This window comes from Mesorhizobium sp. B2-5-13 (genome assembly GCF_006440535.1).
GTDB lineage: Bacteria > Pseudomonadota > Alphaproteobacteria > Rhizobiales > Rhizobiaceae > Mesorhizobium > Mesorhizobium salmacidum.
On the sequence record NZ_VFUI01000013.1, the window covers coordinates 1 to 57671 of the forward strand.

At 63.6% G+C, this 57671-nt stretch carries 50 protein-coding genes; 29 read left to right on the forward strand and 21 right to left on the reverse strand.

All coding sequences use genetic code 11. From position 1 onward, the window contains the following. The 4 genes from FJ434_RS20450 to FJ434_RS20465 all read right to left on the reverse strand — a co-directional run. On the reverse strand, positions 1 to 1828 hold a 1828-nt coding region (locus FJ434_RS20450; RefSeq protein WP_210242301.1), incomplete at its 3' end, for a hypothetical protein. Next, on the reverse strand, positions 1825 to 3366 hold the full coding sequence (locus tag FJ434_RS20455) for a hypothetical protein (RefSeq protein ID WP_140750960.1): 1542 nt from the start codon (positions 3364 to 3366) through the stop codon (positions 1825 to 1827). The genes FJ434_RS20450 and FJ434_RS20455, both read right to left, overlap by 4 nt. Before the next feature lie 2 nt (positions 3367 to 3368). Further along, on the reverse strand, positions 3369 to 5183 hold the full coding sequence (locus FJ434_RS20460) for a hypothetical protein (protein WP_210242186.1): 1815 nt from the start codon (positions 5181 to 5183) through the stop codon (positions 3369 to 3371). Between the two features lie 289 nt (positions 5184 to 5472). Then, positions 5473 to 6021: a hypothetical protein gene (locus tag FJ434_RS20465; protein ID WP_140750962.1), complete on the reverse strand. Its 549-nt coding sequence runs from the start codon at positions 6019 to 6021 to the stop codon at positions 5473 to 5475. A 560-nt stretch (positions 6022 to 6581) separates the two neighbouring features. Between FJ434_RS20465 and FJ434_RS20470 the strand changes: the two genes are divergently transcribed. Continuing rightward, on the forward strand, positions 6582 to 7457 hold the full coding sequence (locus FJ434_RS20470; RefSeq protein ID WP_140750964.1) for a hypothetical protein: 876 nt from the start codon (positions 6582 to 6584) through the stop codon (positions 7455 to 7457). A gap of 283 nt (positions 7458 to 7740) precedes the next feature. Here FJ434_RS20470 and xth read toward each other — a convergent pair whose 3' ends face one another. Then, the gene (gene xth / locus FJ434_RS20475; RefSeq protein WP_140750966.1) at positions 7741 to 8520 is read right to left on the reverse strand and encodes an exodeoxyribonuclease III; all 780 of its coding nucleotides are present in this window, start codon (positions 8518 to 8520) and stop codon (positions 7741 to 7743) included. Between the two features lie 18 nt (positions 8521 to 8538). Continuing rightward, a complete protein-coding gene (locus FJ434_RS20480; protein ID WP_140750968.1) occupies positions 8539 to 8721 on the reverse strand; it encodes a DUF3606 domain-containing protein in 183 nt (60 codons plus the stop codon). Between FJ434_RS20480 and ligD the strand changes: the two genes are divergently transcribed. Continuing rightward, entirely contained in the window at positions 8714 to 10789 is a 2076-nt protein-coding gene (gene ligD / locus FJ434_RS20485) for a DNA ligase D (RefSeq protein WP_246678350.1), read from the forward strand. The genes FJ434_RS20480 and ligD overlap by 8 nt on opposite strands. Positions 10790 to 10856: 67 nt before the next feature. Here ligD and FJ434_RS20490 read toward each other — a convergent pair whose 3' ends face one another. Together FJ434_RS20490 and FJ434_RS29885 are read right to left on the reverse strand one after the other, a co-directional pair. Next, entirely contained in the window at positions 10857 to 12113 is a 1257-nt protein-coding gene (locus FJ434_RS20490; protein ID WP_181166041.1) for a phospholipase D-like domain-containing protein, read from the reverse strand. Continuing rightward, positions 12028 to 12609: a hypothetical protein gene (locus FJ434_RS29885; RefSeq protein WP_181166042.1), complete on the reverse strand. Its 582-nt coding sequence runs from the start codon at positions 12607 to 12609 to the stop codon at positions 12028 to 12030. Before FJ434_RS29885 ends, FJ434_RS20490 begins: the two co-directional genes overlap by 86 nt. A 202-nt stretch (positions 12610 to 12811) precedes the next feature. Here FJ434_RS29885 and FJ434_RS30310 point away from each other — a divergent pair, with 202 nt between their 5' ends. Both FJ434_RS30310 and FJ434_RS20500 read left to right on the forward strand, forming a co-directional pair. Continuing rightward, complete coding sequence (locus FJ434_RS30310; RefSeq protein WP_246678351.1) at positions 12812 to 13174, forward strand: hypothetical protein; 363 nt, start codon at positions 12812 to 12814, stop codon at positions 13172 to 13174. Position 13175: 1 nt separating this feature from the next. Beyond that, on the forward strand, positions 13176 to 13742 hold the full coding sequence (locus tag FJ434_RS20500; protein WP_140750973.1) for a DNA-binding protein: 567 nt from the start codon (positions 13176 to 13178) through the stop codon (positions 13740 to 13742). A 37-nt stretch (positions 13743 to 13779) separates the two neighbouring features. Here FJ434_RS20500 and dinB read toward each other — a convergent pair whose 3' ends face one another. Next, positions 13780 to 14901 carry a DNA polymerase IV gene (gene dinB / locus FJ434_RS20505; protein ID WP_140751040.1) on the reverse strand — a complete coding sequence of 374 codons (1122 nt, stop codon included), beginning with the start codon at positions 14899 to 14901 and terminating at the stop codon, positions 13780 to 13782. Positions 14902 to 15064: 163 nt separating this feature from the next. On the opposite strand from dinB, the gene FJ434_RS20510 reads away from it, so the two are divergent. Genes FJ434_RS20510 through FJ434_RS20520 form a run of 3 tightly spaced genes read left to right on the forward strand, consistent with a single transcriptional unit; the run spans position 15065 to position 20524 of the window. Next, positions 15065 to 15826, forward strand: coding sequence for an ImuA family protein (locus FJ434_RS20510; RefSeq protein WP_140750975.1), 762 nt, complete (start codon positions 15065 to 15067; stop codon positions 15824 to 15826). Beyond that, positions 15741 to 17261 carry a DNA polymerase Y family protein gene (locus FJ434_RS20515; RefSeq protein ID WP_140750977.1) on the forward strand — a complete coding sequence of 507 codons (1521 nt, stop codon included), beginning with the start codon at positions 15741 to 15743 and terminating at the stop codon, positions 17259 to 17261. Before FJ434_RS20510 ends, FJ434_RS20515 begins: the two co-directional genes overlap by 86 nt. Continuing rightward, positions 17258 to 20524 (forward strand): error-prone DNA polymerase, encoded by a 3267-nt coding sequence (locus tag FJ434_RS20520; RefSeq protein WP_140750979.1) that lies wholly within the window; start codon positions 17258 to 17260, stop codon positions 20522 to 20524. Before FJ434_RS20515 ends, FJ434_RS20520 begins: the two co-directional genes overlap by 4 nt. A 36-nt stretch (positions 20525 to 20560) precedes the next feature. Here FJ434_RS20520 and FJ434_RS20525 read toward each other — a convergent pair whose 3' ends face one another. After that, positions 20561 to 21454 (reverse strand): RES domain-containing protein, encoded by an 894-nt coding sequence (locus tag FJ434_RS20525; RefSeq protein WP_140750981.1) that lies wholly within the window; start codon positions 21452 to 21454, stop codon positions 20561 to 20563. A 24-nt stretch (positions 21455 to 21478) separates the two neighbouring features. Next, positions 21479 to 21727 (reverse strand): hypothetical protein, encoded by a 249-nt coding sequence (locus tag FJ434_RS20530; protein ID WP_140750983.1) that lies wholly within the window; start codon positions 21725 to 21727, stop codon positions 21479 to 21481. Positions 21728 to 21878: 151 nt separating this feature from the next. On the opposite strand from FJ434_RS20530, the gene FJ434_RS20535 reads away from it, so the two are divergent. Further along, a complete protein-coding gene (locus FJ434_RS20535; protein WP_246678355.1) occupies positions 21879 to 22724 on the forward strand; it encodes a patatin-like phospholipase family protein in 846 nt (281 codons plus the stop codon). A 63-nt stretch (positions 22725 to 22787) separates the two neighbouring features. On the opposite strand, the gene FJ434_RS20540 is transcribed toward FJ434_RS20535, so the two are convergent. Both FJ434_RS20540 and FJ434_RS20545 read right to left on the reverse strand, forming a co-directional pair. After that, a complete protein-coding gene (locus tag FJ434_RS20540; protein WP_140751042.1) occupies positions 22788 to 23381 on the reverse strand; it encodes an SOS response-associated peptidase in 594 nt (197 codons plus the stop codon). A gap of 78 nt (positions 23382 to 23459) precedes the next feature. After that, positions 23460 to 24008, reverse strand: a complete 549-nt coding sequence (locus tag FJ434_RS20545) for a hypothetical protein (RefSeq protein WP_140750987.1) — start codon at positions 24006 to 24008, stop codon at positions 23460 to 23462. Between the two features lie 212 nt (positions 24009 to 24220). On the opposite strand from FJ434_RS20545, the gene FJ434_RS20550 reads away from it, so the two are divergent. The 10 genes from FJ434_RS20550 (at position 24221) to FJ434_RS20595 (ending at position 36812) form a co-directional block, all read left to right on the forward strand. Further along, complete coding sequence (locus tag FJ434_RS20550) at positions 24221 to 24493, forward strand: hypothetical protein (RefSeq protein ID WP_140750989.1); 273 nt, start codon at positions 24221 to 24223, stop codon at positions 24491 to 24493. A 195-nt stretch (positions 24494 to 24688) separates the two neighbouring features. Next, complete coding sequence (locus FJ434_RS20555) at positions 24689 to 25639, forward strand: DUF3991 and toprim domain-containing protein (protein ID WP_140750991.1); 951 nt, start codon at positions 24689 to 24691, stop codon at positions 25637 to 25639. Positions 25640 to 25783: 144 nt separating this feature from the next. Next, positions 25784 to 26380, forward strand: a complete 597-nt coding sequence (locus tag FJ434_RS20560) for a DUF1419 domain-containing protein (protein WP_140750993.1) — start codon at positions 25784 to 25786, stop codon at positions 26378 to 26380. A gap of 10 nt (positions 26381 to 26390) precedes the next feature. Next, positions 26391 to 26789, forward strand: a complete 399-nt coding sequence (locus FJ434_RS20565) for a DUF3085 domain-containing protein (protein WP_140750995.1) — start codon at positions 26391 to 26393, stop codon at positions 26787 to 26789. A gap of 84 nt (positions 26790 to 26873) precedes the next feature. Further along, positions 26874 to 31988, forward strand: a complete 5115-nt coding sequence (locus FJ434_RS20570) for an N-6 DNA methylase (protein ID WP_140750997.1) — start codon at positions 26874 to 26876, stop codon at positions 31986 to 31988. Positions 31989 to 32303: 315 nt separating this feature from the next. After that, positions 32304 to 33989: a ParB N-terminal domain-containing protein gene (locus FJ434_RS20575; protein ID WP_140750999.1), complete on the forward strand. Its 1686-nt coding sequence runs from the start codon at positions 32304 to 32306 to the stop codon at positions 33987 to 33989. 88 nt (positions 33990 to 34077) lie between these two features. After that, positions 34078 to 34554 (forward strand): hypothetical protein, encoded by a 477-nt coding sequence (locus tag FJ434_RS20580; RefSeq protein WP_140751001.1) that lies wholly within the window; start codon positions 34078 to 34080, stop codon positions 34552 to 34554. Next, positions 34551 to 35435: a hypothetical protein gene (locus tag FJ434_RS20585; protein ID WP_140751003.1), complete on the forward strand. Its 885-nt coding sequence runs from the start codon at positions 34551 to 34553 to the stop codon at positions 35433 to 35435. The genes FJ434_RS20580 and FJ434_RS20585 overlap by 4 nt, the downstream gene beginning before the upstream one ends. Beyond that, positions 35432 to 35845: a hypothetical protein gene (locus FJ434_RS20590; RefSeq protein WP_246678352.1), complete on the forward strand. Its 414-nt coding sequence runs from the start codon at positions 35432 to 35434 to the stop codon at positions 35843 to 35845. The genes FJ434_RS20585 and FJ434_RS20590 overlap by 4 nt, the downstream gene beginning before the upstream one ends. Before the next feature lie 379 nt (positions 35846 to 36224). Beyond that, positions 36225 to 36812 carry a hypothetical protein gene (locus FJ434_RS20595; RefSeq protein WP_140751004.1) on the forward strand — a complete coding sequence of 196 codons (588 nt, stop codon included), beginning with the start codon at positions 36225 to 36227 and terminating at the stop codon, positions 36810 to 36812. A gap of 73 nt (positions 36813 to 36885) precedes the next feature. Here the strand turns inward: FJ434_RS20595 and FJ434_RS20600 are convergent, their stop codons facing one another. Next, the gene (locus FJ434_RS20600; RefSeq protein WP_140751006.1) at positions 36886 to 37485 is read right to left on the reverse strand and encodes a class I SAM-dependent methyltransferase; all 600 of its coding nucleotides are present in this window, start codon (positions 37483 to 37485) and stop codon (positions 36886 to 36888) included. 410 nt (positions 37486 to 37895) lie between these two features. Here FJ434_RS20600 and FJ434_RS20605 point away from each other — a divergent pair, with 410 nt between their 5' ends. The 3 genes from FJ434_RS20605 (at position 37896) to FJ434_RS20615 (ending at position 40275) form a co-directional block, all read left to right on the forward strand. After that, positions 37896 to 38081, forward strand: a complete 186-nt coding sequence (locus tag FJ434_RS20605; RefSeq protein WP_140751008.1) for a hypothetical protein — start codon at positions 37896 to 37898, stop codon at positions 38079 to 38081. Positions 38082 to 38322: 241 nt separating this feature from the next. Next, entirely contained in the window at positions 38323 to 39264 is a 942-nt protein-coding gene (locus FJ434_RS20610) for a zincin-like metallopeptidase domain-containing protein (RefSeq protein ID WP_140750822.1), read from the forward strand. A 693-nt stretch (positions 39265 to 39957) separates the two neighbouring features. Then, positions 39958 to 40275 carry a DUF736 domain-containing protein gene (locus tag FJ434_RS20615; RefSeq protein ID WP_140750824.1) on the forward strand — a complete coding sequence of 106 codons (318 nt, stop codon included), beginning with the start codon at positions 39958 to 39960 and terminating at the stop codon, positions 40273 to 40275. Between the two features lie 546 nt (positions 40276 to 40821). Here FJ434_RS20615 and FJ434_RS20625 read toward each other — a convergent pair. The 5 genes from FJ434_RS20625 to traC all read right to left on the reverse strand — a co-directional run bounded on the left by FJ434_RS20625 (position 40822) and on the right by traC (position 43945). After that, the gene (locus FJ434_RS20625) at positions 40822 to 41109 is read right to left on the reverse strand and encodes a WGR domain-containing protein (protein WP_140751010.1); all 288 of its coding nucleotides are present in this window, start codon (positions 41107 to 41109) and stop codon (positions 40822 to 40824) included. 98 nt (positions 41110 to 41207) lie between these two features. Continuing rightward, positions 41208 to 41486: an HU family DNA-binding protein gene (locus FJ434_RS20630; RefSeq protein ID WP_140750826.1), complete on the reverse strand. Its 279-nt coding sequence runs from the start codon at positions 41484 to 41486 to the stop codon at positions 41208 to 41210. Between the two features lie 72 nt (positions 41487 to 41558). Continuing rightward, the gene (gene traG, locus FJ434_RS20635; protein ID WP_140750829.1) at positions 41559 to 43475 is read right to left on the reverse strand and encodes a Ti-type conjugative transfer system protein TraG; all 1917 of its coding nucleotides are present in this window, start codon (positions 43473 to 43475) and stop codon (positions 41559 to 41561) included. After that, the gene (traD, locus tag FJ434_RS20640) at positions 43462 to 43677 is read right to left on the reverse strand and encodes a conjugal transfer protein TraD (RefSeq protein WP_140750831.1); all 216 of its coding nucleotides are present in this window, start codon (positions 43675 to 43677) and stop codon (positions 43462 to 43464) included. The genes traG and traD overlap by 14 nt, the downstream gene beginning before the upstream one ends. A 4-nt stretch (positions 43678 to 43681) precedes the next feature. Beyond that, positions 43682 to 43945, reverse strand: a complete 264-nt coding sequence (gene traC, locus FJ434_RS20645; RefSeq protein ID WP_140750833.1) for a conjugal transfer protein TraC — start codon at positions 43943 to 43945, stop codon at positions 43682 to 43684. A gap of 248 nt (positions 43946 to 44193) precedes the next feature. Here traC and traA point away from each other — a divergent pair, with 248 nt between their 5' ends. From traA to FJ434_RS20660, 3 genes are read left to right on the forward strand one after another with little or no spacing between them, the layout of a single operon-like run. Next, positions 44194 to 47502, forward strand: a complete 3309-nt coding sequence (traA, locus tag FJ434_RS20650; protein ID WP_140750835.1) for a Ti-type conjugative transfer relaxase TraA — start codon at positions 44194 to 44196, stop codon at positions 47500 to 47502. Beyond that, complete coding sequence (gene traF / locus FJ434_RS20655; protein WP_140750837.1) at positions 47499 to 48032, forward strand: conjugative transfer signal peptidase TraF; 534 nt, start codon at positions 47499 to 47501, stop codon at positions 48030 to 48032. The genes traA and traF overlap by 4 nt, the downstream gene beginning before the upstream one ends. Beyond that, positions 47995 to 49188 carry a conjugal transfer protein TraB gene (locus FJ434_RS20660; protein WP_246678340.1) on the forward strand — a complete coding sequence of 398 codons (1194 nt, stop codon included), beginning with the start codon at positions 47995 to 47997 and terminating at the stop codon, positions 49186 to 49188. The genes traF and FJ434_RS20660 overlap by 38 nt, the downstream gene beginning before the upstream one ends. Here FJ434_RS20660 and FJ434_RS20665 read toward each other — a convergent pair. After that, on the reverse strand, positions 49178 to 49981 hold the full coding sequence (locus FJ434_RS20665; protein WP_246678341.1) for an inositol monophosphatase family protein: 804 nt from the start codon (positions 49979 to 49981) through the stop codon (positions 49178 to 49180). The two genes, FJ434_RS20660 and FJ434_RS20665, sit on opposite strands and share 11 nt — an antisense overlap. Positions 49982 to 50038: 57 nt before the next feature. On the opposite strand from FJ434_RS20665, the gene FJ434_RS20675 reads away from it, so the two are divergent. The 5 genes from FJ434_RS20675 to FJ434_RS20695 all read left to right on the forward strand — a co-directional run bounded on the left by FJ434_RS20675 (position 50039) and on the right by FJ434_RS20695 (position 54867). Continuing rightward, positions 50039 to 50374, forward strand: coding sequence for a Na/Pi cotransporter family protein (locus FJ434_RS20675; protein WP_140750842.1), 336 nt, complete (start codon positions 50039 to 50041; stop codon positions 50372 to 50374). Between the two features lie 451 nt (positions 50375 to 50825). Beyond that, positions 50826 to 51887, forward strand: coding sequence for an ABC transporter substrate-binding protein (locus FJ434_RS20680; protein WP_181166035.1), 1062 nt, complete (start codon positions 50826 to 50828; stop codon positions 51885 to 51887). 154 nt (positions 51888 to 52041) lie between these two features. Continuing rightward, positions 52042 to 53145: a polyamine ABC transporter ATP-binding protein gene (gene potA, locus FJ434_RS20685; protein ID WP_140750846.1), complete on the forward strand. Its 1104-nt coding sequence runs from the start codon at positions 52042 to 52044 to the stop codon at positions 53143 to 53145. Continuing rightward, on the forward strand, positions 53138 to 54043 hold the full coding sequence (locus FJ434_RS20690; RefSeq protein ID WP_181166036.1) for an ABC transporter permease: 906 nt from the start codon (positions 53138 to 53140) through the stop codon (positions 54041 to 54043). Before potA ends, FJ434_RS20690 begins: the two co-directional genes overlap by 8 nt. Next, on the forward strand, positions 54043 to 54867 hold the full coding sequence (locus FJ434_RS20695; RefSeq protein ID WP_140750848.1) for an ABC transporter permease: 825 nt from the start codon (positions 54043 to 54045) through the stop codon (positions 54865 to 54867). Before FJ434_RS20690 ends, FJ434_RS20695 begins: the two co-directional genes overlap by 1 nt. Before the next feature lie 788 nt (positions 54868 to 55655). Here FJ434_RS20695 and FJ434_RS20705 read toward each other — a convergent pair. Continuing rightward, positions 55656 to 57197 (reverse strand): methyl-accepting chemotaxis protein, encoded by a 1542-nt coding sequence (locus FJ434_RS20705; protein ID WP_181166037.1) that lies wholly within the window; start codon positions 57195 to 57197, stop codon positions 55656 to 55658. Between the last annotated feature and the right edge of the window lie 474 nt (positions 57198 to 57671).

Genomic DNA, 57671 nt, shown 5'->3' on the forward strand with positions numbered 1-57671 from the left:
CGGCGGCCGCATAGGCGGCAGCGAAAGAAGTCCATGCCTCGCCCAGATCGGCGCCCTCGGGCGGTGCGATGCGGCCGCCGGCGACGGCCGCCTTGATGGCCCTGGGCAACAACTTCCCCAAGTCGTCAACGTTGGTGGCTCGCGGAACCAACGAACCCGCGTCCTGCCTGAACGATGGTTGGAGCGTGCCCACATCAGCGAGCGACACTGATTGCATCGCGCCCTTTTTGCTGACCAGCATGCGGGACACTTCAGCGATACCGAAGGGGTTTTTCTCCAGACGCGCAAGATCGTCGGGCAAGGCAAGGCCAATAGAGTCCGGCTCTCCTCTCCAGATCAGCTGGACGACGTTCTTCTCTGCTGCCGCCCCGCTCCCCACCGTCAGCGTGAGATCGAACTTGATCTGAATGTTGACCCGCGAGGTAGAAACGTTCTCTCGGAATTTTCGGCGTTTCCGCGCGGCTTCGAGTAGCGGTTCAAATTCGAAGATATGCGGCGTATCCCAGATCACCGCCTCTGGCAGCAGGTCCCGCAAGGCTTTGTATTTGAGGCTGAAAACGCGAGCGACGTCGGCATTCATGTCGAGCCATTGCGTCTTCGTCCGCCGCGAGGATCGAATATCGATGCGGCGCGGCAGCTTCAAGGTGCCGAGTTGGCCGAACAAGCGCTCGATGCTTCGGACCAATCCATCGAGCAGATCGGTGCATTCGATCGGGCGCCCGTAGATGAACTTCTCCCATTTCGCCCGTAGCTGGCGATTGTCGGCGAAATCTTCCCGATGCGCCTCGAAGAAGTCGCGGTCGTCCTCCCTCGCCTCCTTGAGCGATCGACCTTTGAGATCGTTCAGATATGCCTTATCGGCATCGCTCAGTCGGTCGGGGCGATCATAGTCAAAAAACTGGATCGTCTCCTCGGGGAGCTTCAGCTTTTTTAGCCTGAGCCCTGAGAAGACGAGCAAGACATTGTCCTGCTCCCATTCCAGCTCGGCAAGCTTCTCGGTTTCGTCGCGCCAACCCGGGGGTGCTGCGATGAACGCCTCGATGACCGAGTGCAAATGGGTGGCGATCTCGTCTCGAACGGTTTCGAACTGGTCCTGCAGTTCTTCGGATTCGATCGGCTGTCGATTTGGCCGCTGTTTCGAGAGCAGCGGCCGACGGTCGCTGATCAGCTTGTCGTAAAGCCTGCGCCAGCGATTCTGCTGTTGAAGATCCTTGGGGCGCTGCGAGCGAAAGTATCCACTGTCCCGAGGCAGGTGCAGCGCCGGCAGCGCCCAGCCGAGCGCGTCGGCGATGGGCAGCGACATCGTCTGGATAGCCTCTCGCGTCATCGCGACGTAGGTGCTGAGCTGTGCGAGAGGCCAGTCGTCGACGCTGGCCAGGGCTTTCAAAGCCACTTGCCAGGCATCCACATGGTCCGGAGGAAGTCCCAAACCTTCGGCAGCCGGAGCGACCCAGTAGGCTGCTCCTTCCTTCAGCTCCTTGGCGCCAATCAGCGCCACATCGTGAAGTGAAGCACCTTGATCGTCGTCGGTGTTGGCAATCAGGAGCGCGGGCCGGTCACACTCAGCATGCCGCAAAGCCACGGTTCTATCGTCCGTGATCACGGCTTCCGGCAGGCCTTGGCCTTCCACCAACGTGCGCGGCACTGCTATTTTCACGCGCGTTTGGATCGAGGGATCTGCCACCAAACGATTGACGATTGCCGCAACTTGCGGGCCGGTCAGCCTGTCAAGCATGAAGCGGGCAGTGCCGCTGTCTGGCCCGAGGCCCTGCAAGCGTTCGTCGAGAGCCGCGGCGCCCGCGGCGCCGACAAGATCGAGCGCGTTCATGCCCTCACCTCGCGGCGAAACGGGTTTTCGACATAAGCAGCAGAGTCCGACAGGCGATTGAGCAATCCAAGGCTGATGAGGCGCTCCTCCAGTCGGCGGGCATTGTCGGAAAAATCCTCTTGGTCGGCTTTGCCAGCCCCGATGATGCTTGCCGCCTGATGATCTCCGATGACCAAGCCGTACCGGTCGTTGAGTTCTCGCAGGAAATCCTTGAACTCCAAGCGCTCGGGTACGCAGCACACCACAAGCGTCTTGAGCAGGCGGTCAGTCGGTGCGTACCGGACACGCCGGCTCGACCGCCGGGAACTGAGGCCGATCTGGCGGGCCCAAGTGGAATGGACCTTTCCAACATGCTGTGCGTGCCGAATCTTTGCTCGGCTCACCAACTCGTCGAGCAACACGCCAGGGTTCGTCAGATCGCTGGAAAGCTCATCGGGGTCCGGCCAATCAAACTGTCGGGCTAGAACTTCCGCCGCGCTGAGCAGCGCGTCGTCGGAAGCGAGGGCTGCCTGCCAGTCGTGCGAGTTTTCTGCACTGCGGATATAGTGCTCGATGGCCAGCCCTGGCAGCGCGTTATTGGCTTGGAACGAATCGGCCGCGAGGTCGCGCACGACCGTCTTCCGCGGCGATACAATCTCGCACACCATCGTAATGGGAACAGCGTCGAGCAGTTCACGCGCCCGCTCCAGCTGGTACCGGATGAGGTTCAGTCCAGTGATCGTGACCAGGTGCGGCAGAGCGTCGAACACCGAGATCGGGCTGTCTAGAATCGCGATCCAGTCTTCGGCCATTTGATCGAAAATCGGGTGCGCCGAGCACGGAAGGTAGGACCCGGGCCGGTCGTTCTCGGCCAGTTGCGCCTCACCCTGCAGCGCCCCGACCAGGCGATCATACACCGTCGGCTGCTCGAACAGCTTTCCGACCAGACGGTCCCTGAGATCGGCGGCCCGCTTCGCGCGGGAGAGCATCAGGTAGAGGACTTCCCCGGTGCGGGCAAAGAACCGCCTGTCCGTGGAAACGCCCGAGGCTGTTACCGCCGCATCCTCGTAAAGCGCGTTCGGCCCGAACGGGAAAACAAACTTAGAACTCCAGCGTTTATTGCTCGTCCCTTCAATCGCGGAGGATTGCAGGAAACCGACGACCGCGGAAAAGTCCTCAAACGAGTCGAAGCGGTGGCGCAAATAGCTGAAGTCCCGGTCGTCCAAGCCCCCGGCATTCTGCTGCATGAGCTCGAGCCATTTTGCCCAGGCGGCGTCGTCAGAAAGACGTTCCGCGCCGATGGTCAACAGGTATGGATTGTTGAATATGACGTTTCGCAACCGCAGCTGCGTCTGCGGTCGATAGCTGAGCTTGTTGAACTCGACTTCCGTCAACGCTCGGCCGGCGAGACTTTCCGACCTGAGCACGCCAAGAAATTCGAGAAGGATGAGCCAGGGACTCTGTTCGTCGTGAAGGCGATGCCCCCAGATGGCTTCGTCCACCCAAAACGCCGGGCCAGTTCGATCCTCATGCCCGACCGGGCGTGGCAGAATCTCCATCTCTAGATCCTCACCGTCACACTGCGCGACGAGGCTCTGCCGTCGAGGTTGAGATCGATGAACTTCAGGACGATGTCGGTGGCGCGGTCATCGCCGTCGAGAACCCGCCGTCGTTCTACGGCGCTGAGCAGTCTGGCCTTGAAGGCGAGGAAATCCTCATGGCACTCGAGTGAGAAGCTTGAGGGAAGGGCGCCCTCGGCCACGCGTCCAAGAAATTCAAACCGGGTCGTCGATAGCTGAAGCGAGACAGGGGGCGGGTCGTCCCGCGACAGCTTGACCACCAATTGCATCCCGCCCTTTTTGTCGCTCACGAGCGAGACTTCCTCCCCGCCGCGGCGTGCCACCGAGACGAATTCTTCGAGTAAAGGGCTGGTTCTCGACTGCGATTGGCTTCCCGCACTTGCCAGCACCAGGTCGTCTTGGTTCTGAATGAGCATGCCAGTGAACACACGATTGAGCCCACGAATGAGCATGGGCATCACGTTTCTGGGCAGCGGACGCTTCTCGGCGAGAGCGCGGGCGGTCTCCAGATAAAGACCGGCATAACGGAACACCGTCAGATCCCACAGGTCCAAGCTTTCCGCGAGCTCTTCGCCGATGGTGAAGAACAAGCGTTGACGCTGCCCCTGCAGGAGCGTGAGAAAACGCGTAGCCGCGCCGGGGTCATCGCCTTCCAGGTAGGATTGTTGCGCGCGCTTGTAGGTCGGCGTCTCGCCGTAGATCGGATCGGACTTCACCAGGGCAGTGTAGGTTGACAAAAGTGCGGGATCGTCCGCGCCGTAAACCAGCATGTTGTCGACCTTGTTGCTGGTTTCCGAACCGATCCCGAACAGGTGCAGTTTGCGAAACGGTTCAGTCCTTTCGGCACGGCTTCGCTTCAGGTTGCTGCCGAAGACGTTTCGGTAGGGGCTGGCCTGTTCGGCGCTTCCTGCAGCTGCCAGCGCGCCGACATCGTTGCAGGACATAAGGCCATCTTTCGCCTCCGGATGCCCTAGAATGATGTTCGTTACCAACGAAAGCGCCTGCCGGATGGTGAAGTGGCCACCGTTCTGTTCGCTTGCCTCGACAAGGCTGCCGAGCCGCCTTCTGAAAAGGCGGTCATCACTTGTGCCGACAAGGCGCTTGCGGTTCTCACGGATGGGGCAATGGCCCTCACTATGAGCCGGACAGTCCAGGCACCCATCCCAACCTGCGTGCTGCGTGATGGCATCGATGACCTGATCGATCATCACGACAGCTGCAGACCGGCTGAGGTCCCGCAAATCAAGTTTGATGGCGTCGTTGCCCCCGCGCCCGGTGACCAGGAGGTTCTCGACGACGGCCACAAGCGCGGTAGTAGTCTTGTCAGTACCGGCGCTTTTGAGTTTCTCGAGCAACTGGCCGTGGTTGGCGGCCATGAGGTAGACCCGCGGCGAGTTCGGATCTGCGACGTCCCACGCCATCTGCTCGATCAGCGGCTTGCTCTCGTCGGCGCGGAGCTCGCTCAGATCCTTGACGACTATGAGTTGCCGGGCCCCCAAGGGGAGCCTTTGAATTTTGGCGCCGCCATTCCAGTCTTCGATCGTGCCGCCGAGTTCAAGCCAGACACGACGGCAATGGTAGGTTTTCCCGTCACCGGCTGTTCCGGTCAGAATAATCGACAGGCAATCTTTCGATCTGAAATTGTCGACGAGCCAATCAAGGTGAGGAGCTGGCAACTCGATAGGCGCGATCTTCAGCCGGGCGAGAGCCCGCTGAATCGTCTCATCGTACATGTTGTCGTTGGTGGGGATCGGCCCGTAATTCCGCAGGAACCGGATCCAATTGTTAGTCGGCATGCACTCGTCCCCCCAAGACTGCCGCCCAGCGCTGACGATCGTCTCGGAAATCCCGGCGCAGCCCCATGAAATCAGTCGGTTGCAGAGTAGTTGAGAACTCGCGAAACGCAAGAAAGGAAGCTCGGCGGGGCTGCAATCGGCCGTCCTCTAGCGCGCGCCTGCGAACGGCAGTTGATCACCGTGGACCGATGGTCGTGAAAAGACCGCCGGCGGCCATAGGTTGTTAGGACGCGCACATCCTTGCCGCACGACCGCCAACTAGCCTAGCCAGGTAAGTCAGCTGGCGCGTTCAGTCCACTCGCGGTCGCATGGTTTCGTCCAGCGCAAAGCCTTCGATTACTCCGCTGAATACGCCTCGCTCTTTCGAGCCAGTCAGCGCAATCCTAGCCATCGCACGGAATTCGGCGACTTCATGGGGTGAAGCCCCTCTCCCTCCATGAACTATTTTGCTGCGCAGCCGATACAGCTCGACCGTGCGACGGACTATCCCTGTCGTCTGTTCGTCATCGAGTCCAGCGCGAGCGCAGGAGTCCTGCATCAATGTCCGGATCGAGCTGGTGATGGATTGCTCTCGCATAAGATCGAGCGCGGTAACGAGATCCTCCCTCTGGGCCGAACTTGCCTCCTCCGACCACCGATCAATGAAGGTGAGGGCAGACTCGTCGCGCCGCGTCCGGCTGGCCAAGAGCTCCAGCACGGTCGCAATAAGAACGACCCGGCTCGTGCTGTTCGCCTCGAAGTCGATGTCGGCATACACTTCCCTGGCGCGGTCGCTCCCCGGCCGCACCGGAAATGAAGCATCGAAAGCTTCAGAAAGCGCTTCGATGTCGGCCAGCACGCCTCCGCTCGAGATGGACAAGGATGTGTGCGGCATTGCCCCCGTTGGAAATAGCGATACTAGCGTGAGGTCCACATCCCACCCAGAGACTACAATTTCGGTAGACGTCGGGCGAACTCCTGCATCAAGGAAGAGGGAAGCCGATGGTAGTACCGAGAGTATTTTCGCCGCTGCCGCCCGCGCGTCTTTCTCAAATGCATTGCACCTGACGATCATATAGCGGTGAAACGTCGTGTGGTGGAGAGAAGCCTCCCATTCCCAGAGTCGGAATGATTTCTCGCCATTGAAGCTGACGCGCCCGGCTCCGTAACTCCGGCTCGACTCTCCGGCGAACCCGAGACCGGGATGTAGTTCAATCGGTATGACGATATCGTATCGTGTCGCGTCCTCCACGATTAATCTCCCTCAAAGCCCTGACTAGCGTCGCGCTGCTGCCCCGCTCACCTCAGGAACCAACTTCATCAACGGCGAGGTCTATGGCGTGACCGGGGCCAAGTAGGTAGCCTAATCCCGTTACAAGAGCTGCGCCTACAGCGTCGGAGGCGTCGGAAGTTAATGACATGGCAGGCAGGAGCGGTGAGAAAGCTGAACCCAACGCCGATGCTCCAGGCGCGACGGCGTCATTCCCTTACGACCGTATTACCGTAGAACGCTTCCGCCAGAGTTTTCCTCGCGCTCGCTGGAGCGATGATCTGAAGGCCTGGTTTGTGCCGGGCAAGATGGCGGCCCAGCGGTTCCATCGCTGGCTGGAACGCGAGCTCGCCGGGACAAGCACCCACGCCGATGCTCGAGGTCGAGACGCCTATGTCTTCGCCCCTATCGTGTCGAAATACCTGCGGGTGCACGACGACCGGTTGGAGGTTCAAACTCCCTATTCTCGATCGGTCGTCAGAGAAATGCGCGAGGTGCCCTTTGCTTCCTGGGACCCAGAGCGGCGCGTGTGGACCGTGCCCTATCGCTCCTACGACGAACTGCATCGGCGCTGGACCGAGATCGAAGCTGCTGCCATCCGCAATGAACCCGCGGCGCGCAAGGAACGAGCGGCGCAAAGACGGGGCTCAATCGCAGAACTGGCCTCACGGGCTCGCGCCGCGGAACGTCGACGCCGGCGCTACCCACTTCGGGCCGGCAACCTCCCGCCTTTCGAGCGACCGGTGATGACGCGCGACTATGGTGTCGTCGCCTTTACCGATTGCGACGGTGAGCCGGTCGCCCCTGAACTGCTTCGCACGCATTATCCAGGCCACCCGGGGGCTGACGACTATGTCTGGGGCCGGTGGCGCCTGGCCGGATTGGACGAGCTCGTCAAAACCTGGCCGGCCCGTAAGGGATCGAAGCGGGCGAGCGACGATGTCTGGTGGCAGCCCACGCTTGACGAGCTCAGGGTCGCCCGAAAGGCGGCGCGCGCACTTGAACGACGGCGTCGCCGGTCGTGAACCGTCAGCTGCCAGCGTTGAGCCGTTGCTCGATCTACCGGGCCGACGCCAGGATGTCGTCGAAGCGCGTTGCGGCGCCGAAGATCATGACCGTGGTGTTTTCGTGGTCGCGGGCAAGGGCATCCACCATTTTGGGTACCGGTGCGATGGCGAAGCTCCCCAGTGCGGCGGGCGCGAAATCGTGGCCGGGCCGATTCGAAGAACATGCACGCGTGCCGCCCGCAGTCGGTCCGAAGAATGCGACAAATTTCGGACAGCGCACGATGACGAGGGAGCTATATTCTCACCCCATCAGCTCGATCCAAGCCGGCGCATGATCGCTTGGCTTTTCCCAACCGCGGGAGTCGACGTCTACACCGGCGCCGCGGAGCCTTGCCGACAGCGAAGGGCTGATCAGCAGATGGTCCATGCGTAGACCGGAGCTTCGATCGTAGCCGCCTCCATACGCATGGTTCCAATAGGTATAGACGCCCTTTTCCGGATGGATGCGCCGAACCGCATCCACCCATCCATCCTCCAGCATCCTGGCATACGCCTCTCGGCTTTCAGGAAAGTAGACGGCATCACCCAGCCATCGCCGCGGCACCACGGCGTCGATGGGGGTCGGAACGACATTATAGTCGCCGCACAGCACGGTCGGCGTGCCCTCGTTGAGCAGGAGCCGGCCGTAGCCGATCAACCGGTCGAACCACCTGAGCTTGTAGTCGAACTTGGGACCAGGCGCGGGATTTCCGTTTGGCAGGTAGAGGCAGCCCACGACCAAGACGCCGATCCCGGCCTCGATATAGCGGCTATGGGTGTCGTCGGGATCGCCCGGCAGCCCACGTCGGCGTTCGACAGGATCTGCGCCCCGGGCGAGAATAGCGACACCGTTATAGGATTTCTGGCCGTGCCAGATCGCCCCATACCCGGCATCGCGAATAGCCTCGGCCGGGAATTTCTCGTCTGACGTCTTGAGTTCCTGTAGGCAAACAATGTCGTAGCGCGTGGCGTTCAGCCACCGGAGCAGCACCTGCAGCCGTCCATTGACACCATTCACGTTGAAGGTGGCGATACGAACCACGGGTTGTGCCGCGGCCGGCTATTTCTTCCCGAGCTGGTCCTCGACCTTCTTGCGGCTGTTGCCGACCGATTTCACCGCAGACTTCACCTCGGCCTTACTCGCCCCGGTCTTGCCCGCCTCATATTTGACCTCATGGTCCTGCCCGCCCGCGACCTTTGCGCGGTCCTGGCTGCGTCCACGGGTGGTCCCGGTATTGGCCATTGCATCCTCCAAATATAGCGTTCCAGTGCCCACCAACGCGTCCGCCCTGTTCCGGTTCAATCCTTCGAGCCATCCGCAGGAACAAATCCCGGAGCAGAGGATTGAATCTCACCATGTATTCGAGTTCCGCATGCCGGCCGTAGAGGCCGCTCTCAGCAAAAAGCGCGCGCCGCGCAGGGACTCAGAATCTACCCCTCGATACCCACTTCCCCGCTTTCGCCCGTTCCAGCTCTGCACGCTGACCGAGGACATTCCGGCAGGCGCTGACTGGCTCTTCGAAATGAAGTTCGACGGCTATCGGGCCCAGATCGCCATCTCCGGTTCGGAGGTCGTCGTCTACACCCGCAACGGCCATGACTGGACCCGACAGTTCAAGGTCATCCTCCCATCCGTTCGGTCCCTCACCGAGGGCTCCGCATTGATCGACGGCGAGATCGTTGCCATCGACAGTGCGGGAAAGACCAACTTCTCTCTTCTGAAGACCGGTATTGCCGCCGGCATGCCGCTCAAGTTCTACGCCTTCGACCTCCTGGAACTGAACGGCGAAGATCTGGCGAACGAGCCGTTGCTCGACCGCAAGGAGCGGCTTGCCGAGCTTTTGGGCGATCGGGAGCCGGACGACACCCTGCAGTATTCGAGCCACATTGCCGACCACGGACAGAAAATCTTCGATACGATGTGTGCGGGCGGCCACGAGGGCGTCATCGCCAAGCGCGCCGACAGCCGGTATGTCGGTGACCGCACCTCGAGCTGGCTCAAGATCAAGTGCACGAAGCGGCAGGAATTCGTTGTCGGCGGCTATCGGCCCAGCGACAGCGGCCGCGGCATGGCCTCGCTGATCCTCGGCACGTACGAGAACGGGAAGCTGGTCTATCGAGGTCGAGTGGGTACCGGCTTCACCGAGGCAATGCGCGACAAAATCCTCGCGCAGCTCGAGAAACGCCGCCTGGAAAAACCAGCATTCGCCGCCGTACCACGTGACATCGCTCGGCGAGCCCGCTGGGTGAAGCCTGAGCTCGTTGCCGAGGTCACCTATTCGGAGGTCACTCCCGACGGCAGTCTGCGGCATCCCAGTTTCGAGGGGATGCGCGAGGACAAGCGAGCTGATCAGGTCGTGATGGAAGTGCCCAAGGCGACAGCGGCATCGGCGATCGCCAACCTCGACTCCGGCTTGGGCAAGGAAATCGCGCGCGGCGTTGGGGTGACCCTGACGCATCCGGACAAGATCATGTACCCGGGAACGCAGGTCACCAAGGCGACCCTTGCAGCCTACTACGCCGCGGTTGCCGAGAGAATGCTGCCGCACATCGAGGACCGTCCGCTGTCGCTGGTGCGTGACACCGACGGCGATCTCAAGCAGACCTTCTTCCAAAAGCACAAGCTGCCCGGCATGCCCAAAGCCATCCGTGACGGCCATCTTGAGAAGATGTCTGGCAAGGAAAGCCGTATTCTGTGGGTGGAAGACCTGGCCGGGTTGATCGCTGGCGTCCAGATGAACGTCCTCGAATTCCACGTCTGGGGAAGCCTTCGCCAGCAGCCAGACCTGCCCCACCGGATCATCTTTGATATCGATCCCGACGAAGGGCTCGGATTTGGCGACGTCAAGCAGGCGGCTCTCGACATCCGAGGTGTCCTCGAGGCGCTCGGCCTGCAATCCTGGCCCCTCCTGTCCGGGGGCAAGGGCATCCACGTCGTCGTTCCGCTCGTCCCCGAGGCGGACTGGGAAGAGGTCAAGGGGTTCTGCCAGGATTTTGCCGAGCTACTCGCCCGTACCGATCCGTCGCGCTTCGTCGCCAATATGAGCAAGGCGCGGCGCAAGGGGCGCATGTTCCTCGACTATCTTCGCAACGGTCAGGGCGCGACGGCTATCTGTCCGTGGTCGACGCGCGCTCGGTCCGGTGCCGCGTGCGCCGTTCCGGTCAGCTGGGAAGAGTTGCCGAGCTTCAATAGCGCAAACGCCTTCGACATCTTCGCCGCCGCCAAACGTGCGCAGGGACCAGACGCATGGGACGGCTATTTTGATGTCGAGCAGACGCTGACCGAACATGTCCGTCGCGCCGTTCGATGAGGCTACGCACGGCGTATGCGTAGCTATCCTTCGGATGGACTGGAAGTTCGGGATTAACCTCCGATGCCTATCGGAAGAGTTCGCGCTTTCGATGCTTTTGCCGCCCCGGCAGGAAATGATCCTTCTGCCAGCTATCGTCCGGCGTCAGCAGCGCCGCCTCCCTTGCACTACCGCCGCCGGAACCCGCTACTTTCAGCGCCGTTGTCCTGAAATAGAGATGGCGGTGCAGTCGCATGAACTCATTGACCAGCACCGGCGTCACCTCGGCCGCCCATTCGCCCGAGAGCAGGAGCATGTTCTCGTCATTGTCGGTCACCGAGGCCGACGAGAAATTGGCCGATCCCGAGAAGACGCGCGGATTTGGGCCGAAGGGATCGATCATCATCATCTTGGTATGGATGTAGAAGATATTTCCCTGCCGGCGGTGACGTTCTTCGCGCAGGAACCAACGGTCGAGGGCTTCGCCTTCGAGGCCCGCCTTGATGCTCTTCTCTGCCAGCAGCGCGCCCATCGCGACGATATTGTCGCGGTCCTTCTCGATCGCCGTCATCATCGCCTTGGCCTTGTCGGTCCGCCCTGAATTCTCGGCCACCACAAAGCGCAGGATGTTGCCGTCGCCGGTGAAGGCCGCACCGATCTCTTCCGAGATTCCGAAAGCTGCCGTCAGGAACCCAGCCTTTTCGGCCTGCGCCATCTGGCCGGAGTACCAGCCCAGGATTCCCTCCGCGCGAGGGGAGAAGATCGGCCGAGCTTCGCTGGCGGCGAGAGGGTTCGGATCGGGAAACTCGCGCGTATTGAAACCGCTCAGATCCGCCGGCGACGGGTCGCTCGCCAGCGTCTCCCAGTAGCGGGCGTAGGAGCGCGCCAGGCCCTCGTCCTCGATCACGTGAGCAAGGTTCGATTGCCCGAGAAACCCTGAAGGCGTGAAATTGGTCGATCCGGTCCAGACCGCGACCGGGCGCCCGTTTTCCTCGAGCACCATGAACTTGTTGTGCGGGATGCCTGCCCACCATGTCCGAGGATAGAGCGTCAAACCCTTTCTCCCCATCGAGGGCAATGTGCTGCCCAGCCGCTTCTTGAGGTTTTCATCCAGCATCGCAATCCAGTTTCCGACACTGGTCTCGTCTTGGTAGATATCGCCATTGCTACGGCGATCGCCGGTGTTGACGCAGATCTTGACCTTCGCGCCCCGCAACGCGGCTTCCCCCAGCGCGGCAAGAAAAGGAAAATAGGTGAACTCATAGGCGGCGACCTTCAGCTCGAACCCCGGGCCGCTGGCGCGGCCGATAAAATCGAACGCCGCTTCGAGGAGGCCACGGCTCAACCATTTGACCTTTGCATTGGCCGGGTCGCGCTGTTCGTCGTCGCTGGGATAAGTGTTTGCCGAACTGCCGGGCGAAGGCCTGTCCAGGCACGGTGCCGCGGTTGAAATAGACATGGTGGCGCGCCCCCGGCGCGTTAAGCGTCGCAACGGTCATCTCGATGTCAGCGCCCGGCACCAGTTCGGCGGGCGCTCCATAGAGAGGGCGAATGACATAGTCGGCCGCCTCGCCGCCGGGCTCGGCGTTGTAGTCCGACCACTGGAAATCCTGGATCGGATGCTCGTTGGTCGGCTTGAGCGTGCCGGGCTCCGGGTTCGGACGTGTCTCCTCGAACACCTTGAAGCCATTCATCCAGGCGATGTTGCCGCTAGGCTTGCGTTTGCCCAGAGCAAATCCAAGCAGGCCTCGTCGCGCCTCTTCGGTTGCGTCCATTCCGAACAGAACAGTGTGGGTGCCCGCTATTGCGTGAACGCTGATGCCGTTCTTTTCTTTTCGCATGCTCTTCCCCCCGGAACTGCAAAAGTCGAACGGCCTATCTGGAGCCGACAAGTAAAGGTACACGAGGATTATGTCGGCTGATAGGGAACCGTCTTGGGCGTCGTGGCGGTGCGTCGGGCAGTACCGAACGTGGCTTGAATTCAGCGGCCCAGATGCTATGTTGGACAGAACAGAAAAAACGTTCAACATCGGAGCAGCGAAAATGGCAAAGACCAGCAAGCCCACGATTGCCCGCGCCGGCACGAGCGGCTCTCCGATCAAGAGTCGCAAGACAAAGCTCGGCCGCGTGGCGAAGACAGGGAGGTTCGTGCTGATCGATCCGGCTCGCCGCAAGGCCGTGCTGTCGGCCGCCGAGAAGTCCGGACTGCTCGGCGAAAAGAGCGCGCGCATCGGCGGGCGCATCAGTCCGGCTCTATTGGAACAGGCGAAGAAGCAGACAGGGATCAGCACCGATACCGATCTCATCGAATTCGCGCTCGCCAATGTGGCGCTCGAGGACGAGTTCAGCAAAGCTTTCACTAAGGTGCGTGGAACGGTCGATCCGTCTCTGAAGCTCGGCTTCTGAGGTGGCCGCCTTCGATTTCGACGCCGCCGTTCGATGGGGCCGTCTCGATCCCGGCCGCACCCTGTCGCGGCGGGACGATGCAGAGCTGCCCTTTATCGGAGATCATCCGGGCGCGGGCCACGGCCTGCTGCTCGACACCTGCGTCTATATCGATGGCTTGCAGGGCCGGGCTCCCGACGCCCTTGGCGAGCTCCTGAATGTCCGAACAGCCAACCATTCGACGGTGGCGATCCAGGAACTGATGCACACGGTCGGCGTGCTCGATCCCGCCGATCCGCGGACCAAGGGCGTCGTCAAGCAGATCGGCGTTCTGCTCGACGCCATGCCGGCACATCGCACCTTCACTCCCGATGCCGACGTGCTGGCGCGGGCCGCGCTGCTTTCGGGCATGTTGTGCCGGCTGCAGGGTTACCAGAAGGATGCGCGGCTTCGCGCCCTTCACGATTGCGTCCTGTTCTTGCAGGCCCAGAACCTCGGCTTCGCGGTACTCACGGCCAATATCGCCGATTTCGATTATCTGCTGCAGCTCGTCCCCGCCGGCCGCGTGCTCTTTTACCGTCGATCCTGAGGTCGTCGAGCCCCACATCAAGCGGTCGCGCCAAGGCTCACAGCGATAGTGAAAGCTGCGGTTTTTCTTCGTCCGATCCGCTGAGCAGCGACGACAGCGTCACGCCCAGCAGCCGGATGCCTTTCGGGGTGGGGAAGGTTGCCTCGAGCAGTCCGTCCGCGAGCTCGCGCAGCTCCTCCTCGCTGCCGATCGGAGCAGGCACGGTTCTACTGCGCGTGATGATCTGGAAGTCCGCATACTTGACCTTCAAGGTCACAGTCCGGCCGGCGAAGCCGCGCTCCTCGCAATAGTGCCAGACCTTGGCGGCCAGTGTCACCAACTTCGCCTTTGCCGGTTCCAGCTCGAACACGTCCGTGGCGAAGGTATCCTCGGCGCCAATCGACTTGCGCGGCCGGTCCGGCTGGACCCGGCGATCATCTATCCCCCGCGAGATGGCGTAGTACCAGGCGCCCGCCTTGCCGAAATGCTCCTGCAGGAAAGGCAACGTCTTGTTGAGTAGGTCGGCGCCGGTCTCGATTCCGAGGCCTTGCATCTTGGCCGCCGTCGCCGGACCGATGCCGTGGAACTTCTTGACCGGCAGCTTGGCCACGAAGTCGGATCCCATGGCCGGCGTGATGACGGCCTGGCCGTTGGGCTTGTTCAAGTCGCTCGCCATCTTCGCGAGGAACTTGCAATAGGAAATTCCCGCCGATGCGTTGAGCCCCGTCACCTCTTTGATCCGGGTCCGGATCACGGTCGCGATCTCGGTCGCGACGCCGAGTTTCTGCTTGTTCTCGGTGACGTCGAGATAGGCCTCGTCCAGCGAGAGCGGTTCGATGAGATCGGTATGCTCGGCGAAGATCTCCCGGATTTGCGCCGACACCGCCCGATAGACCTCGAATCGGGGCGTGACGAAGATCAGTTCGGGGCAGCGGCGCTTGGCCGTCACAGAGGGGAGGGCCGAGCGTACGCCGAAGGCGCGGGCCTCGTAGCTTGCGGCGGCGACGACGCCCCGGGCCGCCGAGCTGCCGACCGCGACCGGCTTGCCGCGCAGCTCGGGATTATCGCGCTGCTCCACCGAGGCATAAAAGGCGTCCATGTCGACATGAATGATCTTGCGGACCCGGGCTTGCGCCGGGTCCGCTCCAGCATCTGTCCGACATGTCGCGCTGCCTTCCATCACCCGACCGCTCACAGATATCCGCACGCAGCATCCCAGATTTTGCCTTGCGCCGACAGGGTTTGGACGATGCGCCAGCCGGGGAACGATTCTCCCCGATTGACTCTTACGCCATTGAGAACAAAAATAGAACATATCAAAACTGGGAGACGAGTGCGCGGGCATGGCCATGTCCTCGAGCAGCCTTGCATTGTCCGAACTTCGGGACCGTATCGCGCGGCTCGGGGGCGGGTCTGCACGCCGGCGCGAGGTCCTGCCCTTCGGCATCCCCGAACTCGACAAGGTGCTGCCGGGAGGAGGGCTGGCGCTCGGCGCGCTGCATGAGGTGGCGGGCGGCGCCAATGGCGCGGTCGACGGCGCCGCGGCCGCCCTGTGGGCCGCCGGAGTCGCCGCCCGGACGCGCGGGCGTGTCCTGTGGTGCGTCACGCGGCAGGATCTGTTCGCGCCATCGCTCGCCCAGGCCGGTCTGCCGCCCGGTCGGGTGATCTTTGTCGAGGCCGGCGACGAGGCCGCGGTCATGGCCTGTTTCGAGGAGGGCCTTCGGCATGGCGGCCTTGGCGCCGTGGTGGCGGAGATCGCGCGCCTGCCGATGACGAGCTCGCGCCGCCTGCAGCTCGCCGCCGAGGCCTCCGGCACGCTCGGCATCGCTATTCGCCGGTGGCGGCGCCAGACCGAAGCCACCGATTTTGGACAACCGACCGCCGCGGTGAGCCGCTGGCGCGTCTCCGCTCTTTCCTCCCGACCATTGCCGGTTCCCGGCGTCGGCCGCCCCCGCTGGCGGCTCGAATTGCTGCGCGTCAGGGCAGGGGAGAGCGCCGACTTTGAAGTGGAAGCCTGTGATGCCAAGGGTCGTCTCGCTCTATCTGCCGACCTGGCCCACCGATCGCCTGCGGCGCACGCTGGGCGTCTCGGCGCCGTCGGCTGATACGCCGATCGTCCTGTTCGGCCGGCAGGGCCGCCGCCGCGAAATCCTCGCCCTCGATGCGGCCGCCCGCAATGCGGGCCTGCGCATCGGCATGCCGGCGAGCAAGGCGCAGGTCCTCGTTCCTGGCCTCGTCAACCTCGAGCTCAATCCGGCCGAGGACGCGGCTGCGCTCGACCGCCTCGCGCTCTGGGCGCTGCGCTATGCACCGATTGTCGCGCCCGATCCGCCCGACGGGCTCATCATCGACACCAGCGGCGCCGATCACCTTCATGGTGGCGAAGAGGCAATGCTGGCGAACCTCGTCTCTCGCATGGAGGCCTCTGGCATCGCGGCCCATGCCGCGATTGCCGATGCCTCGGGCACGGCCCATGCCGCCGCGCGGTTCCTGGCGCGTCCGATCTCCATCATCCCGGCAGGACAGGCGGCGGCTGCGATGCGGGATCTGCCGATCCGGGCACTGCGCCTGCCCATTCCGATCGTCGAGGGGCTTCACGTCCTCGGCTTCGAGCGCATCGGCGACATCGAGGACACGCCGAAAGCCCCGCTGACCCATCGCTTCGGCCCCGAGCTTATGCGCCGCCTCGACCAGGCCATGGGCCGCGCTCCCGAACCCTTCGAGCCGGTCCGGTCGCCCGAACTGATCGAGGTTCGTCGCGCCTTCGGCGAGCCGATCGGCGCTGCAGAAACGATCGCGCGCTACACCGCCAAGCTGGTCGACCAGCTCTGCGCCGCTCTCGAAAAGCAGGGGCTCGGGGCGCGCCGGCTCGACCTGCTGTTTCATCGGGTCGACAACCGGATCGCAGCCATTCGCGTCGGCACAGCGGCGCCGGTGCGCGAAACCGGCCGCCTCACGCGGCTCCTCACCGACCGTATCGAGACCGTAGACCCGGGCTTCGGCATCGAGCTGATGACGCTGACCGCAACACTGGCCGAGCCATTGCGGGACCGGCAGACGATCTCAACGCTGGTCGAGCCGGAGGAGCCGGACATTTCCGATCTCATCGACGTCATCGCCAATCGCCTCGGGGCGAACCGGCTCTATCGCTTCGCCCCGGTCGAAAGCGATGTGCCGGAGCGGTCGGTCAAGCGCGTGGCGCCGAGCGCGCCCGATGACGGCGCGAACTGGCCCGGCGAGTGGCCGCGGCCGTCGCGCCTGCTCTCGCCGCCCGAGCCGATCGAGACCATGGCGCTGCTGCCCGACAACCCCCCGGTCTGGTTCACCTGGCGTGGGGTTCGTCGCCGCGTCGCCCGCGCCGACGGTCCCGAACGCATCTTTGGCGAATGGTGGTTGCGCCAGGCCGAGACGACATCGCTGCGAGATTACTTCCGCGTGGAGGACGAAGGCGGAGAACGCTTTTGGCTCTTCCGCGCCGGCGACGGCGAGGATCCGGCCCCCGGCTCGCACAGATGGTTCCTGCATGGAATCTTCGCATGAGCGGGCCGCGCTATGCCGAGCTGCAGATGACGTCGCACTTCTCGTTTCTGAGGGGCGCGAGCTCCTGCGAGGAGCTGTTCGCGCAAGCCGCGCTGCTCGGCATCGAAGCGCTCGCCGTCGTCGATCGCAACAGCCTTGCCGCCGTGGTCCGCGCGCACGAGGCGGCCAAGGCCACCGGCGTGCGCCTGATCGTCGGGTGCCGCCTCGATCTAGCCGACGGCATGTCGCTACTCGTCTATCCCAAAGACCGGACGGCCTATGGCCGCCTCTGCCGGTTGCTGTCGCTGGGCAAGTCACGCGGCGGCAAGGGACTCTGCCGTCTCGAATGGGCAGATGTCTTCGCCTATGGCGAGGGCATGATCGCCGTCCTCGTGCCCGACATCGCCGACGACACCTGTGCGCTGCAGGTGCGGCGCCTGCGTGAGGCGTTCGGCCGGGATGCCTATCTCGCGCTGACCTTGCGCCGGCGCCCCAATGACCAGTTGCGCCTCCATGAGCTCGCCAACCTGGCGACGCAGATGGGCGTCGCGACCGTCGTGACGAACGACGTTCTATTCCATCATCCCGAGCGCCGGGTGCTGCAGGATGTGGTCACCTGCATCCGCCACAACATCACCATCGATGATGCCGGCTTCAAAAGGGAGCGGCATGTCGACCGCTACCTGAAGTCACCCGATGAGATGCACCGGCTGTTCGGCCGCTATCCCGAGGCCCTGGCACGCACATTGGCAATCGCCGAGCAATGCCGCTTTTCGCTCGACGAGCTCGCCTATCAATACCCTGAAGAAAGGACGATGCCGGGCCTTACCGCCCAGCAGGCCCTCGAGAAGCTGACCTGGGAAGGCGCCAAGCGGCGCTATCCCGAGGGCGTGCCCGACAAGGTGATCGGTCTCATCAAGCACGAGCTCCGCCTAATCGAGACGCTGCAATACGCACCCTACTTTCTGACCGTGAACGCCATCGTGGCCTTCGCGCGGTCGCGCGACATTCTCTGCCAGGGCCGGGGATCGGCCGCCAACTCGGCGGTCTGCTACGTTCTCGGCATCACCAGCATCGATCCCGACCGCAACAATCTGCTGTTCGAGCGCTTCGTCAGCCGGGAGCGTAAAGAGCCGCCCGATATCGATGTCGATTTCGAACACGAGCGGCGCGAGATCGTCATGCAATGGGTCTACGAGACCTACGGTCGCGACCATTCGGCATTGTGCTCGACCGTGGTGCGCTATCATACCAAGGGCGCCGTCCGCGACATCGGCAAGGCGCTCGGCCTGCCCGAGGACGTTACCAAGCTGCTCTCCTCGCAGGTCTGGGGCCATGGCGAGGGCATCGACGAGACCCGTGCTCGCGAACTCAACCTCAATCTCGCCGATCGCCGCCTCACCCTGACGCTCGAGCTGGCGCGCCAGCTCGAAGGCACGCCGCGGCATCTGTCGCAGCATCCCGGCGGGTTCGTGTTGACCCATGATCGGCTCGATGAGCTCGTGCCAATCGAGCCGGCCCGGATGGAAGACCGCCAGGTCATCGAGTGGGACAAGGACGATATCCACATCCTTAAGTTCATGAAGGTCGACGTCCTTGCCCTGGGAATGCTGACCTGCATGAAGCGCAGCTTCGATCTCCTGGCCGAGCACAAGGGCGTGTCGCTCGACCTCGCCACGATTCCGGCCGAGGATCCGGCGACCTACGCGATGATCCGCAAGGCCGACACGGTCGGGGTCTTCCAGATCGAGAGCCGGGCACAGATGTCGATGCTGCCGCGGATCAAGCCGAGGACGTTCTACGACCTCGTCGTCGAAGTGGCGATCGTCCGGCCTGGTCCGATCCAGGGCGATATGGTGCATCCCTATCTGCGCCGGCGCGAGGGCAAGGAGCCGGTCGAGTTTCCGACGCCCGAGCTCGAACAGGTCCTGGGCAAGACCTTGGGCGTTCCGCTGTTCCAGGAGCAGGCGATGCAGGTCGCCATGGTCTGTGCCGGCTTTTCCGCCGGCGAGGCCGACCAGCTGCGCCGGGCCATGGCGACCTTCAAGCACACAGGCGGCGTTTCGAAGTTCCGCGACAAGCTCATCGGGGGCATGATCGCCAACGGCTACACGCCTGACTTTGCCGCCAATACCTTCAAGCAGCTCGAGGGCTTTGGCAGCTACGGCTTCCCCGAAAGTCACGCCGCCTCTTTCGCCCTCATCGCCTACGCCTCATCCTGGATGAAGTGCCATCATCCCGATGTGTTCTGCGCGGCCATCCTCAATTCGCAGCCCATGGGGTTCTACCTGCCGGCGCAGCTCGTGCGCGACGCGGTCAGCCACGGCGTCGAGATCCGACCCGTCTGCATCAATCAGAGCCGCTGGGATTGCACGCTCGAACCTGCGGGAGATGACGGGCGCTTCGCGGTGCGCCTCGGCATGCGCCTGGTGAAAGGCCTCGCCAATGACCAGGCGGGCGCCATCATCGCAGCGCGCGCCGACCAGCCATTCTCGACCGTCGACGATCTCTGGCATCGCGCCGGCGTACCCGCCGCGTCGCTGGTGCAACTCGCCGAAGCCGATGCCTTCCTTCCGTCGCTCGGCCTGGCGCGTCGCGAAGCGCTCTGGGCACTCAAGGGTCTGCACGATGATCCGCTGCCGCTGTTCGCCGCAGCCTCGGAGCGCGAGCGGCGCACCATCGTCGAGCGGATCGAACCGAGTGTCACGTTGCGCCCGATGGTTGCGGGCCGCGAAGTGGTCGAGGACTATGGCCATGTCGGCCTGACCCTCAGGCACCATCCGCTGGCTTTCCTGCGCGCCGGGCTGAGCCGGCGCCGCATCGTCACCTGTGCCGAGGCCATGGCGGCGCGAGACGGCCGCTGGCTCGAGGCCGCGGGCCTCGTGCTCGTCCGGCAGCGACCCGGATCGGCCAAGGGCGTGATGTTCGTCACCATGGAGGACGAGTCCGGCGCGGCCAACATCGTCGTCTGGGTCAAGGTATTCGAGAAGTTCCGGCGCACCATGTTGTCGGCATCGATGCTGGCCGTGCGCGGCCGCATCCAGCGGGAGGGCGACGTCGTTCATCTTGTCGCCAACACCGTCACCGATCTCTCGGCCGAGCTCGCCAGCGTCGGCAACCGTGACATGGCCTTTCCGCTGCCGCATGGGCGGGGCGACGAAGCCCATCATGGCGGCCCGGGTCTCGATCCGCGCAGCCTGCCCAAGGGGTTCCGACCGCGCGACCTGGTCGATCCCACGCTCAAGGTCAAGCCGATCCAGATCAAGACGCGGGATTTCCGGTGATGGCGAGTGCTTCCAACAGGCGACGGCTCTGCGTACCTATGCCGAGGGCGTCCAGGCTGGCCCAAGCACAACCACGGAATTCTCGACATCGGGCGCCTCGCGCCAGCGCAGAGATCCGCCAACGGTAATTCCATCGACATGCCTGACGTCGCTGAACCGATAAAAGCCCTGCGCGAGATGCTCCACTCGGCCTCGCCGAACCGAACTCAGCCCCCAGTCGTTCCAGAACGTCTCGGTCCGAACCGCCAGATTGATCGCGCCCAACTGGCGCACGCTGGGATAGGCGATCGTCGACACGGCGGGTAGCCTGGCGAAAATGCTCATCGCCACATAGGACGACAATCCGTAGTCGTTTTCACGGTTCGTCAGGCATTGCAGCAGGAATGAATCGGTGATCAGCAAAGCCTTGGCTTCATCCGGGCCGCACGCGTTGAGCAGACCAGACAGATGATGCGACGCATCTCCGGCGAGGAAGCCTCGGCCGGTGCGCTGAACCTGCAAGAGCTCCCCGACCGGTGCAATCCGGACGCGACGCTCGTCATGGATGACGAACTCGGCGAGCATCATGCTGTGAGTGCTCGAGGCACCGTCCGGCGCGTGATGCAGCACCTCTTGGAACGCCGTATCCGGCCGATCGGCCAGATAAAGGACCTGAAAACCGGCCGGGTTGGCACGGCCGATTCTGGCCGGTACGCCCTTGCGCCAGATTACCTCATCCACCGTCGCAGGAATCTCTTCGGCGCCCAGCAGCCGAGCGCGGCGGAAACGCCATCCCGCCCCCCAATCCATGGAGACAATGGGATGAGCGGCTATCAGCCGATCAAGAAGGGCTTGTCTTTGCGGTTCGGTCAGCGATGCGAAACCGGCAAGCGCCGGCACGAGCTCGCGCAAGGGAATGGGAGGATGTGCCTGCGTGAGCGTGGGCGGCATAGGGGGTCTCTCGATACTGCCGGCTCACTCAGCACCCGTATCGGGCTTGGTGCCGAGGTGCGACGCCGAACTGAAGGTGTATTCGCCGCCGAAATTCAGTCGAGGCGCTTCGACCCTGAGATCGGAATTCGGATAGCGTCGCCGCAACTCCTCGCCAACGGCAAAGCAGAAACCTGGCTCGTCATTGGGGACATGGTACACGCCGCGGGCCTTCAACATGCTTTCGACGCTATCCGCCTTGTGACGCACTTCGAGCTCTCTTTTTTTCGACACGACTACTCCTTTTTCCAAGCCGGGACGCCGTAGAAGAAACCGATTGCCGGCGCGCCCAGCTGCCATTCGTTGTCTCTATGGCCGCAAAGTGTAACAAGACGGCCCCCTCTGTTACTGGAGATCGCAACTGAACACAAAGCGACGCGCATTGGTGCTTGCCGGCGGCGGGTACGTTGCCAGTTCCTGGGAGCTTGGCCTCCTGACGGGCATGATCGACAGCGGTCTCGATGTCCGCAATGCCGACCTGTTCGTGGGGACGTCCGCAGGCGCCAGAGTGGCGCTCGATCTGACGAGCGGCAGAGATCTCGAAGAGACATACCAGCAACGAGCAGAATCGGCCGGTCCGCCTGTGCGACCACCTGACGGACCCTCACCCGCGCCCGATTGGGTCCGGATCAAGGCCGGCGTGGACCATGCCAAGCAACTTGGAGGCAGTTCTTCCGACGTTCTGCGACGATATGGAGAACTCGCTTTGTCGGTCGCGGTGGCGGGGACGGCTCGGCGCGAAACCGTCGCCGCTCAGCTTCCGTTGCTGGCATGGCCCGAACAGCGCGTGCTCATCACGGCCGTGAATGCAGACACCGGGGAAAGGCGCGCCTTCGACCGCGAGAGCGGCATCCCTCTGGTCGACGCCGTGATTGCCACTACGGCATCCTTCGGCGCGACACCCATCGTCTTCGGCGGCCATCCCTACATCGATGGCGGATACTATTCAGGCGACAATTCAGATCTGGCTATCGGCCACGAACGCGTGCTGATCCTCTCGCTTCGCGCGCCGCCCCAGGCGATGCGCCTGGTGTCCCTTGAATCGGCCATCGAAGCGCTGCGGGCATCCGGCTCTCAGGTGGAAGTCATCCATCCCGATGAAGAGACGATGGCCGCACTCATGCCGACCGGCGGTCAAATGAATCCGGCATCTGGCGGACCCTCTGCGATTGCGGGACGCTTGCAGGGACGACGCGCCGCACGCGGAGGTCTTGCTTCATTCTGGCGCTAGACGAGCCGCGCGCGCGAACCGGAACACCGACCACTTCGCGGTGATCGCCGGCAGCTTGCAATTCTACTTCGCGCCCTCGCGCACCATCTCGACATCGAGCGACCCCTCGGGGAGCGGTCGCAGCAGCTCGGCCTGCGGCTTGGTCAGATGGAGCCAGGCCGCCCAATCCTCCGGCTTCAGCACCACCACCTGTCGATCATGGTACGGCGCGATGTCGGGACCCGGCGACGTCGTCAGCATGGTGAAGCTGACCGGATAATTGCCCTCGGCCTCGCGCCAGAGTCCCGCAATCGCCAGGAATGGCGCGCTGCTCAGCGCGAACCGATATTGGGTCTTGGGGTATTTCGTGCCGACATATTCGAAAAATCCCGAGGCCGGGATGAGACACCGGCCACTCTTCGAAAAGTCGCGGCCTTCCGACCGGAAGTTGAACACCGGTCCGCCCTTCGGCCGACCTGGAGGAAAGCTGAAGTTCATTTGCGCAAGTTCGACGCCGTTGCCGGCGGCGCGCATCACCGGCGCCATGTCGTTGATGCGGACCATGTCCGATTGCGGCAGGTCGAGCTCGGTCTGCTGGGTGGGAATCCCCAGTTCGAGGTCCTGCATCATCTGGGTATACTCGACCCAGCGGACATGTTGTTCGTAGGCGTTGCACATGTCGACACTGTGCCACGACATGCGACCGTTTTCGAGCTTCGCGGGGACAACTCTTCCGACGACCGCCCGGCCTTCCTGCTATTCCGATTTCAAATAGGACCTGCGCCACCCCAACGGACGCACCCGCGTGGCGACCGCCGCCATGATCGGATCGCTGAGGTCCTTCTCGACGACCTCCATTCTGTCGGTCGCGGCCACGGCAAAACGCGGCCCTCCCGCACTCTCGATTGCCGTCCGCAGCCGGGCCACGAGGGCTTCCGGCCCGGTCGGTGTCGACAACGCGACCCGATGGATCGGCCGCTGCACGTCATCAACATCGACAATGGCGTGGTAGGACCCTGACGTCGCATAGTCCTCCCAGCGCAGACCTCGAACGCGCTGCAAGGGAAAGCTGTCGCCACGCGGCAGGGTGATGGTTCCCGCATCATAATCGACCCGCACACCGCATTGCCTCAAGGCGCTATCGCACAGGATCGGCCGTTCGCGATAGGCGCGCATCGCACCGATGACCCACCTCAACCCGAGCCAGGCAACGACGCATCCAGCCGGCCACACCCACCAGGGCTGACTCAGATAGGTCGCAACGATATCGTTCCAGTCAAAGCTTATCGAATCCCTATCCGTCACCAACCGGCACGTTCGGCCGGATGATCATCGTGTTCGTAAAATATTGCGCTCGCGAGCATAGTAACCTCAACTTGACGTGCGGGCGAGGTTCTGGGGCGGCCTCCTGCAGAGCCGGGGTGTCGGCAAAGCCGAAGCCCCGAAATCGGGTCTTCGCCTGACGGCATCCATCCCTGCCGCGGGTGGTGGCGCGTCCGGTGCAACGGGGGAGCGTCATGTTTGCTGCGATCAGCAGATGGATGGAGCGCCGGCGGACGATCCGCCGCCGCTGGCAGGAAGACGCCCGCGCGCTCGTCGTAGCCGACGAGCTCCATGCCTATTACGAGGCACACCGGCGCGCTGCCCGCGCCCGGCGGCGCGGCGATCGCGCCGAGTTCTATCACTGGGCCAAGGTCGCCGCCGAAATCGCCCGGATCGCCCCGCGTGCGCAGATGGACATCGAGGCTGTACGCGCCATCGTCGCCCAAGAGGAGCGTCGAACCGGCTGACGCCGTGGCTGATGCCGCTTGCGCGCCGCGGCCGGCAAGGGAAGCTCACGCCGCCGCCTGTCCTTGCACCCCGGCATAAACGCCGGGTTGCCGGCGGCGCCCTTGCCCGCCTTGCTCTTCGCGGCCTCCGGTTCTGTCCCCTAGAAGTGGGCGGACAGTGAACATGGGAGCGCGACAGGGTGCGCGGGGATGAAGATGGAAAAAGCAGAGCTGGAAGAGCTGAAGGACAAGGTGCCCTGCGCCGCGGTGCTCGAGCATCTGGGCTTCGCCCTCGATGTCAGGGAAAGCACGCGCAAGGCGATGAAGTATCGCCGCGATGCCGAGATCATCATCGTCATCCATGCGGGCAGGGGCTGGTTCGATCCGCTCTCGGACCGCAAGGGCGACGTCTTCCGCCTTGTCGAGTATCTTGAGGGCGAGCCTTTCGCCGAAGCGATGCACACCGTAGCCGACCTCGTCGGCTTCGTCCCCACCGAGCCCGCCTGGCAGCGGCCATCGCGCGACCACGATCCGGACGTTTCCATTGCCGAACGCTGGCAGGCGCGGCGGCGGCCGTGGCGCGGCTCGTCGACCTGGCACTATCTGCGCGACATCCGCCGCCTGCCCGAATCTGTCATTCGGGCCGTGATCGCCGCCGATGCGTTGCGGGAGGGACCGCATGCCAGCATGTGGGCGGCCCACACCGATGCCGGGGGCGCCGTCACCGGCTGGGAGGAACGCGGCCCGGACTGGCGCGGCTTCGCCACCGGCGGCAGCAAGATCCTGTTTCGGCTCGGCTCTCTCGACGCGCCGCGCCTCTGCGTCACCGAGGCGGCGATCGACGCCATGAGCCTTGCCGCCATCGAGGAGCTACACCCCAATACGCTCTATCTCAGCACCGGTGGTGGCTGGTCGCCGGCAACGGCCGAGGCGATCCATGCGCTTGCTGCGCGGCCCGGCGTCCACCTCGTCGCGGCTACCGACAACAACGCGCAGGGCGACACCTTTGCCGGCAGGTTGGTGGCTATGGCCGATGAGGCCGGATGCACGGCAGAGCGGCTGCGTCCGGTGACCGGCGACTGGAACGCCGATCTGCAGGGGGAAGCAGAGAAGGGAATGAGGAGGACAGAACGGCTGCCGCATGCCCGCCGGCAGCGTCAAGGGTGAAGCTTCGCCCGGCTGACGCCGGCCCTTGACCCGGCCGGACGGAGAGGCGGCCGCGGGGGAGGGGTCCGGAAGGGCCGAAGAAGATGGTGATCCGCAAGGGATGAACCGCGCTCCGGCCCCGGCAAGAGGCCGAGGAGCCCCGCCATGTCCACCTCTATCCGCAAGATCTACTTCGGCGTCGCCGATCGCCGGCAGATGTTCCGTCTGTTCGACCGCCACGCCCAGCGGCCCAATCGCTGGCAGAGCGACGACAGCGCGCTGTTCGCCGGCGAATGGTTCGAGATCGGCCGTGCCGAACACGACTATATGCTCGACCTCTTGCCGCCGCTGTGGATGCGCGGCGAGATGTTCGCGCTGCGCGAGTTTCTGATCGAGAGCGTCACCAGCGTGTTCTACACGCTCAGGATCGACGGCAGGACGCGCTACTTCCACGCCTATTGCGACCTGGCGCAGGCCCGCGCGCCGGTCGAGATGCGCGACGCCATCGTCGAGCGTGAGTCCTGGCCGGTGAAGGCGATGACGCGCGAGGAGCGGCTCGAGCATGTCTGGAGCGCCACCCATGACGAATATCGCGGCTATGCCGGTGAGCGCTTCCTGCCCGAGCTCCGCGGCAAGCGCACCATCCTGGTCTATGGGCTCGGGTGCACCGAACTCAAGCTGCTGGAAGACCTGACCGACGACGAGATCGCGGCCAAGCTGCCGGTGCATCTGCGACACCTGCCCGTCAAGACCGCGGCGTGAGGGGGCGGCTGTGTTCACCTTCCCCATCGTGGCGGTGCGCAAGGTCATCGACCGCGGCATCGCCGACGCTGCCACCAATAGTGGCTTCCGCAATCCCTACTATGGCACACGTCCCGGCGAGGGCGAGAAACCCGGCCTCTGGCTGGTCGGCGACGAGGGCGTCTACATCATGTCCAACGGCAAGCTCGCCGAAGGGCAGCGCGCGCTCGTCATCTACGCCGAGCAATGCCACCCCAAGGGCGATATCGACTGGTGGGACTACAAACGCCGCCATTTCGGGGCCGATGACGGCATCGAGTACATCGCGGCCGAACAGCTGCTCCCTTTGTTCGATCGCAACCTGCGCGCGACCCACCTCAACATCGTGCTCACCGAGACCGAGATAGCGTTCTCGCTGATCACCCGCTGACCGTCCAACCCCGCCGCGCTGTCCACCCGGGCCGACCTCTCCGGCCGCGGGTTCGCGCGCGCCTTCCCTTCCAGGAGATTGACAATGTCCAACGACGACCCTTTTACGCTCGACCTGTTCAACACCACGACGCTGTCATCCGGTCTCGGTCTCGGCGTCACTGCTTTCGGCAGCGACTTCGGCGCCGACGACCAGGAAGCCGACCCGCAGTCCTCCGCGTTGGCGCCGCAGCAGACGCCCACCAGCGTATCGCCCAAATTCCATCCCGGCCGCGGCGGCGCCGTCGCCGCGCAGTGCCAGAACTTCGTTCTTGAAGGGACTCGCGCACTCGCCAAGAGCTGGAAGCAGTGGGCGCTCGACAATCTCGACGCCATCCGGCTCGCCGCCCAGATCGAGGCCGAGGATCGACCGGCGACAGCGGAGGAACAGGCGAGGCTCATCCGCTTCACCGGTTTCGGCGCGTCGGACCTCGCCAATGCCGTGTTCCGGCGGTCGGGCGAAGACGGGTTCCGCGCCGGCTGGCATGAGATCGGTACGGCGCTCGAGGAGACGGTGTCCGACGCGGACTACGCCTCGCTAGCGCGCTGCACGCAGTACGCCCACTTCACACCCGAGTTCATCGTCCGGGCCATGTGGTCGGCGCTGCAGCGTCTCGGCTGGCGCGGGGGCAGGGTGCTGGAACCCGGCATCGGCACCGGGCTGTTTCCGGCGCTGGTGCCCGAGGACCTGCGCGACAAGGTTCATGTCACCGGCATCGAACTCGACCCGGTGACCGCCCGCATCGCGCGCCTGCTGCAGCCGCGGGCGCGCATTCTCAATGCCGACTTCGCCCGCACCGACCTGCCGGCCAACTTCGATCTCGCCGTCGGCAATCCGCCGTTCTCCGATCGCACGGTCCGCTCGGACCGCGCCTATCGGTCGATGGGTCTGCGCCTGCACGACTATTTCATCGCCCGCTCGGTCGATCTGCTGAAGCCCGGGGCGCTCGCCGCTTTCGTCACCAGCTCAGGCACCATGGACAAGACCGACGGCTCGGCGCGTGAGCATATCGCCAGGTCGGCCGATCTCGTCGCCGCGATCCGCCTGCCGGAGGGCAGTTTCCGCAACGATGCCGGTACCGATGTCGTCGTCGACATCCTGTTCCTGCGCAAGCGCAAAGCCGGGGAGCCTGAGGGCGACGTGACCTGGCTCGACCTTGACGAGGTTCGCCCGGCCGATGGCGAGGATGGTGCGATCCGCGTCAACCGCTGGTTCGCCCGTCATCCCGATTTCGTGCTCGGCACCCATGCCACCACCTCCGGTCCGTTCGGCGAGACCTACACCTGCCTGCCGCATCCGGGCGCGGATCTCGAGCAGTCGCTGTCGCGCGCAATCTCCCTGCTTCCGCAAGCCCTCTATGACGGCGAACCGGAAGCGATCGACCTCGACGTCGACGCCGCTATCGACCACGTCGATGACGATGGCTGTGATGGAATGACCATCCGCGAGGGCAGCTTCTTCATTGGCAAAAACACTGCGCTGATGCAGATGGTCGACGGCGCGCCCGTCACCATCTCCGTGCGCAAGGGCCGCAGCGCCGACGGCGTGCCGGAAAAACACGCCCACATCGTCCGCAAGCTGATTCCGATCCGCGATGCGGTGCGCGAGGTGCTGAAGGCCCAGGAGCTCGACCGACCCTGGAAGCCGGCGCAGGTCAAGCTGCGCATCGCCTGGTCGAACTTCGTGCGGGCCTTCGGGCCGATCAACACCACCGTCGTCTCGACGACCGAGGATCCCGAGACCGGGGAGGTGCGCGAGACCCATCGCCGGCCAAACCTGCAACCCTTCCTCGACGACCCCGACTGCTGGCTGGTCGCCTCGATCGAGGATTATGATCTCGAAAGCGATACGGCCCGGCCCGGCCCGATCTTTACCGAGCGCGTCATCGCGCCACCCTCTGCGCCGATCATCAACTCCCCGGCCGATGCCCTGGCCGTGGTGCTCAACGAGCGCGGCTATGTGGACATCGACCACATCGCCGAGCTGCTGCATGTCGACGCCGAGATCGTCATCGCGGATCTCGGCGACTCCATTTTCCGCGATCCCGAGACAGGGGCGTGGCAGACCGACGACGCCTATCTCTCCGGCCAGGTCCGCGACAAGCTCAAGGCCGCCGAGGCCGCCGCTGCTCTCGATCCGGGCTTCGAGCGCAACGTCCGTGCCCTCGTCGCGGTGCAGCCGGCCGATCTGGGGCCTTCCGACATCACCGCCCGCCTCGGCGCTCCATGGATTCCGGCCGCCGACGTAGTCGCCTTCGTCAAAGAGACGATGGGCGCCGACATCCGCATCCACCACATGCCCGAACTGGCATCGTGGACGGTGGAGGCGCGGCAGCTTGGCTACATCGCGGCCGGCACGTCCGAATGGGGCACTGACCGCCGCCACGCCGGCGAGCTGATCGCCGATGCGCTCAACAGCCGGGTGCCGCAGATCTTCGACATCATCAAGGAGGGCGACAGCGAACGGCGCGTGCTCAATGTCGTCGACACCGAGGCCGCCAAGGAAAAGCTGACCAAGATCAAAACGGCGTTCCAGACCTGGATCTGGTCCGATCCCGATCGCACCGACCGGCTGGCGCGGGTCTATAACGACCGCTTCAACAACATCGCCCCACGAAAATTCAACGGGGACCATCTGCAGCTTCCGGGCGCCTCTGGCGCCTTTTCTCTTTATGGGCACCAGAAGCGCGGCATCTGGCGCATCATCTCGGCCGGGGCCACCTACCTCGCTCATGCCGTCGGCGCCGGCAAGACCATGACCATCGCCGCCGCGATCATGGAGCAGAAGCGGCTCGGCCTCATCGCCAAGGCCATGCTGGTCGTTCCCGGCCACTGCCTGGCGCAGGCGGCTCGTGAGTTCCTCGCCCTCTATCCGACCGCCCGCATCCTCGTCGCCGACGAGACCAATTTCAGCAAGGACAAGCGGCATCGCTTTCTCAGCCGGGCGGCGACCGCGACCTGGGACGCCATCATCATCACCCATTCCGCCTTCCGGTTCATCTCGGTGCCCTCGGCCTTCGAACAACAGATGATCCAGGACGAGGTCGAGCTCTACGAGACGCTGCTGACCAAGGTCGAAAGCGGTGATCGCGTCTCGCGCAAGCGCCTTGAGCGACTGAAGGAGGGTCTCAAGGAACGGCTGGAGGCGCTCGCCACCCGCAAGGATGACCTGCTGACAATCTCGGAGATCGGCGTGGACCAGATCATCGTCGACGAGGCGCAGGAGTTCAGGAAGCTTTCGTTCGCGACGAACATGTCGACCTTGAAGGGGATCGATCCGAACGGCTCGCAGCGCGCCTGGGACCTCTATGTGAAGTCCCGCTTCATCGAAAGGAAAAATCCCGCCAGGGCGCTCATCCTGGCTTCGGGCACGCCGATCACCAACACACTGGGCGAGATGTTCTCGGTGCAGCGCTACCTCGGCTACACTGCGCTGTCAGTGCGTGGCTTGCACGAATTCGACGCCTGGGCCTCGACTTTCGGCGACGTCACCACCGAGCTCGAACTGCAGCCCAACGGCAAATACAAGCCGGTGACGCGCTTCGCGACCTTCGTCAACGTCCCCGAGCTCATCGCCATGTTCCGCTCCTTCGCGGACGTGGTGATGCCGGAGGATCTGCGCCAATACGTCAAGGTGCCGGCGCTCTCGACCGGCAGTCGCCAGATCAGGACGTCAAAGCCCTCGCCTGCCTTCAAGCTCTATCAGGTCCTGCTCGATCAACGCATCAAGGCAATCGAGCAGCGGGAGGGGCCGCCCGAGCCGGGCGACGATATCCTGCTCTCGGTCATTACCGATGGCCGTCACGCGGCGATCGATTTGCGCCTCGTCGAGCCGGACAATGACAATGAGCCGGACAATAAGCTCAACGACCTCGTCGGCAATGCCTATCGTATCTGGCAAGAGACGGGCGACAGCGCCTATGTCCGCCCGGACGGCAAGCCGTTCGAGATGACCGGCGCCGCGCAGATGATCTTCTCCGATCTCGGCACGATCAATGTCGAGAAGACGCGGGGCTTCTCGGCCTATCGCTGGATATGCGACGAGCTGGTGCGGCTCGGCGTGCCGGCATCCGAGATCGCCTTCATGCAGGATTTCAAGAAGTCGGAGGCCAAGCAGCGGCTGTTCGGTGATGTGCGGGCCGGCAAGGTCCGCTTCCTCATCGGCTCCTCCGACACGATGGGCACCGGCGTCAATGCCCAGCTCCGGCTCAAGGCGCTGCACCATCTCGACGTGCCATGGCTCCCCTCGCAGATCGAGCAGCGCGAAGGTCGCATCCTGCGGCAGGGCAACCAGCACGATGTCGTCGACATCTTCGCCTATGCCACCGAGGGCTCGATGGACGCGCAGATGTGGCAGAACAATGAGCGTAAGGCTCGCTTCATCGCCGCGGCGCTGTCGGGCGACACCTCGGTGCGCAGGCTCGAGGACCTCGGCGAGGGGCAGGCCAACCAGTTCGCCATGGCGAAGGCCATTGCCTCGGGCGATCCCCGCCTGATGCAGAAGGCGGGCCTCGAAGCGGACATCGCCCGGCTCGAACGGCTGCGCTCTGCCCATCAGGATGACCAGTTCGCCATCCGCCGTCAGGTCCGCGATGCCGAGCGCGATATCGAATATTCGACGCGCCGGATCAGCGAGATCGGCCAGGATCTTGCGCACCTTGTTCCGACGACGGGCGATGCCTTCCGCATTAAGGTTGGCGAGGCGACGTTGACCGAGCGCAAGCTCGCCGGCCGCGCCCTGATGACCGAGATCCTCACCCTGGTGCAGATTCAGCAGGCCGGCGACCTCAGCATCGCCAGCATAGGCGGGTTTGACCTGGAATATTCCGGCGAACGCTTCGGCCAGGATAGCTATCGCTACACCACTATGCTGCTGCGCACCGGCGCGAAAACGGAAATCGAGCTGCCCGTCACCGCCACGCCACTTGGTGCGATCGCCAAGCTTGAGCACGTCCTGGCCACCCTCGACGAAGAGCAGGAGCGCGCCCGCCACCGGCTCGCCGAGGCCGAGCGCCGGCTTGCGGCCTATCGCTCGCGCGAGGGCGGTGCCTTCGCGTTCTCAGACGAGCTCGGCGACAAGCGCCGGCAGCTCGCCGAGATCGAAGAGTCGCTGTCGCATGACATCGACGGCATTCGTCCCGCTGAAGAGCAGGCGGCATAGCCCTGCGCCCATGCTCCCGCGGGCCGATTCCCAGCAAATGGGAGCGGCGTTAAAGGAAGTAGGAGAATGGAAAGGCAAAAGAGGACCGTTCGCAGAGCGGGCGGTCCGCCGACGCTGACGCTCAATCGCGCCCGTCGCCATCCCGGCCCGTCATCCTGCGCAGGGCTGAAGGAGCCCCGCTCATCCAGCCGGGCAGGGATGCTCGGCCGCAATTGCACCGGCCCGCCCGCTCCGCGGGCCGGAGGGGGTCTTCGGAAAGAAGACGGAAAGGACCGGCGATGGGCCGCGTCCGCAACCCCTCCAAGGAGCATTCCCATGGAACTGAAGTTTGTCGATCCGCGCTCGCTCAAGGACAATCCCGACAAGGCGCGCCGCTCGAAGTCCAGTCCGCAGGCCGACGCGCTGCTGCTGGCGACGATCAAGGCCATCGGCGTTGTCGAACCGCTGATCGTCTTCGCCGAGGCCGATGGCGGCAACGGTTTCGTCATCGATCAGGGTCATCGCCGCGCCAAGCAGGCGATCATCGCCGGCCTCGAAGAGATCGCCGTTCTTGTCGTACCTCGCGCCGAGGATGGCGGCGCCATGCGCTCGCTGGCGACCTCGATCACGCACGAGCAGCTCAACCCGGTCGATCTGTGGCGGGCCATCGAGCGTCTCGTCGCACTGAACTGGACCGAAGAGTCCATTGCCATCGCCCTCGCGCAGTCGGTGCGCCAGATCAAGAAGCTGCGCCTCCTCGCCAATGTGCTGCCGGCCATGCTCGACGCCATGGCCAAGGGCGATATGCCGAACGAGCAGCAGCTCCGCACCATCGCGGCCGCCTCGCTCGACGAGCAGAAGGAAGTCTGGAAGGCCAACAAGCCCAGCAAGGGCGATCCGCAGGTGTCGTGGTGGACCGTCGCCAACGGCCTGACCAAGCGGCGTATGTATGCGCGCGACGCCAGCTTCGGCGACGAGCTGGCTCGGGCCTACGGCATCGCCTGGGTCGAGGATCTGTTCGCACCAGCCGACCAGGACAGCCGGTACACCACCGATGTCGAGGCGTTCCTCGGCGCGCAGCAGGAGTGGATGACGCAGAACCTGCCCAAGAAGGGCGTCATCACCGAGTCGACCGCCTACGGCGAGGTGAAGCTGCCGCCCAAGGCCGAGCGCGTCTATGGCACCCCCAAGAAGTCGGACCACACCGCGATGTATCTCGATCGCGAGGGCAAGGTGAAGACGGTCCACTTCCGGATGCCCGAGGTCAAGAAGAAGGGCAAGGCGGCGGACACCGCCGCCGAGGAGGCGATCATCATGCCGAAGTCGCGTCCCGATGTGACCCGCAAGGGCATCGAGATGATCGGCGACATCCGCACCGATGCTCTCCATGAGGCGCTGGGCCAAGCGCCCATCGAGGACGACACGCTGCTCGCATTGCTGGTTCTGGCCTTCGCCGGCCAGAACGTGCGGGTGGATTCCGGCGCCGGTGGCGATCATGGGTTCGGCCGCCGCATGCCGCGGCACGCCGCGACCCTCTTCGATGCCGAGGGCAAGTTCGCCTTCGACGCCGACACCCTGCGCATTGCCGCCCGGAGCGTGCTGATCGATGCGCTCTCGTGCCGCGAAGGCATGAGCAAGTCGGGCGTGGTGGCTCTCGTCGCCGGCTCCGCGATCGGCGCGGACGGCTTCCTCACCAATATGGGCACCGAGGACTTCCTCTCCTGCCTGTCGCGTCCGGCACTCGAAGGCTCCTGCGCCGACACCCCGGTGCTGCCGCGGGCGCGGGTGAAGGACACGCGTGCCGCGCTCGTCGAGCACTTCAAGGAGGGCCACTTCGTCCACCCGGCCGCGCTGTTCGCTCCCGATGCGACCAGCCTGACCGAATGGCTGGCGAAGAGCGCCGTCACCGAAGCCGACGAAGACGAGTCGCCTGAGGGCGAGGACCTCGATGGCGAGGGCCAGGTGATCGACGGCGACCCCGCCGACGAGTTCGAGGAAGGTTTCCGCGACGCCGCCGAATAGGCCGCGTCACCGTTTCGATCGCTCTGCTGCCGCCGGGTTCGCCCGGCGGCGGTTTCGTTTTCCGCCTCATCAAGAGTGGAGGACAAGCATGTCCGCACATACGATCTTCGAGCACGCGCCGCTTGGTGCCATCGTCGCCTGGTCCGACGCCACCCCGCGGCCGCCGGAGCGGCACCGCCGAAAGTTCGACGCCTGGAAGACCAACAACAGCCAGGGGCGGCTGGTCCGCAAGCAGGGCGCGCTTGGCGACGGCCTCTCGGACCCGCATGCGAGCTTCACGTTGCACGAGGCCGACTATGGCGCCGGCGGTGTCATCGCCATCCGCGTGCATCGGACCTTCTCGCTCACATCCAGTCTGCGCTTCACGATCGTCGAGCGCCCGGCTGTGGGATCGGTGCGCGTATTCGACCGCACCGGCGACCATGCGGAACTTGTTCATCTCGCACAACACCGCGCTGCGGCGGAGCACTGGCTGTCGGAGCACGGCTATCCCAACGCCGTGCTCGAGGAGGTTTCGCCCGATGAGGCCGCTGCCGCTGCCGTCGAGGGGAGGGTCGCCGCATGAGCCCGCGTCAGATTCCCGCTCCATCGGCAGTCTCGGACGTGCCCCGGGCTTTGTTCGGCCTCAGCGGCGACGTGATTCTGGTCGCGCTTGTCGACGACAATGCCTACGCCATGATGCCGGGCCGCAACGGCAAGCACTATTTCGCAAGCGGCTGGCGCATTGCCCGGCCGATGGCGGAATGGACCCGGTCCGACTTCTACGGCCATGGCGGTGACCTCGCCGACGAGAGCGCCTTTCGGTCCAAAGTACTGGAGCACGCCCAGCACGTTGAGGAGAGCCGTCGGCTCGGCCGCCGCGCCCTTGCCGGTGGTGCACACACGCCTTGGGGACCCTCACAGGGCGGCGCGCTCTATGCCGAGGGCGTCACTTCGCATTCGACCGCCGGTCACGGCGGCTTCAAACTGTCGGCCGACCGGAACCGTAAGGTCCACCCGATGCTGCGCGCGGCCGGCGGATGGTACGAAGAGGACGAATGCTGGGCCATCGTCGCCTTCACCTTCCCCCATCTCTTCACCGCGCTCGAGCGTCGCTATGCCGAGCAGACCATCAAGGACTCCTGGCCGGATGCGTGGGAGTCGATTTCCGGCTCGATACTTGCCCCTGGCGAATCCCGCAGGAAAGACCAGCGGGCCTTCGAGACGGCGCACGCCAACGACTGGATCGTCGTTTCAGCGATCACCTCAGAGCAGCAACACGGCTTCGTCGAGTGCATCGCGACGCCCGGTGGCAAGCGTGGTCTGGGCACAGAAGAGCGTCGCTTCCTCGTTCCTGCCGCCGAGTACGACATCGGCAGGTTCGGCTTCGGCATCGATCCCGACCGTCACATGGTCTACGCTGGACCCTCCAGTTTCGTCGGCTGGCGGGGCAGGGGCTCGCCATGACCCTCGCGCCCGAGCTCAGCCGAGACCTTTCCCGCCTGGAAGACGCGCGCCGGCAAACACAGCGGCAACTGGATCTCGTCGACCGGCAGATCACGCGCCGCATGACCGCGCTGATCCCTGGCCTGCTCCCCAGACGGAGCCACTATCGTCGCGGCAAGGCGCCCGATCCCGGCGCGTTCCTCGCGAGCTATCGCGCCCAACTTGCCGCCCTGACCGCCGAGCGGCAGCCTGAGATCGACGCCCTGTCGCGTACGCTGGCGCGGCAGGAGCAGGCGATAGCCCGATTCCTCGACTGCCACGGCGAAGCCGCCGATAGCACAGGCAGGTCCAGCGATGCCGCCGTCGGCCGTGGCCTAGGCAATCCTGATGATATCATTCGCCGCGTAGGGGACAGAGCGACCCTCGGGTGATCACGGCACTGGAAGCGGGCCACGATGTCCGAGCGATGAGTTGGAAGATGGTCATCATCACCTGTCGTTCCGTTCCCATGTCGAGATCGAGGCCGTGCCGGTCCTCCCTCGGGCTTCAGGCGGTCCTGAACCGGCGGCCGTTCATTTCAAGGTCGCGTTCCGCGCCGCGGAGCGGCCGGAGCGAACCGGTCTCGACACGGCAGGCCCGCGGCCCGCGCGAGGGCTGAAGGGCGCCCTGCTTGTCCGCAAACCAGCCCTGCTTGCCTCGGTCCGCCCGGACCCTGAAGCGCCCGTCATTCCGCCGGTTCCTCCGGGCCGCGCCCGAGGAAGGGCCGGCACGGGGCCGGTCCCAAGTTCGGGAACCAAGAAAGGACATGCCATGACCAAGAAAGCTGCCAACTCCCGCTCCGGTGCCAGGGTCGTCCCGCTCCGCAAGGGCACTACGCTGCAAATGGTTCGGCTCGCCTGCCCCGACTCCGGACAGTGCTCCCTCATCTCTGAGAGCTTCGGCCTGCCGGTCCTCGACAGCGATGGCATCCGCGAACTGCACGAAAAGCTCATCGTCGATACCGCCGCGGCTCTCGACGAAGGACTGGGCGAACGGGCCATGCAGATCCACATGCAGCGGATCGTCGGGGCATTCGTCGCTTCCGCTTACGGCGCCGGTCAGTTCTACAGCCGGGCGGTCTCGGAAGCCCGCGACGCGACGGCCAAGTCGGCCTGCGACGACCGGGACGAGGACGTCGGCGGACCCGTCGGCTTCGACAGCGCCGCCCAACGCAAGCGCGAGTTCGCCGCTGACATGGCACTCCAGGCGCATGCACTGCGCATGGCCGCCGAGGGCGCCGTCACCGCCTACGAACACGTCATCGGTGAGCCCTGGAAGCCTTTCGAACGGGCCGTCGAGAACCCCGGCCACTCCGTCGACCGCAAAGCGGCCGAACTGCAAATGGCGGCACTCGGCTGAGCGACCATCAGGGCGGAGCCTCGGCTCCGCCCTGTCCGTTGTGGTCTTGTCTGCCGTTCCAGCAGAATTCGACCTACGGCTTCTCGGCAAAGTAATAGTGGTTGCCGCCCTCGTCTTCGGTTTCGGCGACCCGCGTGAGTCCAGCTTCGCGGAGCAGTCGCTCATATGTCTGCCCGCCGAGAGATTGCGACGGACACCCCGTCATGCCGTCCAACCATTCAAGGGGCTCCCGGGGAGCGGTAAAGAGAAAGCGCCCGCGTGGCTCGAGGGTACGCGCCACCTTTTCGATAACGAGCGCTTGCGTTGCCGGGTCGAGCAAGAACAACAGACCCCAGGCAAGCACGCCATCAAAGGTCCGGCTGAAGAACTCCGAAACCTCGACGGCATTTTGCTCGATCGGCACACCCGGAAAACGCTCGCGGAACGCTGCGACCATCGTCGGTGACGCGTCGACGGCATACGTCGTGAGACCCGCCTCCTGAAGGATTCGCGTGCTCGGTTCCCCAGGGCCCGAGCCGAGGTCGAGCACCGTCGCGCCGGGTGGAAACGCGTTAGCCCAGGACTTGACGACCGCAGCACCGACCGAGTCGCCAACGCGTGAACGAGTCCCCCGTCCCGCAATGTAGATGTCCGCGATGGCCTCGTATCCGTTGGAGCCGTCTTCGGTGGCCATACCCATTTCACCTCGACATGCGTGCGCTTTCCTCGCGCGGGAACTGGCGCCCCCAGGCGGCTAAGCCATCATCGGTATATCATGGACACCCGCTCTCATCCCATCGCCCGACCGCGCTGAGGGCAGAATTCCTTTTCTGGCGCGAAACGGTACCTCACCATGCGCCGCTTATCGCCGTCTTTTCAGCTCGCGAGGCGACGGGGCGGCAGCCGAGGCACACTTGCCAGTCCAATTCCGCTCTCTCGTGATGGCTTTCCTGGTGCGGCGGCGGATCTTCCACGATCAACCACAAGGGGTCCGCTAGCAAGCTGCGGCCGCTTGGCTGAAGCCTGCGCGGTGACCGCGACCGCCGCCGCCCACTGACGGAGCCATCGAGCGGGAATTGGCCCGCTCCAAGATGGAGCCCTCAGATGTCCCATGATCTCACTCTCGCCCAGAAGGCCGCCTGGCACCTCGCACGTACCCTCATGGCCCCGGTCATCCTCTTCCAGGTTGACGACGAATTCGGCGTCCTGCCCGCCGACGAGCTCGACGACGCCGATGTCGAAATCCTCTTCGAGTACGATCCCTATAGCGGCGGGCGGTCGCTTCATTGAACCGACCTTCTTCCAACCGCACCAAGGCGGCGCCTGGCGCCGCCTTTCTCCTTCTGGCGACCGATCGTGGCCCCGTCCTGCACCGCGGTCCTGGCGGAGCGAGGCGGTCAGCGCAACGGCTTCGCCGTCCTTCGCCCTGCTGCGGCCCTTTGGGTGCGCAGCCCGCCCTCCTGCTCCGCCTGAAGGGGACCTCGTGACGGGGCCGCGATCGGCGCGGCCTCCAGAATGGAGGTTCATGAAAATGAGCAGGAAAGAAAAGAGCGAAACGCGCGTCGACATCTATGCGCGCATCACCGAGCGGATCGTCGGCGAGCTGGAGAAGGGCGTCCGACCCTGGATGCAGCCCTGGCATTCGAGCAATGCCCTCGGCCGCGTGACGCGGCCGTTGCGCCACAACGGTCTGCCCTACAGCGGCATGAACGTGCTGCTGCTGTGGTCGGAGGCGATCGCCCGCGGCTACGCATCGCCGATATGGATGACGTTCAAGCAGGCCCTCGAGCTCGGCGGCGCGGTCCGCAAGGGCGAAACCGGCTCCATGGTCGTCTTCGCCAGCCGCTTCACCAGAACGGAGATGGACGCTGCCGGCGAGGAAGTCGATCGCGAGATTCCGTTCCTCAAGGCCTACTCCGTCTTCAACGTCGCGCAGGTCGACGGCCTGCCGGAGCACTTCTACGGAAAGCCGGCAGAACCGGTGCGGGACCCGATCGCGCGCATCGAACATGCCGACCGCTTCTTTGCAAATACCGGCGCGGCCATCCGGCATGGCGGCGATCGCGCCTACTTTGCGCCAATCACCGACCACATCCAGATGCCGCCGTTCCAGACCTTCCGGGATGCCGCGGCCTATGTGGCGACGCTCAGCCACGAGGCCACGCATTGGACGTCGGCGCCGCATCGCGTGAACCGCGATCTTAGCCGCTACGGCAAGGACCGCAGAGAGCGCGCGCGCGAAGAGCTCATCGCCGAGCTCGGCAGCTGCTTCCTCTGCGCCGATCTCGGCATCGTGCCGGAGCTCGAGCCCAGGGCCGATCATGCCAGCTACCTCGATAGCTGGCTGAAGGTGCTTGCCGACGACAAGCGGGCAATCTTCTCCGCCGCTGCCCACGCGCAGCGCGCCGTCGCCTTCCTGCACGGCCTGCAGCCCGACACTTCCGCTGCGTCCGAAGAGCGCGAGGCCGCGTAGTGTTGTATGCTCCTCATCAGGGGGATCTCATGGACCCTCATGGCCGCACCTTCCGGCGGCAAAGTCCGAGCTGCCTACTCCTGTCGTCTCAATAGCGGCGCAAGCAGTGGTGACCAGACCAGCGGTCGAAGATCATCCCGGCCCGTCCACGGCCAATGGCGAACGGCGCAACGGGCAGGGACGCAATCGACGATCTGCGTTCCTGAGGAGAGTGGGCCGGCCGCGACCATTGCCGTCAGCACAGGTCCCTGTTCGCACGATGCCCCCGTTGAAGTGAGGTCGTGACAACTGGCCTGGCATTTCGGGGTGCTGGCTCACGCGATGGGCGCTGCCGAGCGTGGAGCGAATGATCGGACCAATGTCATTGCCATGGGTGACGTGCAAAACAACGACACCAGCCAGTGTCATCTCCGGACGGGTCTTCAAGATCACGCTCATCACGTCCTCGATTTGGCATGTCTGACCGAAGGACGACGCCGCTGCGCGTCGCCTCGCTCTTATCCCCGCAACGGCCATCCGCAACTTTCTTACCCTGAGCGCTACGCGCTCATTCCTCGCGAAACAAGAAAGCCGCTTCTGGCCGCCCTCCACGTTGTTTCGGCCTCTTCGAGGTGCGGGTCGATCGCCCCCGGTCTGTCGACAGCCATCGAGGTCGCGATGGGCGCGACCCGACAAACTCACGGAGACGACAAAATGGCTACCATCGGCACCTTCACCTCCAACGGCAACGGCTTCACCGGCACGATCAAGACCCTCAACCTCAACGTCAAGGCTCGCATCGAGCGGGTCGAGAACCCCTCCGACAAGGGCCCGCAGTTCCGCATCTTCTCCGGCGCGGTCGAGCTCGGGGCGGCCTGGCAGAAGACGGCTCAGTCCAGCGAGCGCGACTACCTCTCGGTCAAGTTGGACGATCCGAGCTTCCCCAACCCGATCTACGCCACCCTGGTCGAGGTCGAAGGGCAGGACGGCCTGCAGCTTATCTGGTCCCGCCCCAACGGCAACCGCGACTGATCGCATCGAGGCCCCGCCCACTAGCGGGGCCTCGCTCTTTCAACCGAAACGCAGGAGGTCGCGATGACCACTGTGGGAATTCGAAGAGCTGCGTGCTGAACTTCGGCACAGTCACCTAACCGCCGCCGAACGCCGAGACGCCGAGGCAAGATTGCACGATCTGCTGCAGAGTCGTGGCGCCCCCAAGTCGCGAGCCCATCGACACCCTCCCGGCCGATCGCCGGTCTTGCCGCAAAGGATCGACCGCCACCTGAAGCTGGTGCAATATGCAGCCGGCCTGCCGAGGAGAGTAATCAAATGGACGACACTACACGCGCCGCCTTCAAGCGCCTCCTCGACCTTGCCAGGAGCGATACCGGCCAGGCTCGCCGCGCCGCAAACTTCATCCTCGCTTGGTGGAATGCCGAAAGCCTCGGCGGCTTCGACATTGCCGACCTCTTCGCCCAGGACGCCGCCATCGCCGCCGACATGGCGAGGTGTTCGCCTGGATCGCGCACAGGTCGAACGCCGTCTACCCCGACGAGTATCGCGCCGAGATCGAGGGCCTCATCGAGGCATGGCGCCCGGAGGTATGGGCTCGGTCAAGGGGATCCGTCGCGGCTGATAGCCCCGCATCCGCTTAGCCCGCAGCAGGTCGAGAAAGAGGCTGACGGCTTCGCCCTCATTGTCAAACGAGTGCTGCACCGTTCGGCCCGTCGTCCCGATGCGTCCCCAGCGTCGCACGAGCCGCGCTTGGCCGAACAACGTTTCCTCGATCGACAGCGCATAGAACCGCGCCATGTTGCGGCGCGGGTCTCGGCGTTCGACATACAGCTGATAGGGTTGCGCGATCATGGCGAGCAGAATCGCGCGAGCCGACTCCCCCGTCCAATGATTGGTTTGAATCACCGGCCGCGCATCGATTCATTCCCGTGATGGATTGGCTACGGCAGTCAGCCGTTGAGCGCGTCCTTGACGGCTTTCGCCGGCGTGAAGGACAGCTTCTTCGAGGCCGCGATCTTGATCGTCGCGCCGGTTGACGGGTTGCGACCCTCGCGCGCCGGCGTGTCCTTCACTTTGAATTTTCCGAAACCCGGAATGCTGGTCTCGGCACCCGAACGGGCGGCCTCCGAAATCTGACTGAACACGCTCTCGACGATCGCCTTGGCTTGCGTTTTGGTGAGGCTCTGTTCCGCAGCGATCTTGTCTGCAATTTCGATTGTTGTCGTCATTCGTCTTTACCCTTCTTGTTGTTGATTAGGCCGTGTAGTTATAACAGCGATGCGTGGCGATGCCGACTGCACTCACCTCGCTCGGCGGAAGCGGTTCTCGCTCACAACCGACTTCATGTCGGAGCGCCTGAACCAAACCGCCCGGCCGCAGCGCAGCGGGGCGTTGCCGGCCGTGAAAATGATCTGCTCGTCGCCGCGCATCCGTAGAACTTCATCTGGTAGGATGAGCGGCCGCGCTGTCAGGTGTTTCGACCGCGTGCGCGAAGATCCCGACATCTGCGAGGACCGACTGAGTTGGTCGACTTCGACAGTGGTGTTGCCACAGCGGCGCGAAATGTAGTCGGCCGTGTCGGGATCATTGATCGCAGCGAACGACACCCAGGCCGCCGACTCGAACCATTTGCTGGTCGCGTCGCGCCCACCATACGCCTCGCGCATCTGCCCGATCGACTGGAACAGTAGCATCAGGCTGATCCCGTATTTTCGGCCCGCGTCACGCGCTGTCTCGAGGATGCGCAGATAACCGAGGCGCGCCACCTCATCGAGGAGGAACAAGGTACGGCTCTCCACCTTCCCATCCCGGCTGTAGATGGCGTTGAGCAGCGCGCCAATGATAGTGCGTGCCAAGCCCGGATGGGCCTCCAGCGTCTTGAGGTCGAGATTGACGAAGATGTCGGTCTTGCCGCTGGTGATCGCGTCAGTCGCAAAGCTCGATCCCGATACCAGGGCGGCATAGTTCGGATAGCTCAGCCAATGGGTTTCCTTGACCGCATTGGCATAGACGCCCGAGAAGGTTTCGGGCGTCATGGCGATGAACGGGGCGACGTTTTCCTTGACGAACTCCGATCCTGAATTGTCGTAGATGAGCTGCAGCCGCTCGCGCAGCTTCGGCTCTGGCTCAGAAAGATTCGCTCGCATCTGCCGCAGATGCTGGTCGTCTTTTTTCGTATGCCCGGAGAGGCAGACATCGGCGATGAGCGCGGTGATGAGCTGCAAGGCCGACGCGCGGAAGAAGTCATCGCGGATCGAGGCCTGCCGGCCGGTGTCGGTCACCACCCAATTGGCAACGGCGACCAAATCTTCTTCCTTGGTACCGCCGAAGCGGCCGATCCAGTCCAGCACATTGAACCCGGTCGACGGATCACGCGGGTCGAGGATGAACACGTCGCGCCCAGCCTTGCGGCGATGCTCGACGACCATCGGCGCGACCTCGTTGGACGGGTCGAGCGCGACGAGACTGCCGCCCCATTTGAGTGCGGTTGGAATCGTGACCGAGGTGGTCTTGAAGCCGCCGGAACCGGCGAAGACGAGACCGTGCGTCGACCCGAACGAGCCATCGAAGCAGAGCAAGGGCGATCTTCCGCCGACGCCCCATGTCTCCTGGTCATCGGCGCGAAAGCTCCGCTCCGCCACCGTGTCCTTGTCGACCCGGTAGGCTTCGCCGACGACGATCCCACCAGCTTCTGGGAACAGGCGTCTGGCATCCTTGATCGCCATCCATTCGGCATCGCCGTGGATCGAGCGCTTGCCGTGGATGCGGCGCGGCACGGCAGAGGCGAACGCGGCGTCGCCGCGCATCGCCACGCGCAGCGCGAACACGCCGGCCACGGTAGCGAGCGTCGCGCCGATCGATGTCGCAGGATCGACGTAGCTCATGATGCTGGCGCCCGCAGGCACGCTGTCGGCGAAGCTCGAGAGCCGCATCGTCTCGCGCAGCACAGCCGTCACCATCACCGCGGCGGTGCCTATCAGGACGCCCGCTCCCATGCTCCGGATCGATACGGCGCCCCGTGCGCCGAACAGGAACATGATGCCGATCGCCGCTGCGACGATGTAGGGCAGGGCGATGCCGATCCGGCCGAGCATCACGCGGGCATCCGGTGTGGTGCCCAAGGACGCGGTCCACTGCTCGATGCCGCTGAGACCGAGCAGTGTTCCCAGCATCAACAAGCAGGGCGCGACCAGCATGATGACCCTAATCGGCGTCATCGATGAACGCCTTCTCGCCGAGCGCCAGGAGTCGGGCGCGTTCGGTGTCGTCGCCACGGATGCGATCGGCGGCGTCGATCAAAAGGCCCAAAAGAAGGGCACGCTTCTCATAGCGCAGCCCGGCCTTGGCGATCAGTCCGCCGAGCTGGATTTTCTCGCGCGTGTCCTTGCGGCGCGCTTCGGTCTGGCTTGCCTGTCGCATCCGCTCAAGCCTCGCCACTCGACCCCTGAGGCGCGCCAGCCGGGACCGTGCCACCCGTCTGACGGCTGGGCCGTCCGCTCCCCTTCCGAAACTTCCCCACAACCTCCTCGAATGCCGCGACCAGGTCGCCGTCGTCGATCTCGATGTCACCGAGCCCGGCCCTCAGCGCCAGACGTCCGATGCGTTCGGCCTCTCGGGTCTCGGCCTGTTTGAGTTGCTCTTGCAGACGCCCGATCTCTTCCCTGATCTTCGACGATGGCTTCTTCATCCCGGTTGCTTCCCTTTCGTCATCCGGACTTTTCCGATGCGAGCATCGAACGGGAAGCGCGCCAGCGCGACCCGTCACTTTCGACGTGTCGGCGAAGCCGACACTTTGGTGGATCATCCCAGCGTTCCGAAGGAATGCGTCCAAGGGCGCAGTAATACGTCGCTGACGCGACGTGCTGCGACCGGCCCAGGTAGGCTGGCGTCATCCCTCCGGCCGACCTGTTGCCGTCTAGGGGATCGTTGCTCGTCTTGGCCATCACACACTTCACACCCCAGCTCATCTCACGAAGCGGTGGCCGCAGCGCCGTGCTCTCGGCCGCCTATCGGCATTGCGCCCGGATGGAGCACGAGGCCGAGGCCCGGACGGTCGATTACTCGAACAAGCGCAATCTCGCTCATGAGGAATTCCTGTTGCCGCCCGACGCGCCGGCGTGGGCGAGGGCGCTCATCGCCGAACGCTCGGTTGCCGGCGCGGTCGAAGCCTTCTGGAACAGGATTGAAGCCGCCGAGAAGCGGGCGGATGCGCAACTCGCCAAGGAATTCATCATCGCGCTGCCGGTCGAACTCGCCCGCGAGCAGAACATCGCTCTCATGCGCCAGTTCGTCTTCGAGCAGGTCCTGGCCCGGGGCCAGGTCGCCGACTGGGTCTATCACGACGAACCGGGCAACCCGCATGTCCACCTGATGACCAGCCTGCGCCCGCTGGCTGAAGGTGGTTTCGGCCCGAAGAAGGTCGCGGTCATCGGCACGGACGGGCAACCCGTCCGCACCGCCGCCGGCAAGATCCAGTATCGCCTATGGGCGGGCGAGAAGGCCGAGTTTTTGCAACAGCGCGCCACCTGGCTCGACCTGCAGAACCAGCACCTGGCGCTGGCTGGACTCGAGATCCGCGTCGACGGCCGCTCCTATGCCGAGCGCGGCATCGATATCGTGCCGACGAGCCATATCGGCGTCGCCACCAAGGCCATGCAGCGCAAGGGTGGAGAGGCCGGTCGCGCCATCGATCTCGAAAGGTTGGCACTCCATGAGGCCAAGCGCGGGGTCAACGCCAGGCGCATCGAGGCGCGTCCTGAGCTCGTACTTGAGATGGTGACGAACGAGAAAAGCGTTTTCGACGCGCGCGACGTCGCCAAGGTGATCCATCGGTACATCGACGATGTCGATGCGTTCCAACGGTTGCTGCTGCGTGTTCTCTCCAGCCCCGAAACCTTGCGTCTCGACGTCGAACGTGTGGACATCTCGACCGGCGCGCGGGTGCCGCAAAAGCTCACCACGCGCGAGATGGTGCGCACCGAATCCGAGACGGTCAATCGCGCGCGCTACCTCGCACGGGCATCGTCGCATGGCGTTCGGGAGAAGGCGCTGGTGGCGGTGTTTGCGCGTCATGACCGGTTGTCAGATGAGCAGCAGGCCGCGATCGAGCATGTCGCAGGCGGCGCGCGGATCGCGGCGGTGGTGGGGCGCGCCGGGGCGGGCAAGACCACGATGATGAAGGCCGCTCGCGAGGCGTGGGAAACGGCGGGCTATCGGGTGATCGGCGGCGCGCTTGCCGGCAAGGCGGCGGAGGGCTTGGAGAAGGAAGCCGGGATCCGCTCACGCACACTGGCGTCGTGGGAGCTCCGCTGGAAGGAGGCCAAGGACCTGCCCGACGACAAGACGGTCTTCGTCCTCGATGAGGCCGGCATGGTCGCCTCCAAGCAGATGGCGGGCTTCGTAGAAGCGGTCACCAAGGCCGGCGCCAAGCTCGTCCTGGTCGGCGATCCCGAGCAGCTGCAGCCGATCGAAGCGGGCGCCGCCTTCCGCGCGATCGTCGAGCGTATCGGCTATGCCGAGCTCGAGACGATCTATCGCCAGAAAGAAACCTGGATGCGGGCGGCGTCGCTCGACCTGGCGCGCGGCCGGATCGAGCAGGCGATCTCAGCCTATGCCGGCCAGGGTCGGGTGATCGGCACCAATCTGAAAGCCGAGGCCATCACTAGCCTGATTGAAGATTGGGACCGCTCCTACGATCCGGAGAAGTCGACGCTGATCCTCGCGCATCTGCGTCGCGACGTCCGCGATCTGAACGAGCGGGCGCGCGAGGCTCTCGTCAAGCGTGGCGTCGTCGAGACCGGCCATGCCTTCCGGACCGAGGATGGCGCACGCAATTTCGCTGCCGGCGACCAGATCGTCTTCCTCAAAAACGACAACACGCTCGGCGTCAAGAACGGCATGCTGGGCAAAGTGGTCGAAGCCGCGCCGGGGCGGATCGTGGCCGAGCTCGGCCAGGGCGACGCGCGACGGCGCATCCAGATTGAGCAGCGCAGCTATCGCAACCTCGATCATGGCTATGCGACGACCATCCATAAGTCTCAGGGCGCCACCGTAGATCGCGTCAAACTGCTCGCCTCGCTCTCGCTCGACCGGCACCTGACCTATGTCGCCATGACCCGGCACCGTCATGACGTAGCGCTCTACTATGGCAAGCGCTCCTTCGCCATGGCTGGTGGACTAACAAAGGTCTTGTCGCGGCGCGATGCGAAGGAGACAACGCTGGACTACAGCGGAGGGCGCTTCTACCGCCAAGCGCTGAGCTTCGCCAACAGCCGCGGGCTTCACCTGGTCCACCTAGCCCGCACCCTCGTCCGCGACCAGCTCGACCGGACGCTGGGGCAGAAGACCCGCCTCGTCGAACTCGCAGCGAAACTCAGGACCATGGGCGCTCGGCTCGGCCTGTTCGATCGCCCGGTCTTTACTCCCAGCCAATCAGCTCGAAAGGCCCAACCCATGGTCAAAGGCGTCACCAGCTTTGCACTGACGGTCGTCGATGCCGCCGAAGCCAAACTGCAATCCGACAAGGCACTGAGCAAGCAATGGGACCTGGTCTCCGATCGTATCCGTCGCATCTATGCCGAGCCCGAGGCCGCGTTCCGAGCCATGCGCCTTGAAGCAGCTTTCACCGACCCAGCCGCTCGATCCGATCGTCTGATGCAGATTGAACAGGCGCCGGCGACTTACGGCGCGCTGCGCGGCCGCTCTGGCATTCTTTCCAGCTCCGCCGACAGGAATCATCGTCGAATAGCCGAGACCAATGTGCCGGCGATGCGTCGCGATTTTGAGCGCTACTTCGTGATGCGCAATCAGGCGATGAAACGACTCGTCGCCGAGGAAACCGGACTGCGCCAGCGCGCCGCGATTGACATCCCGGCGCTCTCTGCCGCGGCAGAGACCATGCTGGCCAAGGTGCGCGACGCCATCGACCGCAACGACCTGCCCGCGGCACTTGGCTTCGCGCTTGCCGATCGGATGGTCAAGGCGGAGATCGATGCCCTCAACGGCGCCGTCAGACAGCGGTTCGGAGAGCGGGCGCTGCTGGGCAATGGGGCGGGAGATACCGGCGGCCCGGCATTCAAGTCCGCCTCGGCCGGTCTCGCTCCGGCCGAGCAGCAGAAGCTGGCATCGGCTTGGCCCGCCATGCGGACCGCCCAGCAACTCGCTGCCCATGAGCGCACCGTGACGGCGCTCAAAGAGACTGAGGCCCTGCGCCAGACGCAGCGGCAGGGCCAGGTCCTCAAATGACGGCTCGCGTCCGCTCGATCCTCGTCATGAGCGCATCGTTGGTGCTGCTTTGTGCGCTCGCCGGTGTCGGCCACCTCGCCGGCTTGCGAATCAATTTGACGCCAAGCTATCCGCTCGGCCTGTGGCGCATCGAGCCGCTCGGCCGCGGCGTTTCAGTCGGCGATCGCATCTTCATCTGTCCGCCGCCGGACCCGACGTTCGAGCTGGCGCGCGAGCGCGGGTATCTCCGCCACGGCCTTTGCCCGGGATGGTTCTCGCCGCTCATCAAGACGGTGGTCGCCGTCGCCGGACAGCATGTGGTCATAGACCCTGACATTGCCGTCGACGGCGTCCACCTCCCTCATTCTTCCCTTCGCCCGACCGATGGCCAAGGCAGGGCACTGACGCCTGCCGAAGGGGGCATCGTCCCGCCTGGCCAACTCTTCCTCTTTTCCGAATTCGCAGGTTCCTATGACTCGAGATATTTCGGGCCGATCCCGGCCGCCGGCGTTCTTGGTCTGGCTCGCCCGCTATTGGTCTTCGCTCACTGACCTGGTCCGCTCGGCGGTGCTCGTTGCAGCCGCAATAGCCATCGGACTGATCGCCTGGAGCGGCGAGCCGCGGCTGCTGCCTGCAGCGATGCTGTTGCCCGCGTTCTGGGGATTGGCACCGACTCGTCTGGGTGCCGCGCTCGTCGCCGCCGGGTACTTTCTTGCGGCCTCGCGTGGTCTGCCGCAGGGCGTCAGCAACTTCTACGGCACCGGATTCGAAGCCGGCTTCGTGCTCTGGATCGCGGCCTCAACTCTGTTCGTTGGGACCCACACGCTGCTGTGGACCAAGAGGGCAGGCCAGGGTCGCGTAATCCGTTATGCGATCGTCACCATGCTGCTCAGCGTTCCGCCGATCGGTATTGTCGGCTGGGCGCATCCCATCACGGCCGCGGGCACTCTGTTTCCTGGCTGGAAGTGGGTCGGCCTCGTGGCAACAGGGATCGGCCTTCTCGTCATGACGACGAGCTTTCGCACGATTGCAATCCTAACACTTGGAGGTCTGTGGATCTGGTCCATTGCAAACTGGACCGATCCGAATTTGCCGCATGGCTGGATCGGCGTCGACACGAAATTCGGCGGAAGCAATGGTCAATATGCCAGCCATCAGCAGCAGCTCGAAACGATCGCCCGCGTCCGGGAAGAGGCGGCGGGCGGCGCGTCCGTCATCGTGCTGCCGGAGAGCGCCTTGGGTGTCTGGACCCCCACCACCGAGCGACTATGGATCCGCGCGCTCCAGCATCTCGATGTTACTGTCTATGCCGGCGCCTTGTTGGTTGACCAAACCGGATACGACAACGTCATGCTCGAACTGACCGGGCAGGGTGTCGTCGTCCGGTATCGGGAGCGCATGCCAGTTCCGATTTCGATGTGGCAACCTTGGCTCAGTCTCCTCGGCGCGCCGGCGGGTGCGCGGGCCGACTTCTTCGCCAACCCGGTCGTTGCGGTTGGAGCGGCTCGGGTCGCGACGTTGATATGTTATGAGCAGCTGCTCGTCTGGCCCGTGTTGCAGTCGGCGCTTTACGCCCCCGATATGATCGTTGCCGCCGGGAATGGCTGGTGGACGCAAACAACGAGCATCGTCGCTGTCCAGCGTGCGGCAACAATCGCTTGGGCGCGGCTTTTCGATTCACGCCTCGTCATCGCTTTCAACACCTGACAAAGTCGAACTCTACAAGAATGGGGTGCGCGGCGGCCAGGAATCGCTCAGAGCCACAGGCGAATGTCCGCTTGCTGCGCAAGTCATCGCCAGTCCAGGCGAACGTCGATCGCGCGCCCAACGCCGACAGGATCGCCAGGCCGCCCATCATGTCCCAGCTAGACTCGCCCAAACTAATGTATCCGTCCACATGGCCCAACATGACCGATACAAGCGACGTCGAGCCACACCCCGACACCCGAGCAACGAAGCCCGCATCCTGCACGCTTTGAAGGAAACCGGCACTGCGCAATCGCTCCGAGGCCGGCCCAAACCCCAGGGCGACCACCGGCAGCTCGGGGTCAAAAGACCGAAGCGGCGCAATGGGCGCGCCGTTTATGCGCGGCGGCACACCCTTGCCTCCGACGAGCATTCGGGCCTGAGCGGGCAGAAAGACCACGCCCAAGCGCGCTTCGCCCAGCTCAAATAATCCAATCGATATAGACCATTGGTCCATACCGCGGACGAAGTTCATGGTCCCGTCGATCGGGTCAACTACCCAGTAACGCCCCGAGGTACCGATGGAGTTCGCCCCTTCCTCTCCGACGATACCGTCATCGGGGAAGGCCTGGTGCAGCCGGTCGTGTACATGCCGCTCGACAGCTTTGTCCGCCTCGGTCACCGGATCGCGATGACCCTTGGTCTCAATCCCGAAATCGCGGGCCTGGAAGTACCGCAGCGCTATTTCCCCCGCCTCGTGTGCGATCACTTCGAGGAGCGCGGCGATCGCAACTCGCGAGGAAGGATTGGTCAAGGTCGCCCTCGGCAATCGAGAAAGCTGCGCAGCTCGTTCGGATAGTCGGTCTGAATCATGGAAATACCGGCATCGAGCAGCTTGCCCCAGATCGCTTCGGGGTCTCGTCGCACCAATGATGGCCAAGCGGTAATGCTCGGCGCCAATGTCGGCACCGCGCTCGTAACGCAGATCCTGTCCTCCGATATTCATTGGCTTGCACCCGTTGCGATCCTCATCGGCGTAGCGATCGGCTCCGGCCGCTCCCGCCGCAGTCGGGGAACGAGCGAGATCGCCATCGGCATTGGCCTGATGCTGCTGTCACTGCGCCTCATGGCCGAGGCCACCGAGCCGATGCGCGACTCCGAAGCTGTCGCGGCATTCTTTGGCCTCCTCGGCGGCGCGCCTGTTTGAGAACGGGATTTGCAGCTCCTGGGTGTGCCCGACACCAACTACTACAAAACCACGAAACGAATACAATTGACAATCCAATCGATTGTACGTCAGATACAACCGATTGGATTGAACGTTGCCGGGCTTTTAGAGGGCCTGCAGTAGAGGAGATGGTGTGGTCCCTGAGTTGCCACCGTCGGTGATGAGACACGGCCGGTACTTTGATAGCCCGGCGGGCTCGTGGGCTGTCATGTCAGTCGCGCGCTCTTGTCGAGCAGCAGTCGCGCGACCGATCGCGCCGCCACTTCGTTCGCGCGGGACGCACAGGATGAGGCCGCTTCAGCACGGGACATGAAACTGAAATCGACGCCGGCGGTGTCTTTCGATGACTACGGGCACCGAAAGACCCGACGGCGGGCCGATAGAGGGCAATTGGCAAGCCCCATTTTGCCAGAAGAATAGGGAGTATGAGATGAGAGACAGGACACTAAAGACCCTCAGAACGGTCGCAGCCGCGTTCGCCTTGGCGATAAGCTCGATCTCAGTCGTTCATGCGCAGGACGTCGTGATTGTGTCATCGGGTGGGGAATGGCAGGAGGCCCAAGACAAGGCGCTTTGGGCGCCCGCTGCTAAGGCGCTTGGAATTACATATGCACAGGACACTTCTCAGAGCTGGGCCGAGGCCCGCGCTCAGGTCGAGTCTGGCTCGGTCACCTGGGACATCATCCAAATCTCGATCGCCGAGGAACCTCTTGCGAGGGCGGCCGGCATTCTCGAGAAGCTCGACGATGGCGTCTACAACCGCGCGGACTTCGTGCCCGGCTCCTCCACAGACCATTGCGTTGCGGTCAGCAACTATTCCACGTTGATCGCGTGGAACAAGAAGACCTATGGCGACAACGGTCCTAAGTCGATGGTCGACTTCTGGGACGTCAAGAAGTTCCCGGGCAAACGCGCGCTCTGGAACCAGCCCGGCGGGATGCTTGAAGCTGCTGCCCTCGCTTTGGGCACCCCCCGCGATGCCGTCTACGAATTCCTCTCAACCGAGGAGGGACGGAAGGCGGCGGTCGCTAAGCTCGCGGAGCTCGCGCCCAGCGTGTCTGTGTGGTGGGAAAGCGGCGCGCAGGCAGCTCAGCTCATCAAGGACGGCGAAGTTGACCTGATCCTCACTTGGGGAGGTCGTGTTCTCGGGGCGGTTTCCGATGGCGCGAACTTCGGTCTGACCTTCAACGACGGCCAGCTCGGAACCGACTGCTACGCAGTTCTCAAGGGCGCGCCACATCGTGACGCGGCCATGCGTTTTCTAACCGAGATGTCCAAGGCTGAATACCAGAAGGATCTGCCGAACTATTATCCGACGGCACCCGCGAACATGAAGGCGTACGAACTTGGCGGTTATCCTCCCGAGAAGGTCGCTACCATGGCTTCAGCTCCGGATAATGTTGCTGTTCAATATGCGGTCGATCCCGAGTTCTGGGCACAGTACGGTGCGTGGGCATCTGAGGCCTACGACAACGTGCGCTTGGCCAATTAACCGCTGATCTCTAACCCGGCCCGGTGACGCACTGGGCCGGGATCTTCCCGATCTCGTTCTAAACGCCTTACCCCGAAGCGGGCTGGGTTTAGCGAGCGAGTGAGGGCGAGGATGCAATCTGCACCGAGAGCCTACGAGCACCGAGACCAACTCAATGAACGCTACAGACAGCCGACACTCCTCGCTACCGATTGCGATCAATGGCGTCACGAAAAACTACGGATCCTTATCCGCCTTGTCGGACGTCGGCCTGCGAATTGAGAGTGGCGAGTTCATGACTCTCCTGGGGCCATCGGGGTCGGGGAAGACAACACTTCTCATGGTCCTGGCAGGCTTCATTCGGCCCGATCACGGCTCGGTCAAGTTCGGAGACGAGGAGGTCGTCCTGAAAGCGCCCCATCTTCGAGGCGTTGGGATGATGTTCCAGAACTACGCGCTGTTCCCGCATATGAGCGTAGAAGCAAACATCGGCTATCCCCTGAAAATCCGGGGAGAAAGCAGGGACGCAATCAGGGTGAAGGTCGCCGAGGTGTTGGAGACCGTGCAGCTGGGCGGCTATGGAGGGCGACGCATATCCGAGCTGTCGGGTGGACAAAGGCAACGCATAGCGCTGGCGCGGGCGATCGTGTTCAAGCCGAAGATCCTCCTCATGGACGAACCGCTCTCCGCGCTCGATAAGAATCTGCGCGAACTCATGCAACTCGAGCTACGTGCGATGCATGAGCAACTGGGAATGACCACGGTGCTGGTCACCCACGATCAGCGAGAGGCGTTGACCATGTCCGATCGGATTGCCGTGCTTCGCAATGGCAAGGTCGCCCAGGTCGACACCTCCGAGGCGCTCTACGAGGCGCCCAATTCCGAGTTCGTCGCCGCGTTCATGGGCGAGTCCTCCTTTCTCGACGTCGAGCACACGGGAGCCGACTTCCTGGTCGGCGGACGCAAACTCATGACCGAGAGCATCGCGGATCAGCACGCTTCGCGACACCTCCTCGTTCTTCGCCCGGAGAAGCTCGAGTATGTTCAAGAGCAAGAGCGAAGCAACTATAACTGCTTTGAGGGAACGGTCGAAAAGATGCTCTTCCAGGGCGATAGCTGCCTTGGTTATGTGCGACTGGCTTCAGGTGAGCTGGTCCCGGTGCGCCGGGGTCTCCGAGCGAGCGCCAAATCTACGCTCCCCAAAGTTGGAGACAAAGTTGTCCTCGGTCTGCATCCGAACGAAACGCGCATCGTAACGGGTGAACGAACCAATGATTGATGTTTCCGTAGATGGCTCCGGAGTCGCTCCGGGCGGACTTAATCGTGGAGCGCTGCGACGCGCGCGCGGCAATGAAATGGTGCAACTCTTCGGGCTTTCGATGCCCGGCATCATATTGCTCTCTCTCGCTCTCATCCTTCCAATAGGAGTAATGACCCTCCTCTCCTTTGTGACCGAGGACGGCATGATCGGACTGGAGAACTATCAGAGAGTCTGGGAGAATCCGGTTTATGGAAAGATCTTCGGCGTCACGTTCATGGTGGCGTCGCTAACGACCGCAATAGTCGTTCTTATCGGCTATCCACTGGCCTATTTCTTGTCGCAATTGCCGAACCGGGTGGCGAACATAGCGATGTTCGGTGTGCTCATGCCGTTCTGGACGCCCGTTCTAGTTCGCACCTACGCGTGGCTGATCCTCCTGCAGAACCGCGGCATCATCAACAACGCGCTCATCCAGACGGGCGTGATCGATGAACCCCTAGCGTTGGCGAATAATATTACGGGCACGTTGATTGGCATGGTCCACGTCGTGCTGCCGTTCCTGGTACTACCGCTCTATGCGTCGATGAAGGCCGTCGACCCAAACCTGATGTCGGCTGCATCCAACCTCGGCGCTAGGCCTACTAAAGCCTTCTGGGACGTCTTCTTTCCATTGTCACTGCCTGGTCTTCTCTCGGGTGCGCTCATCGTCTTCGTAATCTGCCTAGGATTTTATGTTACCCCCGCAGTTCTTGGAGGCGGCCGGGTGATCATGGTCGCCATGCGAATCGACGCAAATGTTCGAACATATTCGAGCTGGGGAGCAGCCAGTGCCCTGGGCGTAGCGCTCGTGGCGATTACCCTGTCGCTGCTGGGCGTGGCCTACATCCTATCGAAGCGCGGCGCCGGGAGAGTTTGATGATGCATTGGTTAGGGCGATCGGTAACTCCAACTCAAATCAGCAACCTGAATCGGCTCTGGCTCTATGTATTCGGCGTAGCGGCGCTGACCTTCTTGGTGCTTCCGACGCTGATCGTAATTCCCATGTCATTTTCCGCGTCGCAGTACCTAGAGTTCCCACCTCGCGAGTACTCATTGAGATGGTATGGGAACTATTTCGGGTCGGCCGAATGGATGCGCGCGACTTTCGTCTCGCTGAGGGCCGCGGCTCTTACGTCGCTGTTCGCGACGATCATTGGCACGGCCGCGGCTTATGGCATCAAAGTTGGAAGTGCCCGCCTGGCGACGCCACTGTACGGGCTGTTTGTTTTGCCGATGGCCGTACCAAGCATCTTGATTGGCATTGGCTCACTATTTGTCTTCGCGCGCATGGGGTTGGTCAACTCGCCCGTAGGCTTGGTCGTGGCGCACACGATGTTGGCTCTGCCCTTCGTTGTCGTCGTTACCACCGCTGGGCTGGTATCCTACGACATGAACCAGGAAATGGTGGCGCGTAGTCTTGGGGCGACGCGGGCCCGTGCCTTCTTCACGGTGACCTTGCCTCAAATCAAGTTTTCGGTCTTCACCTCGGCCCTCTTCGCGTTCTACGTGTCGTTCGACGAGGTGATCATCGCGATGTTCATCTCAACAGGCACGGGCGGCACGCTGAATCGCAAGATGTTTAATGCGCTCCGCGACCAGGTCGATCCCACCATCGCTGCCATATCAACCTGTTTAGTCGCGATCTCCATCGGTCTGCTGGTTCTAGCCCAGGTCCTAAAACCGAATGCTAAAGAACTGTAGAGTTACAGCGAAAGTGGCGGGGGAAGGCTGCAGGATGTCGAAGCGTATCGACATCGCTGAATTGCCGCTGGCCCCGGCCGGCCGCTCCCGGCCTTTAAGCTTGACGCGATCCATCAACGAGCAACTAAACGCATTCCGGCCGACCGACCTCCAAGCGACACATCAAAATCCTTGCTATTCTCCGCCGGTCGGCCCCCAAGCCACGCTCACTGGGTGCTCCGCTTGGGCAGTTGATTCCAAATGGCACGACGCCTCGCGGATGCGCCGCACCCGCTCAGCGTTGAGTTGGCGAAAGCTCGCCAGTGTATGATCATCTCTTCGATCTTAGACTGTTCCGATATGCGCTCGCGGCTGCAGAGCACGGCAGCTTTCGCAAGGCGGCCTCCGCACTGGGCACCCAGCAGTCGAGCGTAAGCAAGGGCGTCGGAAGCCTCGAGCATCGTCTTGGGATCCCCCTATTCAATCGAGACCACACCGGTGTCCGAACCACGCCAGCCGGCGAGCGATTTCTCCAAGAAGCAGCCTTGGGCTTCGATCACTTTAGACGTGCCGTGCATGATATTGACGCCACTCAGCGTGGCGACGGACGAAGACTCGTCGTCGCTTTCAGCGCGCCGTTCCTGTTGTTCGGTGATGTCCTAAGACGCTTCAGGCACGACCACGAGGGCCTTTCCTTCCAGATGATCGAAGCGACCTGCGAGGCCAGCGTGATGCTGGTTCAACAGCGCAAGGCCGACCTTGCTTTTGTGACGGAGACCACTAACGACCCTGCTCTCCAAGCATTGCGCCTAAGCAACGAACAGATGACTGCTGTCCTCGCCGGCCCTCGCCGCTTCCACGGAGGCGTTGAGCGCAAGCAAGTTCGTTTGGAAGGCAATGTCGTCAATCATGCCGATAATGTTCGAAATCTTGCCAGACGATCTCGAAATTTTCTCCATAGCCTGGGTCGTCTGACTCATCACCACACCACCACCCTCGGCCGTTTCGCACACCAAAATCGCCTTGCTATTGGCCTCGTCGGCCCGCGCGGCGTTTTCCAAAACAGTGTTCGCGAGCTGGCCGATCGCCGCCGATGTCTCCTCGATCGTCGCCGCTTGTCTTGTAGTCCGCTCGGACAGATCGTTCGCCCCCGAGAGAAGTTCTCCCGTCGCGGTCTTGAGCGAACCTGACGTGTATCGAAGTTTGCCGATGATCTCCGCTAGTCGGTTCGCCACGGCGTTAACATCGCTTTTGAGCTGGGCAAACGCCCCCTCATAGTCTCCGGTCATTCGCAGCGTAAAGTCTGTATTGGCCATCGCGCCAAGCACTTCCCCGATCTCCGTCGTACCGCGGCCGAAGGTGGCGACCAGCCTATTGACGCTCGCAGCGAGACGGTTCAGCTCGGGATCAGGGAACTCCATCAGAACTTGTCGACTAAAATCGCCGGCCACTGCAGCGTCTACGACTTCCCCGAACGCCGTCTGAAGCTCCGCCATCATCCTCTGACGATTGTTTTGGTCGGCGACTACGCGCGCTGTGTCCGCATCTGTCATCTGGCTTACACGCAAGCCGTTCTCGCGAAAGATCTCCACCGCGCGTGCCATCGTGCCGACTTCGTTGCCCAAATGCGCATAAGGTACCTCCGTCGTATAGTCGCCTTGGGCGATCCTCTCCATCGACTTTGCAAGGCGCGGGATCGGCTTGGTCATGAGGCGAGAGAGCGCGAAGCCCACCACGCCGAACAAGATTGTCACGGGCCCCCCAATCATAAAGATGGTGCCCAGAATGCCGTTCGCCGAGGCTTGGACGTTCTCCATCCGCGTGCCGACAAAAATAGCGCCAATGACTTGCCTGGTCATGTTGTCGGAGATGGGTTGAAAGGCCGCCAAATACATCTCGCCGTTGATCACGACTTCCCCCACGAAAGAGTTGTGATCTATAAGCGCTGCATAGGCGGGACTATTAACATCAATGCTCATGTCAGGGACGCTACTCAAATCGGCCACCAAGCTCGAGCTCTTGATCACGAAGCTTTTGGTGGAGGTATCCAAGGCGTAGACGCTGGCATCTTGCTTGGTCACCCGGGTAACGGATTCAATGATCTCATTCCCGTCGAATTGAGGAATCTTCCAGGCCTGAAACGAACCGATTGTTCCCTCGGCGGTCCAAGCCAGCGTAGATCCAGATATCCGACGTTCGAGGATTGTAGCCGCGACCCCGAGATTGGCGGTCTGTACCTCCTTGCTCGCGGCTAGAGCATCATTGTGAATATTGAGATAGATCGCACCCGACACCGACGCGATCGATCCGATGATCGCGATCATGACCAATGCCAGGATGGCGGTGGTCATTTTAATGTTGCCAATCACTTGAGTAAATCTTCGCATAGCCAGCGCCCCCTTTGCCACGACAACGTCGAAAGTGTTCGCATGGGGACTTGTTGGGAAGTACGGGCACTTGCATCGGGTGATTCCCGCCGTGCATCACCCTCCCCGCGCGCGCCGGGCTCCGAGGACGTGCGACCCGCACTCCGCAAGTGAAATTCCTCGCCCAACGCGTTGCGACACGAGGGCAAGCGGGAAAGGATATTGCTTCGCGCGACCAAGCGGGCTGCGCCATGGCTCGCTGCGCCGGATCCGCAATCCCAGGCTTGCGATCGCTAATAGAGTTAGTTCGAGACCGGGGCCCCAGCCCCGACTAAGCGCGCATCCAGAGGATTACGAGGCGAAGACAAGCGGGGAAGCCGCCCCTGCTTAGCCCTTTTAGAAGGCGCGAGAAGGAATGCCGGTTGACAATCCAATCGATTGTACTGTTAATACAACCGA

Bases quoted from the DNA above. Each gene is read 5' to 3' on its own strand.
- FJ434_RS20510 (WP_140750975.1), top strand. From the start codon at position 15,065: ATGGCCATGTCCTCGAGCAGCCTTGCATTGTCCGAACTTCGGGACCGT.
- FJ434_RS20580 (WP_140751001.1), top strand. From the start codon at position 34,078: ATGTCCGCACATACGATCTTCGAGCACGCGCCGCTTGGTGCCATCGTC.
- FJ434_RS30310 (WP_246678351.1), top strand. From the start codon at position 12,812: ATGGCAAAGACCAGCAAGCCCACGATTGCCCGCGCCGGCACGAGCGGC.
- FJ434_RS20615 (WP_140750824.1), top strand. From the start codon at position 39,958: ATGGCTACCATCGGCACCTTCACCTCCAACGGCAACGGCTTCACCGGC.
- FJ434_RS20605 (WP_140751008.1), top strand. From the start codon at position 37,896: ATGTCCCATGATCTCACTCTCGCCCAGAAGGCCGCCTGGCACCTCGCA.
- FJ434_RS20585 (WP_140751003.1), top strand. From the start codon at position 34,551: ATGAGCCCGCGTCAGATTCCCGCTCCATCGGCAGTCTCGGACGTGCCC.
- traC (WP_140750833.1), bottom strand. From the start codon at position 43,945: ATGAAGAAGCCATCGTCGAAGATCAGGGAAGAGATCGGGCGTCTGCAA.
- FJ434_RS20460 (WP_210242186.1), bottom strand. From the start codon at position 5,183: ATGCCGACTAACAATTGGATCCGGTTCCTGCGGAATTACGGGCCGATC.
- FJ434_RS20680 (WP_181166035.1), top strand. From the start codon at position 50,826: ATGAGAGACAGGACACTAAAGACCCTCAGAACGGTCGCAGCCGCGTTC.
- FJ434_RS20550 (WP_140750989.1), top strand. From the start codon at position 24,221: ATGTTTGCTGCGATCAGCAGATGGATGGAGCGCCGGCGGACGATCCGC.
- FJ434_RS29885 (WP_181166042.1), bottom strand. From the start codon at position 12,609: ATGCGAAAAGAAAAGAACGGCATCAGCGTTCACGCAATAGCGGGCACC.
- FJ434_RS20555 (WP_140750991.1), top strand. From the start codon at position 24,689: ATGGAAAAAGCAGAGCTGGAAGAGCTGAAGGACAAGGTGCCCTGCGCC.
- FJ434_RS20575 (WP_140750999.1), top strand. From the start codon at position 32,304: ATGGAACTGAAGTTTGTCGATCCGCGCTCGCTCAAGGACAATCCCGAC.
- FJ434_RS20520 (WP_140750979.1), top strand. From the start codon at position 17,258: ATGAGCGGGCCGCGCTATGCCGAGCTGCAGATGACGTCGCACTTCTCG.
- FJ434_RS20525 (WP_140750981.1), bottom strand. From the start codon at position 21,454: ATGCCGCCCACGCTCACGCAGGCACATCCTCCCATTCCCTTGCGCGAG.
- FJ434_RS20540 (WP_140751042.1), bottom strand. From the start codon at position 23,381: ATGTGCAACGCCTACGAACAACATGTCCGCTGGGTCGAGTATACCCAG.
- FJ434_RS20675 (WP_140750842.1), top strand. From the start codon at position 50,039: ATGGAAATACCGGCATCGAGCAGCTTGCCCCAGATCGCTTCGGGGTCT.
- FJ434_RS20600 (WP_140751006.1), bottom strand. From the start codon at position 37,485: ATGGCCACCGAAGACGGCTCCAACGGATACGAGGCCATCGCGGACATC.
- FJ434_RS20470 (WP_140750964.1), top strand. From the start codon at position 6,582: ATGGCAGGCAGGAGCGGTGAGAAAGCTGAACCCAACGCCGATGCTCCA.
- potA (WP_140750846.1), top strand. From the start codon at position 52,042: ATGAACGCTACAGACAGCCGACACTCCTCGCTACCGATTGCGATCAAT.
- FJ434_RS20705 (WP_181166037.1), bottom strand. From the start codon at position 57,197: ATGACCACCGCCATCCTGGCATTGGTCATGATCGCGATCATCGGATCG.
- FJ434_RS20690 (WP_181166036.1), top strand. From the start codon at position 53,138: ATGATTGATGTTTCCGTAGATGGCTCCGGAGTCGCTCCGGGCGGACTT.
- FJ434_RS20630 (WP_140750826.1), bottom strand. From the start codon at position 41,486: ATGACGACAACAATCGAAATTGCAGACAAGATCGCTGCGGAACAGAGC.
- FJ434_RS20610 (WP_140750822.1), top strand. From the start codon at position 38,323: ATGAGCAGGAAAGAAAAGAGCGAAACGCGCGTCGACATCTATGCGCGC.
- FJ434_RS20590 (WP_246678352.1), top strand. From the start codon at position 35,432: ATGACCCTCGCGCCCGAGCTCAGCCGAGACCTTTCCCGCCTGGAAGAC.
- traF (WP_140750837.1), top strand. From the start codon at position 47,499: ATGACGGCTCGCGTCCGCTCGATCCTCGTCATGAGCGCATCGTTGGTG.
- FJ434_RS20695 (WP_140750848.1), top strand. From the start codon at position 54,043: ATGATGCATTGGTTAGGGCGATCGGTAACTCCAACTCAAATCAGCAAC.
- FJ434_RS20455 (WP_140750960.1), bottom strand. From the start codon at position 3,366: ATGGAGATTCTGCCACGCCCGGTCGGGCATGAGGATCGAACTGGCCCG.
- dinB (WP_140751040.1), bottom strand. From the start codon at position 14,901: ATGGAAGGCAGCGCGACATGTCGGACAGATGCTGGAGCGGACCCGGCG.
- FJ434_RS20625 (WP_140751010.1), bottom strand. From the start codon at position 41,109: ATGATCGCGCAACCCTATCAGCTGTATGTCGAACGCCGAGACCCGCGC.
- FJ434_RS20480 (WP_140750968.1), bottom strand. From the start codon at position 8,721: ATGGCCAATACCGGGACCACCCGTGGACGCAGCCAGGACCGCGCAAAG.
- FJ434_RS20570 (WP_140750997.1), top strand. From the start codon at position 26,874: ATGTCCAACGACGACCCTTTTACGCTCGACCTGTTCAACACCACGACG.
- FJ434_RS20515 (WP_140750977.1), top strand. From the start codon at position 15,741: ATGCCAAGGGTCGTCTCGCTCTATCTGCCGACCTGGCCCACCGATCGC.
- FJ434_RS20595 (WP_140751004.1), top strand. From the start codon at position 36,225: ATGACCAAGAAAGCTGCCAACTCCCGCTCCGGTGCCAGGGTCGTCCCG.
- FJ434_RS20560 (WP_140750993.1), top strand. From the start codon at position 25,784: ATGTCCACCTCTATCCGCAAGATCTACTTCGGCGTCGCCGATCGCCGG.
- traD (WP_140750831.1), bottom strand. From the start codon at position 43,677: ATGCGACAGGCAAGCCAGACCGAAGCGCGCCGCAAGGACACGCGCGAG.
- traG (WP_140750829.1), bottom strand. From the start codon at position 43,475: ATGACGCCGATTAGGGTCATCATGCTGGTCGCGCCCTGCTTGTTGATG.